The 57671-nt window shown below is 48.3% G+C and carries 58 protein-coding genes and 3 pseudogenes (1 of these 61 only partly in view); 23 read left to right on the forward strand and 38 right to left on the reverse strand.

Translation table 11 applies throughout. The annotated features are described in order from the left end of the window. Nucleotides 1-80: 80 nt before the first annotated feature. The 3 genes from ACOJUN_RS04750 to msrP form a co-directional block, all read right to left on the reverse strand. Complete coding sequence (locus ACOJUN_RS04750) at nt 81-659, reverse strand: hypothetical protein (RefSeq protein ID WP_422135521.1); 579 nt, start codon at nt 657-659, stop codon at nt 81-83. Between the two features lie 90 nt (nt 660-749). Further along, on the reverse strand, nt 750-1328 hold the full coding sequence (locus ACOJUN_RS04755) for a sulfite oxidase heme-binding subunit YedZ (protein WP_422135522.1): 579 nt from the start codon (nt 1326-1328) through the stop codon (nt 750-752). 10 nt (nt 1329-1338) lie between these two features. Beyond that, on the reverse strand, nt 1339-2382 hold the full coding sequence (gene msrP, locus ACOJUN_RS04760; protein WP_422135523.1) for a protein-methionine-sulfoxide reductase catalytic subunit MsrP: 1044 nt from the start codon (nt 2380-2382) through the stop codon (nt 1339-1341). A 244-nt stretch (nt 2383-2626) separates the two neighbouring features. Between msrP and betB the strand changes: the two genes are divergently transcribed. Both betB and betA read left to right on the forward strand, forming a co-directional pair. Further along, nucleotides 2627-4090 (forward strand): betaine-aldehyde dehydrogenase, encoded by a 1464-nt coding sequence (gene betB, locus ACOJUN_RS04765; protein WP_422135524.1) that lies wholly within the window; start codon nt 2627-2629, stop codon nt 4088-4090. 23 nt (nt 4091-4113) lie between these two features. Further along, nucleotides 4114-5784: a choline dehydrogenase gene (gene betA / locus ACOJUN_RS04770; RefSeq protein ID WP_422135525.1), complete on the forward strand. Its 1671-nt coding sequence runs from the start codon at nt 4114-4116 to the stop codon at nt 5782-5784. 59 nt (nt 5785-5843) lie between these two features. Here the strand turns inward: betA and pssA are convergent, their stop codons facing one another. From pssA to ACOJUN_RS04785, 3 genes are all read right to left on the reverse strand, one after another. Then, a complete protein-coding gene (pssA, locus tag ACOJUN_RS04775) occupies nt 5844-6668 on the reverse strand; it encodes a CDP-diacylglycerol--serine O-phosphatidyltransferase (RefSeq protein WP_422135526.1) in 825 nt (274 codons plus the stop codon). Between the two features lie 237 nt (nt 6669-6905). Further along, a complete protein-coding gene (locus ACOJUN_RS04780) occupies nt 6906-7838 on the reverse strand; it encodes a LysR substrate-binding domain-containing protein (RefSeq protein ID WP_422135527.1) in 933 nt (310 codons plus the stop codon). Between the two features lie 43 nt (nt 7839-7881). Then, nucleotides 7882-8583, reverse strand: coding sequence for an aspartate/glutamate racemase family protein (locus tag ACOJUN_RS04785; RefSeq protein WP_422135528.1), 702 nt, complete (start codon nt 8581-8583; stop codon nt 7882-7884). A gap of 222 nt (nt 8584-8805) precedes the next feature. Here ACOJUN_RS04785 and ACOJUN_RS04790 point away from each other — a divergent pair, with 222 nt between their 5' ends. The 3 genes and pseudogenes from ACOJUN_RS04790 to ACOJUN_RS04800 all read left to right on the forward strand — a co-directional run bounded on the left by ACOJUN_RS04790 (nt 8806) and on the right by ACOJUN_RS04800 (nt 10450). Next, entirely contained in the window at nt 8806-9516 is a 711-nt protein-coding gene (locus ACOJUN_RS04790; RefSeq protein WP_422135529.1) for a hypothetical protein, read from the forward strand. Nucleotides 9517-9585: 69 nt separating this feature from the next. Then, a pseudogene (locus ACOJUN_RS04795) lies at nt 9586-9720 on the forward strand (YqaE/Pmp3 family membrane protein); the annotation flags it as partial. Nucleotides 9721-9790: 70 nt separating this feature from the next. After that, the gene (locus ACOJUN_RS04800; protein ID WP_422135530.1) at nt 9791-10450 is read left to right on the forward strand and encodes a DUF2959 domain-containing protein; all 660 of its coding nucleotides are present in this window, start codon (nt 9791-9793) and stop codon (nt 10448-10450) included. A gap of 79 nt (nt 10451-10529) precedes the next feature. Here ACOJUN_RS04800 and ACOJUN_RS04805 read toward each other — a convergent pair whose 3' ends face one another. The 3 genes from ACOJUN_RS04805 to ilvC form a co-directional block, all read right to left on the reverse strand. Beyond that, nucleotides 10530-11438 (reverse strand): DMT family transporter, encoded by a 909-nt coding sequence (locus ACOJUN_RS04805; RefSeq protein WP_422135531.1) that lies wholly within the window; start codon nt 11436-11438, stop codon nt 10530-10532. 90 nt (nt 11439-11528) lie between these two features. Then, nucleotides 11529-12461, reverse strand: coding sequence for a DMT family transporter (locus tag ACOJUN_RS04810; protein WP_422135532.1), 933 nt, complete (start codon nt 12459-12461; stop codon nt 11529-11531). Nucleotides 12462-12787: 326 nt separating this feature from the next. After that, the gene (gene ilvC / locus ACOJUN_RS04815) at nt 12788-13804 is read right to left on the reverse strand and encodes a ketol-acid reductoisomerase (RefSeq protein ID WP_422135533.1); all 1017 of its coding nucleotides are present in this window, start codon (nt 13802-13804) and stop codon (nt 12788-12790) included. Between the two features lie 185 nt (nt 13805-13989). On the opposite strand from ilvC, the gene ilvY reads away from it, so the two are divergent. After that, nucleotides 13990-14853 (forward strand): HTH-type transcriptional activator IlvY, encoded by an 864-nt coding sequence (ilvY, locus tag ACOJUN_RS04820; protein ID WP_422135534.1) that lies wholly within the window; start codon nt 13990-13992, stop codon nt 14851-14853. Nucleotides 14854-14876: 23 nt separating this feature from the next. Here the strand turns inward: ilvY and ACOJUN_RS04825 are convergent, their stop codons facing one another. The 10 genes and pseudogenes from ACOJUN_RS04825 to ACOJUN_RS04870 form a co-directional block, all read right to left on the reverse strand. Continuing rightward, entirely contained in the window at nt 14877-16070 is a 1194-nt protein-coding gene (locus ACOJUN_RS04825) for a hypothetical protein (RefSeq protein WP_422135535.1), read from the reverse strand. An 86-nt stretch (nt 16071-16156) separates the two neighbouring features. After that, nucleotides 16157-16411 (reverse strand): hypothetical protein, encoded by a 255-nt coding sequence (locus ACOJUN_RS04830; RefSeq protein WP_422135536.1) that lies wholly within the window; start codon nt 16409-16411, stop codon nt 16157-16159. 124 nt (nt 16412-16535) lie between these two features. Further along, complete coding sequence (gene ilvN / locus ACOJUN_RS04835) at nt 16536-17027, reverse strand: acetolactate synthase small subunit (RefSeq protein ID WP_422135537.1); 492 nt, start codon at nt 17025-17027, stop codon at nt 16536-16538. Next, a complete protein-coding gene (locus ACOJUN_RS04840) occupies nt 17027-18745 on the reverse strand; it encodes an acetolactate synthase 3 large subunit (protein WP_422135538.1) in 1719 nt (572 codons plus the stop codon). The genes ilvN and ACOJUN_RS04840 overlap by 1 nt, the downstream gene beginning before the upstream one ends. A 544-nt stretch (nt 18746-19289) precedes the next feature. Beyond that, on the reverse strand, nt 19290-19439 hold the full coding sequence (locus ACOJUN_RS04845) for a hypothetical protein (protein ID WP_422135539.1): 150 nt from the start codon (nt 19437-19439) through the stop codon (nt 19290-19292). Nucleotides 19440-20048: 609 nt separating this feature from the next. Further along, nucleotides 20049-20348, reverse strand: a complete 300-nt coding sequence (locus ACOJUN_RS04850; RefSeq protein WP_422135540.1) for a hypothetical protein — start codon at nt 20346-20348, stop codon at nt 20049-20051. A 78-nt stretch (nt 20349-20426) separates the two neighbouring features. Further along, nucleotides 20427-20698: pseudogene (locus ACOJUN_RS04855) on the reverse strand (type II toxin-antitoxin system YafQ family toxin). Then, on the reverse strand, nt 20698-20958 hold the full coding sequence (locus ACOJUN_RS04860; protein ID WP_422135541.1) for a type II toxin-antitoxin system RelB/DinJ family antitoxin: 261 nt from the start codon (nt 20956-20958) through the stop codon (nt 20698-20700). Before ACOJUN_RS04860 ends, ACOJUN_RS04855 begins: the two are co-directional and overlap by 1 nt. A gap of 411 nt (nt 20959-21369) precedes the next feature. After that, on the reverse strand, nt 21370-21768 hold the full coding sequence (locus tag ACOJUN_RS04865) for a type II toxin-antitoxin system MqsA family antitoxin (RefSeq protein ID WP_422135542.1): 399 nt from the start codon (nt 21766-21768) through the stop codon (nt 21370-21372). 3 nt (nt 21769-21771) lie between these two features. Beyond that, nucleotides 21772-22068, reverse strand: a complete 297-nt coding sequence (locus ACOJUN_RS04870; RefSeq protein WP_422135543.1) for a type II toxin-antitoxin system MqsR family toxin — start codon at nt 22066-22068, stop codon at nt 21772-21774. Nucleotides 22069-22241: 173 nt separating this feature from the next. Here ACOJUN_RS04870 and ACOJUN_RS04875 point away from each other — a divergent pair, with 173 nt between their 5' ends. The 3 genes from ACOJUN_RS04875 to ACOJUN_RS04885 all read left to right on the forward strand — a co-directional run bounded on the left by ACOJUN_RS04875 (nt 22242) and on the right by ACOJUN_RS04885 (nt 23307). Beyond that, nucleotides 22242-22487 carry a hypothetical protein gene (locus tag ACOJUN_RS04875; protein WP_422135544.1) on the forward strand — a complete coding sequence of 82 codons (246 nt, stop codon included), beginning with the start codon at nt 22242-22244 and terminating at the stop codon, nt 22485-22487. Nucleotides 22488-22512: 25 nt separating this feature from the next. Beyond that, nucleotides 22513-22647 (forward strand): hypothetical protein, encoded by a 135-nt coding sequence (locus tag ACOJUN_RS04880; RefSeq protein WP_422135545.1) that lies wholly within the window; start codon nt 22513-22515, stop codon nt 22645-22647. A gap of 240 nt (nt 22648-22887) precedes the next feature. Continuing rightward, nucleotides 22888-23307, forward strand: a complete 420-nt coding sequence (locus ACOJUN_RS04885; RefSeq protein ID WP_422135546.1) for a DUF4124 domain-containing protein — start codon at nt 22888-22890, stop codon at nt 23305-23307. Between the two features lie 49 nt (nt 23308-23356). Here ACOJUN_RS04885 and ACOJUN_RS04890 read toward each other — a convergent pair whose 3' ends face one another. From ACOJUN_RS04890 to ACOJUN_RS04925, 8 genes are all read right to left on the reverse strand, one after another. Continuing rightward, complete coding sequence (locus tag ACOJUN_RS04890; RefSeq protein WP_422135547.1) at nt 23357-23578, reverse strand: HupE/UreJ family protein; 222 nt, start codon at nt 23576-23578, stop codon at nt 23357-23359. A gap of 51 nt (nt 23579-23629) precedes the next feature. Then, nucleotides 23630-24295, reverse strand: coding sequence for an urease accessory protein UreG (gene ureG, locus ACOJUN_RS04895; RefSeq protein ID WP_422135548.1), 666 nt, complete (start codon nt 24293-24295; stop codon nt 23630-23632). Between the two features lie 11 nt (nt 24296-24306). Continuing rightward, a complete protein-coding gene (locus tag ACOJUN_RS04900; protein WP_422135549.1) occupies nt 24307-24975 on the reverse strand; it encodes an urease accessory protein UreF in 669 nt (222 codons plus the stop codon). Beyond that, entirely contained in the window at nt 24965-25459 is a 495-nt protein-coding gene (gene ureE / locus ACOJUN_RS04905) for an urease accessory protein UreE (protein ID WP_422135550.1), read from the reverse strand. The genes ACOJUN_RS04900 and ureE overlap by 11 nt, the downstream gene beginning before the upstream one ends. Nucleotides 25460-25511: 52 nt before the next feature. After that, nucleotides 25512-27218, reverse strand: a complete 1707-nt coding sequence (ureC, locus tag ACOJUN_RS04910; RefSeq protein ID WP_422135551.1) for an urease subunit alpha — start codon at nt 27216-27218, stop codon at nt 25512-25514. Next, nucleotides 27218-27538: an urease subunit beta gene (locus ACOJUN_RS04915; RefSeq protein ID WP_422135552.1), complete on the reverse strand. Its 321-nt coding sequence runs from the start codon at nt 27536-27538 to the stop codon at nt 27218-27220. Before ACOJUN_RS04915 ends, ureC begins: the two co-directional genes overlap by 1 nt. A gap of 13 nt (nt 27539-27551) precedes the next feature. Then, complete coding sequence (locus ACOJUN_RS04920) at nt 27552-27854, reverse strand: urease subunit gamma (RefSeq protein ID WP_422135553.1); 303 nt, start codon at nt 27852-27854, stop codon at nt 27552-27554. A gap of 65 nt (nt 27855-27919) precedes the next feature. Then, nucleotides 27920-28852 (reverse strand): urease accessory protein UreD, encoded by a 933-nt coding sequence (locus ACOJUN_RS04925; RefSeq protein WP_422135554.1) that lies wholly within the window; start codon nt 28850-28852, stop codon nt 27920-27922. A 286-nt stretch (nt 28853-29138) separates the two neighbouring features. Between ACOJUN_RS04925 and urtA the strand changes: the two genes are divergently transcribed. The 5 genes from urtA (at nt 29139) to urtE (ending at nt 35085) form a co-directional block, all read left to right on the forward strand. Next, nucleotides 29139-30446 (forward strand): urea ABC transporter substrate-binding protein, encoded by a 1308-nt coding sequence (gene urtA, locus ACOJUN_RS04930; protein WP_422135555.1) that lies wholly within the window; start codon nt 29139-29141, stop codon nt 30444-30446. Between the two features lie 245 nt (nt 30447-30691). Beyond that, nucleotides 30692-32317, forward strand: a complete 1626-nt coding sequence (gene urtB / locus ACOJUN_RS04935; RefSeq protein ID WP_422135556.1) for an urea ABC transporter permease subunit UrtB — start codon at nt 30692-30694, stop codon at nt 32315-32317. A 63-nt stretch (nt 32318-32380) separates the two neighbouring features. Then, nucleotides 32381-33529 (forward strand): urea ABC transporter permease subunit UrtC, encoded by a 1149-nt coding sequence (urtC, locus tag ACOJUN_RS04940; protein WP_422137041.1) that lies wholly within the window; start codon nt 32381-32383, stop codon nt 33527-33529. After that, complete coding sequence (locus ACOJUN_RS04945) at nt 33522-34352, forward strand: ABC transporter ATP-binding protein (protein WP_422135557.1); 831 nt, start codon at nt 33522-33524, stop codon at nt 34350-34352. Before urtC ends, ACOJUN_RS04945 begins: the two co-directional genes overlap by 8 nt. Before the next feature lie 37 nt (nt 34353-34389). Continuing rightward, complete coding sequence (gene urtE, locus ACOJUN_RS04950; protein WP_422135558.1) at nt 34390-35085, forward strand: urea ABC transporter ATP-binding subunit UrtE; 696 nt, start codon at nt 34390-34392, stop codon at nt 35083-35085. A 60-nt stretch (nt 35086-35145) separates the two neighbouring features. Here the strand turns inward: urtE and ACOJUN_RS04955 are convergent, their stop codons facing one another. From ACOJUN_RS04955 to mrcB, 3 genes are all read right to left on the reverse strand, one after another. Beyond that, a complete protein-coding gene (locus ACOJUN_RS04955) occupies nt 35146-35457 on the reverse strand; it encodes a YqcC family protein (protein WP_422135559.1) in 312 nt (103 codons plus the stop codon). A 135-nt stretch (nt 35458-35592) separates the two neighbouring features. Next, nucleotides 35593-35895, reverse strand: a complete 303-nt coding sequence (locus tag ACOJUN_RS04960; RefSeq protein WP_422135560.1) for a tetratricopeptide repeat protein — start codon at nt 35893-35895, stop codon at nt 35593-35595. 92 nt (nt 35896-35987) lie between these two features. Then, on the reverse strand, nt 35988-38333 hold the full coding sequence (gene mrcB / locus ACOJUN_RS04965) for a penicillin-binding protein 1B (protein ID WP_422135561.1): 2346 nt from the start codon (nt 38331-38333) through the stop codon (nt 35988-35990). Nucleotides 38334-38548: 215 nt separating this feature from the next. Here mrcB and ACOJUN_RS04970 point away from each other — a divergent pair, with 215 nt between their 5' ends. Continuing rightward, nucleotides 38549-39682, forward strand: a complete 1134-nt coding sequence (locus tag ACOJUN_RS04970) for an AAA family ATPase (RefSeq protein ID WP_422135562.1) — start codon at nt 38549-38551, stop codon at nt 39680-39682. Nucleotides 39683-39834: 152 nt separating this feature from the next. Then, the gene (locus ACOJUN_RS04975; protein WP_422135563.1) at nt 39835-40095 is read left to right on the forward strand and encodes a TfoX/Sxy family protein; all 261 of its coding nucleotides are present in this window, start codon (nt 39835-39837) and stop codon (nt 40093-40095) included. 5 nt (nt 40096-40100) lie between these two features. On the opposite strand, the gene ACOJUN_RS04980 is transcribed toward ACOJUN_RS04975, so the two are convergent. Both ACOJUN_RS04980 and gcvH read right to left on the reverse strand, forming a co-directional pair. Then, nucleotides 40101-40859, reverse strand: coding sequence for a HesA/MoeB/ThiF family protein (locus ACOJUN_RS04980; protein WP_422135564.1), 759 nt, complete (start codon nt 40857-40859; stop codon nt 40101-40103). A gap of 26 nt (nt 40860-40885) precedes the next feature. Then, nucleotides 40886-41278, reverse strand: coding sequence for a glycine cleavage system protein GcvH (gene gcvH / locus ACOJUN_RS04985; RefSeq protein WP_422135565.1), 393 nt, complete (start codon nt 41276-41278; stop codon nt 40886-40888). Between the two features lie 279 nt (nt 41279-41557). On the opposite strand from gcvH, the gene ACOJUN_RS04990 reads away from it, so the two are divergent. Continuing rightward, a complete protein-coding gene (locus ACOJUN_RS04990; RefSeq protein ID WP_422135566.1) occupies nt 41558-42103 on the forward strand; it encodes a DinB family protein in 546 nt (181 codons plus the stop codon). A 106-nt stretch (nt 42104-42209) separates the two neighbouring features. Here ACOJUN_RS04990 and ACOJUN_RS04995 read toward each other — a convergent pair whose 3' ends face one another. Further along, on the reverse strand, nt 42210-42731 hold the full coding sequence (locus ACOJUN_RS04995) for a YHS domain-containing (seleno)protein (protein WP_422135567.1): 522 nt from the start codon (nt 42729-42731) through the stop codon (nt 42210-42212). Nucleotides 42732-42825: 94 nt separating this feature from the next. Between ACOJUN_RS04995 and ACOJUN_RS05000 the strand changes: the two genes are divergently transcribed. The 5 genes from ACOJUN_RS05000 (at nt 42826) to ACOJUN_RS05020 (ending at nt 49974) form a co-directional block, all read left to right on the forward strand. Then, nucleotides 42826-43173, forward strand: a complete 348-nt coding sequence (locus ACOJUN_RS05000; RefSeq protein WP_422135568.1) for a hypothetical protein — start codon at nt 42826-42828, stop codon at nt 43171-43173. Between the two features lie 38 nt (nt 43174-43211). Further along, a complete protein-coding gene (locus ACOJUN_RS05005; RefSeq protein ID WP_422135569.1) occupies nt 43212-44597 on the forward strand; it encodes a S8 family peptidase in 1386 nt (461 codons plus the stop codon). 186 nt (nt 44598-44783) lie between these two features. Next, nucleotides 44784-46880 carry a TonB-dependent receptor plug domain-containing protein gene (locus tag ACOJUN_RS05010; protein ID WP_422135570.1) on the forward strand — a complete coding sequence of 699 codons (2097 nt, stop codon included), beginning with the start codon at nt 44784-44786 and terminating at the stop codon, nt 46878-46880. Nucleotides 46881-46902: 22 nt separating this feature from the next. After that, nucleotides 46903-47445 (forward strand): YfiR family protein, encoded by a 543-nt coding sequence (locus ACOJUN_RS05015; protein WP_422135571.1) that lies wholly within the window; start codon nt 46903-46905, stop codon nt 47443-47445. 78 nt (nt 47446-47523) lie between these two features. Continuing rightward, entirely contained in the window at nt 47524-49974 is a 2451-nt protein-coding gene (locus ACOJUN_RS05020; RefSeq protein WP_422135572.1) for an ATP-binding protein, read from the forward strand. 342 nt (nt 49975-50316) lie between these two features. On the opposite strand, the gene ACOJUN_RS05025 is transcribed toward ACOJUN_RS05020, so the two are convergent. Together ACOJUN_RS05025 and ACOJUN_RS05030 are read right to left on the reverse strand one after the other, a co-directional pair. After that, a complete protein-coding gene (locus ACOJUN_RS05025) occupies nt 50317-52101 on the reverse strand; it encodes an acyl-CoA dehydrogenase C-terminal domain-containing protein (protein ID WP_422135573.1) in 1785 nt (594 codons plus the stop codon). Nucleotides 52102-52271: 170 nt separating this feature from the next. Then, on the reverse strand, nt 52272-52847 hold the full coding sequence (locus ACOJUN_RS05030) for a hypothetical protein (RefSeq protein ID WP_422135574.1): 576 nt from the start codon (nt 52845-52847) through the stop codon (nt 52272-52274). 317 nt (nt 52848-53164) lie between these two features. Here ACOJUN_RS05030 and ACOJUN_RS05035 point away from each other — a divergent pair, with 317 nt between their 5' ends. Beyond that, complete coding sequence (locus tag ACOJUN_RS05035) at nt 53165-53425, forward strand: hypothetical protein (protein ID WP_422135575.1); 261 nt, start codon at nt 53165-53167, stop codon at nt 53423-53425. Nucleotides 53426-53718: 293 nt separating this feature from the next. On the opposite strand, the pseudogene ACOJUN_RS05040 reads toward ACOJUN_RS05035, so the two are convergent. The 3 genes and pseudogenes from ACOJUN_RS05040 to ACOJUN_RS05050 all read right to left on the reverse strand — a co-directional run. Then, nucleotides 53719-54054 (reverse strand): annotated as a pseudogene (locus tag ACOJUN_RS05040) (transposase); the annotation flags it as partial. A 356-nt stretch (nt 54055-54410) separates the two neighbouring features. Continuing rightward, nucleotides 54411-55718, reverse strand: coding sequence for a group II intron reverse transcriptase/maturase (gene ltrA / locus ACOJUN_RS05045; protein ID WP_422132384.1), 1308 nt, complete (start codon nt 55716-55718; stop codon nt 54411-54413). A 683-nt stretch (nt 55719-56401) separates the two neighbouring features. Continuing rightward, nucleotides 56402-57671, reverse strand: the 3' portion of a protein-coding gene (locus ACOJUN_RS05050) for an acyl-CoA dehydrogenase C-terminal domain-containing protein (protein ID WP_422135576.1). 521 nt of this gene lie beyond the right edge of the window; only the last 1270 of its 1791 coding nucleotides appear in the window; its start codon lies off the right edge, out of view; it ends in the stop codon at nt 56402-56404.

Here is a 57671-nt window from a genome sequence, read left to right on the forward strand (position 1 = left end):
GGGAGGCTGACAAGCTTCGTAAACTACCTACACGACAAAAATCATATAGAGTAAGTTTGGAAGCTGCCAGAAACTAATTTTCACTCTGGAGATGGGATGACCATATAGGCCGGTGTGTAGTATTCAAAACGCCAGGCCTGCCAGAACCGGCCCGTTGTATCATCTTGCACGACAGGTTGAACGTAGTAACTGATATCGTTACCCTCCTTTAACTCAACCTTAACCTCTCCCAGCTTTATTTCGCTGCAGATTCCTTTGGTAATTCTATATTTAGTCTGATTCACCTGACCTGCCTGGGAAACAGTTAACTCGAAATCGACAGGATCCGAAAACGGATACAACCTTGTGAACTCGTTAACGCCTGTGGATTGCCTGACGTGCAGTAATCCACCTCCAAGTTGTGTTGGAAAAAACAGCCCTTTAGTCTGCTGCTCGGCAAATTGAAACTGATTTTGAATAGTACCTTTATTGAGCCTTACCTGCTCAATACTCCAGCCATCCTTAACTTCTACGATAATAGAACCACAGAGAAAGTCATTCGCCTGATAAGGTTTTGTGATGCTTTCTTCGGTCAGACCATAGTCACCTGGCATAAGATGACTCAAACAAACAGGACTGAATAGAACCATCAGAAGCACAAGAAGAGATTTCTGTTTCATCACACCTGTATCCTTTGTAACCGTAACTCTCAATATAGCGAAAGGACCTGTGCGAAATTTCTTCATTGATAAAAGGTATAAAGCCTGCTACTAGCGGTGGCCCCTGGCGGGCAATCTAAACAGCATCAGGCCTGCCATTACAGAACCAAATATTACCGCTTCGGTATAGTCACTTTTTGAAAGCCAGACAAAATGCAGAACCGCCAAACCTGCAGCCAGATAGACCAGCTTATGCAGCTTCACCCACTTTTTCCCTAACCGGCGCATCATGCCCCTGGTGGATGTGACACCCAGTACCGAGAGAATCAGAATCGCAAAAGCACCCACTATTATATAGGGACGCTGATATAGATCTTCCAACAGTGTTTGCCACTGCCAGCCCAGCATGAATGCAACATAAGCCACCACATGCAACACGGCATAAAAGAGCGAGAAGAGCCCGAACATTCTTCGAAACCGGATCAGCTTGTTAACACCTGTGATTTTTCTTGCCGGAGTCACCGCCAGACTGATGCAAAGGAAGATTAAAGCCCACTCCCCCAAATCTCGGGTCAGCGTATTTGCCGGGTCGGGTCCCAGTTGATGAGTGATAACAGCATTGATCAGCCAGACCAATGGCGCCAGACAGAGTGGAAAAACAAACCACTTTAACTTTGCAACCCAGTCCATAACGCCACCTTTAATAGAACTTCCTGAGATCCATTCCCTTGTAGAGATGGGCCACTTCTTCGCCATAACCGTTGAACTTTTGAGTTTTAATCTGGTTTGGCTCCCAGATGGAGTTAGGTAATCTGCGCTCTTGTTTCTGGCTCCAGCGCGGATGATCGACTTCGGGATTGACATTGGCATAAAAGCCATACTCGCTGGGGCCTGATTTAACCCAGGTGGTTTGTGGCATGGTTTCAGTAAAACGGATTTTGACAATGGACTTGATGCTCTTGAAGCCATACTTCCAGGGGACAACCAGTCTTAGAGGGGCTCCATTTTGCGGTGGCAGAGTCTTGCCATAAACACCAATCGCCATAAAAGACAGTGGATTCATAGCTTCATCCATTCTCAGTCCTTCGACATAAGGGTATTCGATGGAACTGAAACGGGAGCGTTGACCCGGCATCTGTTCAGGATCATAGAGTGTTTCGAACTGAACATACTTTGCCCTGGATGTAGGTTGAAAACGCTTCAGCATGTTGGCCAGTGACACGCCGATCCAGGGAATGACCATAGACCAGGCTTCTACACAACGAAGACGGTAGATTCTCTCTTCAACATCATGGGGTCTGAGCATATCTTCCAGCGTGTATTTCCCGGGTTTCTCAACCTCTCCGTCAACCACTAACGACCAGGGATCAGTTTTCATATTTTTAGCGTGTTTGGCAGGGTCGTCTTTTGAATAGCCAAACTCGTAAAAGTTGTTGTAGCCAGTCACGCTGGCATAAGGGGTTAAAGCTTCATCGGTGGTAAAACGACTGGATTGATAGCTGGCTACTTTCTTTTGCAGCCAATCCGGGGCAGAGAGCTGTGGAACCTTATCATGGTTTGCAAACGCTGGTTTCCTGGCTGACCGGGGATCTGCAGCATCAGTGCAGCCAGTCAGAGCCAGCCCCATACCGGCAAAGGCAAACTGCCCACCCATTTTCAAAAAACGGCGACGCTCCCTGTAAACACTTTCTGAAGTTATTTCGCTGCTGCGAATGTCTCCTGACTTTCTGGTCTTGATCAGCATCGATACTCTCCCGGGAAATTCTCTTTTTTACCATTTACGTTGGTTTCAATGGCGCAGATTCACATTTCGAAAATGAAAATATAGACGTCATATCAGCTGCAAATATTCCATTCCCATAGCCACTTGATCACTTAGCAGCTTTTTTGTCATTTTCACATAAAATTAAATCGGTGTTTCTACTGTCGTTCCCTGAGAATTACAGAGTCCTTAACTTTGCACCTCTGCATAAACAAGGGAGTTAGCTGTGTTATCACCCTGCTATCAGAATTTTGTTGACGGCCAATACCTGGCCAATGAGACCGGAGAAACATTTCCGGTGATCAATCCCGCAACTCGTCAAACCATTTATACCGTGGAGAAAGCCGATAACAGCATTCGCCAGGCTGCGGTTGTCAGTGCTCAAAAAGGCTTTGAAATCTGGTCAGAAATGACGGGTATGGAGCGCAGTCGAATCCTGAAACGTGCTGTCAGTCTTTTGCGTGAGCGCAACGATGAACTGGCTCGAATTGAAGTTTTCGATACCGGTAAACCCTGGCAAGAAGCCAGCGTAGTTGATGTGGTTACAGGCGCAGACTCCATTGAGTTTTTTGCTGGATTGGCCCCTTCCCTTGAAGGCAATCAGCAGTGCCTGGGTGATGACTTTTATTACACTCGCCGCGAAGCACTGGGCATCTGTGCCGGAATAGGTGCCTGGAACTACCCTCTGCAAATTGCCTGCTGGAAAGCTGCACCCGCATTGGCCTGCGGCAACAGTATGATTTTCAAACCCTCTGAAGAGACGCCTCTGGGTGCCTTGAAACTGGCTGAGATATTTGTCGAGGCAGGCATGCCTGCTGGCGTCTTCAATGTCATTCAGGGCGACGGGGAAGTCGGTGCCTGGCTGGCTCATCATCCGGAGATTGCCAAGGTCTCTTTCACAGGAGAGGTCAGCACCGGTAAAAAAGTCATGACCGGTGCGGCCTCTTCATTGAAAGAGGTCACCATGGAGCTGGGCGGAAAGTCCCCTCTGATTATCTTTGAGGATGCTGATCTTGAGAATGCCACCTCCGGAGCCATGCTCGGTAACTTCTATACCCAGGGCGAAGTCTGTACAAACGCTACACGGGTTTATGTTCACAAGAGTATCTATCCCGAATTTATAGAAAAACTACGGCAGCGTACTGAAGGCAATATTGTGCTGGGCGACCCTATGGATCCGTGCACCAACATGGGTGCGCTAATATCAGAAAAACACCATCAACGGGTTCTTAACTACATCCACCAGGGCATTATGGAAGGCGCCACTTTGTTGACCGGAGGCAAAGCAGCCAGTCCTTCGACAGCAGCCGATGGCCTTTTTGTTGAACCCACCATTTTTACCGATTGCCACGATGATATGACCATTGCCCGCGAGGAGATTTTCGGGCCCGTAATGACGGTATTCACCTTCGAAGATGAAGCAGAGGTCATTGCCCGCGCTAACGACACCGAACTGGGCCTTGCAGCCGGAGTCTTTACTCAGGATATCACCCGTGCCCACCGGGTTATTCGGCAGCTTCAGGCAGGTATCTGCTGGATCAACCATTACGGTACCTCACCGGCTGAAATGCCAGTAGGTGGTTATAAGCAGTCCGGTATAGGTCGTGAAAATGGTGTTGAAACAATGAGGCATTACACCCAGGTCAAAGCAGTGTATGTCGGTATGACACCTCTGGAGAGTCCTTTTTAACTTCGCATTCAAGGTGCACGAGCATGACAAAATATGACTATGTCATAGTCGGAGCCGGTTCTGCCGGATGCGTTCTGGCCAATCGCCTGACAGAAGACGGCAAAAGTCGTGTTCTGCTAATTGAAACCGGTGGCAGTGACAAGAGCATCGTTATTCGAATGCCTGCGGCTCTGTCCATTCCCATGAATACCGAAAAGTATGCCTGGCAGTTTATAACCCGGCCTGAACCCTTTCTCGACAACCGTCGTATGCACTGCCCCCGGGGTAAGGTGCTGGGTGGTTCTTCTTCCATCAATGGCATGGTCTATGTTCGGGGCCACGCTAAAGACTTTGATGAATGGCATCAGCACGGAGCTACCAACTGGGATTACCGCCACTGCCTGCCCTATTTTCGTAAAGCAGAAACCTGGGCTTTCGGTGCCGATGACTATCGGGGAGGCAGTGGTCCATTAGCGGTCAATAATGGTAATGAAATGAAAAACCCTCTCTACTCCACCTTTATAAAGGCCGGGGTAGAAGCAGGCTACCTGGAAACCACTGACTGCAACGGTGCTCGACAGGAAGGTTTTGGAGCCATGCACATGACTGTTAAGAACGGTATACGCTGGTCCACTGCCAACGCCTATCTTCGCCCGGCAATGAAACGAAGTCATTTAACGGTGGTTACCCATGCCCAGGTTCAGCGTGTCCTGCTGGAAGGCAAAAAGGCTACAGGCGTCGAATATAAACATAAAGGTCTCATCAAAAAAGTGCTGGTCACTAAAGAAATCATTCTTTCGGCAGGCTCTATTGGCTCACCTCATATTCTTCAATTATCAGGAATAGGCCCTCGCAAGGTATTAGAAGACGCAGATATAGCAGTTCAACACGAATTGCCTGGTGTAGGTGAAAATTTGCAGGATCATCTGGAATTCTACTTTCAGTTTCGCTGCAAAAAGCCCATTACTCTCAACGGCAAACTCGACCCGCTCAGTAAATTATTCATTGGTGCTCGCTGGTTGTTCATGAGAGACGGGCTGGGTGCGACCAATCATTTTGAATCTTGTGGTTTTATCCGTTCAAAAGCAGGCGTTGAATGGCCTGATATGCAATACCACTTCCTGCCAGCGGCAATGCGCTATGATGGCAGGAGTGCTTTTGACGGGCATGGTTTCCAGGTTCATATCGGCCACAACAAACCCAAAAGCCGTGGCTGGGTGAGAGCGGTGTCAGCCAATCCAGATGTTCACCCCGGTATTCGGTTCAACTATCTGTCCCACGAAGAAGACCGGGAAGGCTTCAGACAATGCGTTCGTCTGACCCGGGAAATCATCAACCAACCGGCGTTCGATGAATACCGAGACTCAGAAATACAGCCGGGAGAAAGCATTCAAACCGATGAACAGATTGATGCCTTTGTTCGGGAATCCGTTGAAAGTGCCTATCATCCATCCTGCTCCTGCAAGATGGGAACGGATAACATGTCTGTGGTCGATCCAAAGACAAGAGTTAAAGGACTGGAAGGACTGAGAGTAGTGGACTCCTCCATCTTCCCAACCATTCCCAATGGCAATCTGAATGCCCCTACGATCATGGTGGCGGAGAGGGCGGCAGACCTCATCCGGGAGGCAGATATCTTGCCTCCGTCTTCTGCCCGAGTCGATTTGGATACTCAATGGCAGGAGAGACAGAGAAAAGGAACCACTGTGCGCTGATCAACTTGTAGCCACACTCTGCAGGATGGAAACCAGAGTAAAACCGCGTGGCTCTTGAGTCATTCAGGAGCCGTTTGTTTTCTGGTTTTTCCTACCAGGAACATAATGGGTCCGGAGCAGGCATAACTCAGAAAAATCAGCATCAGCACTCTGGGTGGATCGGTAAAGACGACGGCAAAAGCCAAAACCATGACAATCATAAAAATGAAAGGCACCCGTCCTTTCAGGTCCAGTTTCTTGAAACTGTTGTACTGAAAATTACTGACCATCAGCACACCAGCCAGACCTGTAATCAGAGCGCCCAGCAATGCAATACCCATCATGTTGCCGTCGATACCAAAATCACTCAGCGCCCATACCATACCAATGACCAGTGCTGCTGCAGCGGGGCTGGCCAGACCGGTGAAATAGCGGCTATCTGTTACTTCCAGCTGAGTATTGAAACGGGCCAGACGCAAAGCAGCACAGGCTGCATAAATGAAGGCAACCATCCAGCCCACTTTACCCAGATCATTCAGGGCCCAACTGTAGGCGACCATGGCAGGCGTTACACCAAAGGTCACCATATCTGCCAGACTGTCGTACTCCGCACCGAACTTGCTCTGGGTGTTGGTCATCCGGGCAACACGACCATCGAGGCCATCCAGAATCATAGCAACAAAGACTGAAATACAAGCCTGGGTAAAAAAACCCGCCTGGGCACTGATAATGGCGTAAAAGCCACAGAACAGATTACCTGTTGTAAACAGGTTAGGCAGTATATAAATGCCTCTGTGGCGAACTGTCTCCCCACCTTCGACCACCTCTTCAAAGTGCTCATCGACGGGAAACAGACCGTCCACAGCATCTTGTTCATTTTCGGGTCGTTTCGGTTTATCGCTCATTTCAGCATCTGCTCATCGACATAAAGGTGAAAAAAACACACTCTATCATGAAAGGTATAGATACTGCATAACCGCTAGGAGGCCGACCGAGAATAGCGCCCGTAGCGAGGACGGCAGAAAATTGAGGATGAAAATTCGGTTTTGTGAGGAGAATAGCGAGCTATTTGACGAACAAAAGCGGATTTTCAGACCAATTTGCTGCCGCCGCAGTAGGGCAGTCTATTCTCGGTCGGCCTCCTAGGAGCCTGACAGGGAATAGACTTCCATCAGTTGCCATCCTGACTCACAACGCTGGCTCAACTCAGTCCATAACCTTTCAGCTCTGGCATGCAGCCGAACTGTGTTTCGGTAAAGCAGAATTTCTATAGAGCCCGTCCAGTCAGCTCTTTCAGAATAGGGAACCAGCTGACCAGACTTCAGCTCATCCTGTACGGAATAATCCGGTAACCAGGCAACCCCTTTGCCTTTAAGAGCCATTTCCTTGAGCAGGTTGGTCAGGGAAGACTCCATTACCGTCTGAAAGAGTACGGGAACGTCCGATGCACTCAACAGACTATTGACCTTGCGCCCCATAAAAGCATTGGGGCTATATCGGAGTAAGGGTACAGTGCCAGGATCACTATCAGAAAACATTGGTTTTCCCTGAGCATCAGGCAGACAAACGGGCAAAAGACGCGTCATCCCCAGTTTCAGATATTCAAAGGGCGGCTGCATTAAAGCGTCAACATTGAACGCCAGGAGAAAATCACAATTACCTTCCTGCAGCGCCTCTACCGCGAGATCAACATCAATGCTTTCTACTCTGGTTTGCAGTAATTGCTCATCTTCACTCACCTGCTGAATCAATTCCGGTAACAAAGTCACCGACAGGGAATGAGCTGCAGCAAAGTCAATGGCCTGCCCGGAGACGACACCCTGTAACTGACCCAGACCCTCTTCCATTTGACGAAGCAGGTTCCTGGCCGTTGTTCTGAACAAACGCCCTTCCGGAGTCAGTTTGATGGGAACCGTTCCCCTGTCTACCAGCTCAAAACCGACCGTCTGTTCCAGAGAACGAACTCTTCGACCAAAAGCAGGTTGTGTGATGTTTCGAAAATCAGCAGCACGGGAAAAATTTCTCAGCTCGGCCAATGCCAGAAAATCTTCCAGCCACTTGGTTTCCAGATTCATTCAGGCACGACTCCCAGACTTCAGTTCAACTTACCCCCGCTCCTCAAGCAGCTTCTTTCTCTTCCTGCTGACTGTACCAGTCAACACAGGCTCCGGCTAACAGCGCTGTTGCATCAATGTACTGTCCGGGATTTGTTTTCACAACGTCGGCAAGACCTACAGGAATTTCTGTGCAGCCCAGAATAACCGCTTCAGCGCCCTGACTAACCAGATCATCAAAAACCATTTTCATACACTGACTGCCCTGCTCCAGACGCCCTGCCTTAATATCGTAGATGGCATCCATCATCAGCGTTTGCATTCCCTGCTCAGGTATCAGACATTCACGACCATCGTTCTCTATCTGCCGTTGGTACATTATGGCTGAAACCGTAGCGCTGGTCGCCATAACACCTATTTTGCGCAGATTATTTCGTCGGATATGTTGTTCAACACAACTCAGGATACTGATCATTGGAATCCGAGCCTGTTTTTGCAGCTTATCAAACCAGAAATGTGCAGTATTACAGGGAATCACTGCACACTGGGCACCGCCTCGCTCAAGACTTCTCAAACCTCTCAGCAAGGCCGGAAAAGGGTCCTCGCAACCTTCAAGAATGCAGGCACTGCGATCTGGAATCTGAGGGACATTATGCACCAGCATGGGCAGGTGCTCCTGATCCTTACTGGCTTGTGTCAAAGCAATGATTTTCTGCATAAAGTCTACGGTAGCCAGAGGCCCCATTCCGCCCAGTACTCCTAACACGACATACTCCGTTTAATTGGTGACTGCAAGATTAGCAATATCACTAGAAACTATGGTCATATAATTACGACTCCCAGGGAGCTTGTGAAATGCCTAAAGCGAAGGATTAATGCCGAAATGGCATGGGGAGGAAGGCAGATAAAAATATAAGGTTTTACTTATTGGAATTAACTTCTTATAACAGGAAACTATAGAATTCCATTACCAACCAAATTGATAGCTATGAAAAGAATTACAATGGTTGTGGCCATGAAACAGGAAGCAGCGCCACTCATTGAGAAACTGGGCCTGGCCGAAACAGACGACACAAATCCCCTGCTACCCTGCAAAACCTTTGCGGGTGAGTATAAGAATCTGAACATCAATCTGATTACCAACGGTTCCGACTCAGTTCACGGTGTAGAAAATGTCGGTACCCAGCCAGCAACCCTGGCGGCATACGAAGCACTTCGCCTCTTGTCACCGGACCTGGTCATCAATGCCGGAACCTGTGGAGGTTTTTCCGACAAGGGCTGTAAAGTTGGTGACGTTTATATTGGCGAGCGTATTCGTTTCTTTGACCGTCGTATCCCCATGGGCGAACATTACGAAGCCTACGGCGACGGTAATTTTCAGTGCCAAGTGGCAGTGGATCTGGCCCGAAAACTGGATTTGCCCACCTCTGTTGTCTGCACCGGCAACTCTCTCGATATGAGTCCGACCGATGAAGCCATTCTGCGTCAGGAACCTATGGTCAACAAAGAGATGGAAGCCGCAGCCATTGCCTGGGTAGCTTCCCATTACCAGACGCCAGTGGTTGCGGTAAAATCGGTGACAGACCTGATGGACAGTAAGCATGGCACAGCAGAAGAATTCGCTTCCAACCTGGCCCTGGCCTCCAGAAATCTTCAGGAAGAAGTGCTGAGACTGCTTGATCTTCTTGCTCAGCAATAAACTACTAAGTACCTGGCCAGTTGGTTTCGCATATTCTGGCTGCAACCAAAACACACTCAGGGAGACGTTATGCGTTATTTTCTGGCAATACTTTTGCCACCAATAGCCGTTCTTTTATGTGGCAAGCCGGGTCAGATGATCCTTAATATTATTCTGACCCTGCTGGGTTGGATTCCCGGAATCATTCATGCCCTGTTTGTTGTTAACAGTCACCTGGCAGACAAGCGCAACCAGAAAGTCATTGACGCCATTAAAAATCAGGAAGATTAGCGCTATGTTCTCAGCATTCCGGGCAGGAATACCCGTCCTGCTGCTTATTTTGTCGGTCTTTCTGACAGGCTGCCAGAGTACTTATTACAGCGCCATGGAAAAGGTAGGCGTTTACAAGCGCGAGATTTTGGTGGACCGCATCAAGAGCTCTCAGGCCGCTCAGGAAGAAGCTCAAGAGCAATTCAGCTCAGCGTTGGAACAGTTTCGCAGCGTCGTCAATTTTAATGGTGGTGATCTGGAGGCGCTTTATGATCAGCTTAATGCTGAGTTCGAGGACAGCGAAGCTTCTGCAGATAAGGTTCGTAAGCGCATCCGGGACGTTAAAGATGTCTCGGAAGCACTCTTTGAAGAGTGGGAAGCAGAGCTGGAACTCTATTCCAGCGGCAGTCTTCGTCGTGCCAGTCAACTGCAGCTGAATGAAACCCGTCATCAGTACAAAAAAATGCTGGCCAGCATGGAACAATCAGAAAAGCGCATGCAACCGGTTCTGAATGCCTTCCGGGATCAGGTTTTGTATCTGAAACACAACCTCAATGCACGGGCTATTGCGGCACTCAAGGGTGAATTTGGTGCCATTAAGCTGGACATTGATCGCCTGCTAAGAGATATGCAGCGCTCCATTGATGAGTCACGCAAGTTCGTTGCCACCTTGCAACAGTCATGAGTGATCGAAGCAATCTTGCTTCACTTTGAGTGGGGAAAGATTGCTCGGGAGTCTAACCCGGACTGTCTGTTGAAGAATATTACCTACTGCTTATCCACAACCCCATAAAGATCAATCCTGCCCCTATCAGGTGGAACTGATAAAGCGTCTGCCCAAGAATGGGAATAGCGAGCATAGCTGAAAACACGGGTATCAAAAAGTGAAACATGGCTGCAGTGCTTGGTCCCAGCACAGACACGCCGAAGTTCCAGAAAAGAAAGGCGACCAGAGTAGCAAACAAAACCTCGTAAATGATTACATAAAGTGCATCCTGGCTAATGGAGAAGCTGCGCTCAGATGCAGGCTCCCAGAGATAGAAGGGCAAAAGGAACATCGCCCCAATTCCGATTAGTGTGGTTAGCAGCTGAGCCTCGGATAAAGGCAGTTCAAAACGCTTGAGCAAAACGGTATAAAGACCCCAGCAGCACATAGCAAGAAACATGATCATGTCTCCTCTGCCAAAATCAAGACTGACCAGCATTGACCACTCTCCTTTACTTAAAATCGTGAGTAGTCCGGGAATTGCCATTCCCATACCGAAAAGCTGCCTTTTTTTAGGAAAAACATGCAGCAGAGGAACCGCCAGGATCATTGTAATGACGGGCAGAATCATCTCAATCAAGGCCAAAGTCACTGCCTGTGTGGATTCAGCAGCGATGTAAAGCAGTGTGTTAGCGCAGAAAATGCCGAGGAACCCCAGGACCAGCAGTTGATAGCGACCTTGAAAGATTACCTTTCTCTGTTGAATCAGTTTCTTGCCGGTAAACGAAAACAGGATCAGAAAAGCCAGAGTCCACCGCCAGAATGACAATGCGATGGGAGGAATGCCTTCTACACTCATCTGGTTTGCAACAAGATTCTCTCCCGCCCAACAGAGAGTCGCTAACACCACCGCCAGTATTGCCAGAATGTTAGAATGAGCAATCAAATGGACGATTTTTTCTCTCAAGTTACTGCTCCAAAAAAATATGTCTGTGATCTTTTAAACCTCTTGAATCATTGGCACTGGCTTAAGCCCTTATCTATTCACATAGGGAGTCTAACCCGGACTGTCTGTTGAAGAATATTTCCTGTTGGTTATCCACAATCCTGTAAAGATCAACCCTGCCCCTATCAGGTGGTACTGGTAAAGCGTCTCTCCAAGGATGGGAATAGCGAACATGGCTGAAAACACAGGGATCAGGAAGTTGAACATAGCCGCATTATTTGCCCCGAGTAAAGACACGCCGAAATTCCATGACATATAGGCGACCAATGAAGCAAAAAGAACTGAGTAACTGATCAGAAAAAGTGCTTTCGGACTCACGGTAAAGCCACCTCTCATCGATAGCTCCCAAAGGTAAAAAGGCAAGAGGATCACCACCCCAATCCCGACCATTATGGTCAACAGATGAGCCCCGGACAAAGGCAATTCAAAACGCTTGAGCAAAACCGTATAAGAGCCCCAGCAACAGGTAGCGAAAAGCATGATTAAATCTCCCCTGCCAAAGTCCAGGCTGGCCATCGATGACCATTCTCCCTTGCTGAAAATCGTCAACAGTCCCGGAATAGCCATTCCCATACCAAACAACTGCCTTTTTTTAGGAAAAGTCTTCAACAGAGGAATAGCGAGAATCATAGTAATCACGGGCAGTGCTATTTGTATCAGGCCCAGGTTTACCGCCTGTGTGGATTGAGCTGCGATATAAAGCAATGTGTTAAAGCAGGTAATGCTGAAGAATCCCAGGATCAGTAATTGATAACGACTCTGAAAAATCAGCTTTCTCTGCTGAATCAGTTTCTTTCCGGTAAACGAAAACAGGATCAGAAGAGTCAGAACCCACCGCCAGAATGACAGCGCGACGGGAGGGATATCTCCCACACTAATCCGGCCCGCAACCAGGTTACCCCCCCAACAGAGTGTCGCTAAGACCAACCCCAGTATTGCCACAATGTTAGGTTGGGTCTTCAAATGGGCAATTTTTTTTCTCAAGGTACCGCTCCAGAAAATTTGCCGACTGTCTCTTAATTCACAACCATCGCAACTATTGTAAAATGCGCTCCGGAAATAAAGAGACTAGAGCTTTAACTGTATCTCTGCCCGAAATAATCATCATCCGTTAGCCATTATTCAAAATTCGATCATGAATCGATTTATGGCTGGCTTCCTATGCCTGGCAGACATTGTTCGTTTCCCGGGAGCTTCCATAGTCGCGAAGTAGACTAGTTTACGAACAGCGTCATCAATCAGAAAAACTTGTGCTTTTTAAACTAAAAAAGGCGCACAAGGCGCCTTTTTTGAAAAGTTGATTTTAACAATCAGTTCTTATCTTTATCAACCAGCTGATTCTCGGTGATCCAGGGCATCATTTCACGCAGCTTGGCACCGGTCTTTTCGATCGGGTGAGCAGCGTTGTTACGACGATAAGCAGTCATGGACGGATAGTTCATTGCACCTTCAGTGATGAATTTCTTGGCGTACTCACCGTTCTGGATGTCTTTCAGGGCTTCACGCATAGCCTTACGAGATTCATCGTTGATGACTCTTGGGCCGGTTACATACTCACCATACTCGGCATTGTTGGAGATGGAGTAGTTCATGTTGGCGATCCCGCCTTCGTACATCAGGTCGACAATCAGCTTCAGCTCATGCAGACATTCAAAGTAAGCCATTTCAGGAGCATAACCTGCTTCGGTCAGTGTTTCGAAACCGGCCTTAACCAGCTCTACCGCACCACCACACAACACAGCCTGCTCACCAAACAGATCGGTTTCGGTTTCATCTTTGAAAGTAGTTTCGATGATACCGGTACGACCACCACCTACGCCACAGGCGTACGACAGGGCCAGATCTTTAGCCTTTCCGGAAGCATCCTGATAGATAGCAACCAGATCAGGGATACCGCCGCCTTTAACAAACTCGGAACGCACAGTGTGACCCGGTGCTTTAGGGGCAATCATGACAACGTCCAGATCGGCGCGAGGAACAACCTGGTTGTAGTGAATAGCGAAACCGTGAGCAAATGCCAAGGTTGCACCCTGCTTCAGGTTAGGCTCAATTTCGCTCTTATACAGCTGAGACTGGAATTCATCCGGAGTCAGGATCATGACCAGGTCAGCCTGGGCGACTGCAGCAGCCACGTCCATTACCTTTAGGCCTGCAGATTCGGCTTTGGCAACAGAAGCGGAGCTCTTACGCAGACCAATGGTGACATCTACCCCGGAGTCCTTGAGGTTATTGGCATGGGCATGACCCTGAGAGCCATAGCCAATAATGGATACTTTCTGACCACGGATGAGGGAAAGATCACAGTCTTTATCGTAATAAACTTTCATGATGGACTCCTGAATAAAACGCCCTGGATTATCTTTTCTTGTCCGGGCTGAAAACGTTGATTTGGAGATTAAAGCAGACAGATCATTTCGTAAAATGATATATTTGCAATATAACGTTTCATATTACGAAACAGCCTTGAGCAAAGGTGAAAAACCGCCATAAGTGAGGGTGAAAAACGATCATTATGGATCTGAAACCACTGAGGCATTTCCTGAGTCTCGCTGAAACGCTCCATTTCGGCCGTGCCAGCGCAGCCTGCCATGTCAGCCCATCTACCCTGAGCCGAAGCATTCAGCATCTGGAAAATAATTTGGGGGTATACCTGTTTGAACGGGACAATCGCAGTGTCAGCCTTACCGCAGAAGGCATTAAGTTCGAGAGATATGCACGGGAAACCCTGATTCAGTGGTCAGCGATTCGCAACGAATTGATAGCCGAATCGAAAGAGTTGAAGGGTGAGATCAGTGTATATTGCTCCGTAACCGCCAGCTACAGCTTTCTATATGACATTCTCAAGCGCTTTCGACAACGCTATCCGAGCATTGAAATAAAGCTTCATACCGGCGACCCTGACTCAGCCATTGACCTGATCACCTCTGGAAAAGAAGATATAGCCATTTCTGCCCGCCCGGATAATTTATCCTCGGAGATTCAGTTTCACAGCATCGGACTTTCCCCGCTGGTCTTCATAGGCCCTGCTTCGGGAGAAATTTCTACCCCAGGGACGGTTGAAGAGTGGAGCAGAACGCCCATGATCCTGTCAGAAAAAGGTATTGGGCGACAGCGGGTTGATTACTGGTTTTCAGCCAAAGGCATCAAGCCAAAAATATATGCCCAGGTCGCTGGTAATGAAGCCATTGTCAGCATGGTCAGCCTGGGATTTGGAGTCGGCGTAGTACCGCAGATTGTATTGGATAATAGCCCACTGTCTGACAAGGTTAAGATTCTGAATATCACCCCCTGGCTGGCTGCTTATGATGTGGGACTCTGTGTGCTGGACAAGAAACTCAAAAGTCCATTGATTCGGGCCTTCTGGGAGCTGCTTTAGTCGATTTTCTGAGAACAGCCCTATCAGTTCGATGTCCCGCCTGAGTCCAGATCAAAAGCCTCCATCAGGTCCAGTTCAAATCGATTGTTTTTTGCTTTCTTCATGACCACTTTATTTTCGGCAATCCAGGGCTTGCCCAGACACCAGGCTACAAGGGTCTCTCCGTGATGAAATATAAGAATCTTGCTTCCTGTATTATGGTTACTCAGAAGGTAGGGAGTCACTTGTCCTGCACTCCAGGAAAAATTTTTGAAACGACAGCCCCCGGTCACTGAGTCACAAGGTACATGCTCAGTCCAGACAAGCTTCTGATGTTCTGGCAGGAAGATGTCGTATTGCCGCGGCTGCCACCAACTAATCCTCTTCAGTTTATAACCGGGTTGATCCGTTACCACTATTAATTCCTGATCAGAGTCGCCATAAAGAGAACTCAACATGCGAAAGTCATAATTGGCATTAAATAGATAAGCGACACTGCTTTGTAAATGACCACCAATGACTGTACTTGGTGTCGATTCGTCGGAGGTAATTCCTTTTGCTTCTCGCCAGTCGGGCACCAGAACCACCGGGATTGAGCTATTGTAGTAGGCGGCAAAATAGGAATGCCAGTCAATAAAGCGGTCCAGCCAGTTCTGACAGACCGCGCGGCTATCAAGATAATCGTCTGCAGATTTATGGAATGCCTTGAAGGTTCTGCTACCAGTATTTATGGCTTCACAGTTGCTGGCGATCAGGGATGAGTAGTGCAGAAAACCAGAAGGCACATCTGCCGGTTTGGCCTGAGTGAGATTCTTCCATCTCTGAAAATCCTTTTCAAGATGACTGAACAGGCTATTCAGTCTCTGCTCAATCACTGCCTTAGGGCCATTCCCCCAGTACTCTACATCAGACAGCTTAACGAACTCTGGTTCTTCTGTATTACCGATCAGCTTACTGGTAACAATCCAACGGTTAGTTTGATAATTTACCACGCCTATAAATAAAGGGTGGGCAGGGTGGCCCGTAGCTGCCTGTTTTTTACTGACATAAAAAATGAATTCATCTTCCCTGAACACATAATACGATATTCCTATTGTCACTCCTGCCAGAATCGCCAGCCCCACGATAGTGTCTTTGTATAACCTCATCCCGGCCTGAAGATGAGAGTGCCCGGAAAGCGCAAAAAACACGACGAATGCCTTTAAAATATTCTTCCGTCCAACCAGATATCCAGCCATCGATATTTCCAGTGCATGATTTAGAATGCCATCCAGTATAGATAATTACAGAACAACTTCTGTTTAAAGAATACGGTTCAGGAATGCTACTCGAAAAAGAGTCTCTGAAATTGAGCAGACCATCCCGACTGGGGGATGTTATAAACGGCTGAGTTCGTCGTGTCGAGGTCAAACGCTTCGGTCAGGTTCAGCTCAAATCGATTGTTTTTTACTCGCCTGGAAACCACCTTATTTTTGGATGACCAGGGTGTACCCAGATGCCAGGCGACAAGGGTCTCACTATGATGAAATATAAGAATCTGCTTTCCTGTGTCGGGGTGACTCAGCAGGTAAGGAGTCACCTGATCTGCACAGCCGAAAAAATCTTTAAAGCGACAGCCCCGACAGGGTGGGGAGCATTCACAAGAGAAAGTCTCTCCGGTCAGAGCCGGAGAGCTATCAATATGAGAGGAGTTAAAAGAAAGGTTACAAACTCAAAACTTTCTCGCCACGGGCAATGCCCGTAGTACCACTACGAACCACTTCCAGCACCTGAGCCTGGCCGATGGCGGCAATGAAGCCATCCAGTTTCTCTTGGGTACCGGCCAGCTGAATGGTATAAACCGAGCTGGTGACATCGACTATCTGACCTCTGAAGATATCCGCTGTGCGTTTCACTTCAGCTCTCAGCGGACCGCTTGCACGAACCTTGATCAGCATCAGCTCACGTTCAACATGGTGACCTTCGGTCAAATCCACCAGCTTGACCACATCAATGAGCTTGTTCAGCTGCTTGGTAATCTGTTCAATCACCTGTGGATTACCGGAAGTGGTCACTGTCAGACGAGACAGTGTCGCATCTTCCGTAGGTGCAACGGTCAGGGTTTCAATGTTGTAGTTACGCTGGGAAAACAACCCGACAATGCGTGACAGAGCACCCGGTTCGTTTTCTACCAGTACAGAGATAATCCGTCTCATCAGGTTCTCTCCGTCTTGCTGAGCCAGAGGTCACACATGCCACCATCCTTGATTTGCATCGGATAGACATGCTCATCGGGATCTACCTGAATATCCATGAATACCAGACGATCTTTCAGAGAGAAGGCTTTTTCCATCGCAGGCAGCAGCTCCTCCGGGCGGGTGACTCTTATACCCACATGGCCGTATGACTCCGCCAGTTTAACGAAGTCAGGCAGAGACTCCATGTAGGAGTGAGAGTAACGGCTGTCATACTGCATATCCTGCCACTGTCGTACCATACCCAGTGCCTGATTATTGATATTGATCACCTTCAGGTGTAAATCGTATTGCAGGCAGGTTGACAGTTCCTGAATATTCATCTGGATACTGCCTTCACCGGTCACACAGGCAACCTGTTCTTCAGGGAAGGACAGTTTGATACCCATGGCCGCTGGCAGGCCGTAGCCCATGGTGCCAAGACCACCGGAGCTGATCCAGCGATTTGGCTTGTTAAACCGATAATGCTGGGCAGCAAACATCTGATGCTGACCTACGTCGGTGGTCACAAAGGCATCACCTTTGGTGACTTGATAAAGGGACTCAATGACCTGCTGGGGCTTGAGAATGCCGTCACTTTTTTCATAAGTGAACAGACCTTTTTCTCTCCAGGAATCAACGCTTGCCCACCATTCGGCAAGAGCAACACTGTCCTGAGAGCCCTGATATTCGTCTATCTGGGCAAGCATGTTTTCCAGAACAGCATCGACCGGACCCACGATGGGGATGTCAGCCACAACGTTTTTGGAAATACTGGCCGGATCAATATCAATATGGATGATCTTGGCATTCGGACAGAACTTTTCAGTGTTATTGGTCACCCGGTCATCAAAACGGGCACCCACCGCCAGAATCAGGTCGGACTCATGCATGGCTTTGTTGGCACAATAGCTGCCATGCATTCCCAGCATCCCGACAAACTGACGATCAGACCCCGGAAAACTTCCCAGACCATTCAAAGTATTGGTTACCGGTACGTCCAGCTTTCTGGCCATTTCTGTCAGCAACTCTGAAGCCTGACCCAGAACCACTCCACCACCGGCATAAATAACTGGCCTGCGAGCCTTCATAAGCAGTTCAACCGCTTTGCGGATCTGCCCGTTATGACCCTTGGCGGGCGGGTTGTAAGAACGGATTTTGACCTTTTCCGGATACTTGTATTCGTATTTTTTAGTCAGGTCGGTGATGTCCTTGGGAATATCAACCACCACAGGACCGGGTCGTCCGGTCTGGGCGAGATGAAACGCCTTGCGGATAACCTCCGGAATATCTTCAGCTTTCTTCACCAGGAAGCTGTGTTTAACGATAGGTCTGGAAATACCCACCATATCCACTTCCTGAAACATGTCAGTCCCGATAAAGGTGGATGGCACCTGACCTGAAATCACCACCATGGGAATAGAGTCCATGTAGGCTGTGGCAATACCGGTAATCGTATTGGTAGCCCCCGGCCCGGATGTCACCAGTGCTACTCCGGGCTTACCTGTAGCCCGCGCATAGCCGTCAGCCATATGGGTAGCCGCCTGTTCGTGGCGCACCAGAATATGGGTGACTGCTTTTTGTCTGAAAATCGCGTCATAGACGTGCAACAGGGCTCCACCAGGATACCCATAGATGTACTCTACCCCTTCATCAGCCAATGAACGGACTACCATGTCCGCGCCGGATAAAAGCTCCACGTTTGCTTACCCTCGGCAGTACTAATTATTAGAAATGAATCGGCTTGACGCCGCTGAGCTAATGCTCATATACAGCCCATGCTGCCTGAGCGGTTAGGGACTCCGGCCTCTCTTTTTTGACAGCGTACAAAGCAGTACACACTGTATTCAAGGCCTCAACATTCCTGTATGGGTAGGGTCAGGAATCTGACAGATGACGCCCGGCAAGGCTCATCTGCCAGCATTCCAAGGAATGCTCTTATCAGGGAATGGATAAGTCCCCCGGATTGTCGCATAAACCCCTGAGTTCACCTGATCAGGTAGTCCCAGGAGGACACATTCTTTACCTTCAATGAAGCAGAGTCAATAGCCCGACAGAGCAGAATTACGGAAATTGCTTACATTTTAGTGGTAAAGATAAGTATTCAAGATAATCACCACCCCGTCACTCACCCTCTGGCTTTAGCTCAACATCCAGACTCGAACGACTGCGAACGTTCAACCTCAATGAAGTGCGGAATGACACATGATCCGTCATTAGGTAACAACGGTCGAGTAACGCTTGTTACAGTAATTCCAAGAAACCCATCATAGCCCCTACCATAACGACAATCAGTGTCGCCCCAAGATGGGCATACAAACCAACCGCTGCTTCCCCAAGAGTCAACAGCCACAGTACAAACTTCTTTATTCTTTGGGTTAGTAAAATTGCCAACCGCATTACCCTCATGACAAGCCGTCCAAGTCAATTTTTCATGTCTAATGTATAAAAAAGACACAGGGCAATTTTTGTCATTAACGTACGGAATGCATGGATCCGTAGGCAGAAAATTGTCAGATCCATAATCAATTTTACAGTTACAATCATCTTGAGAAACACCGACACAACCAGACGGGCAATTCGTAGATACTCCATATTCATCAACATATATGTCGCATATTGTCTGTGTGCGTGGAACAAAACATGTAGCATATTCCATTTCACAGTCAATCCACTCTAGATCTTTACAATCAAAAAAAACATTAGCAGTGCCTTCAAAACTAAATGAAATGTTAGATGGACATTTTGCAACTCCATCTTTGGTAGTATTGACAGATCGGTAAGACTCATCAGCAGCAATGAGGTAACTGCCTGTGAGCTAATAATTACAATTTGTAATAAAACATAGAGGCAAGAAGTTTTCATAATAAATGCCCTGATCAACTACAAACAAGCCATGAAAAATAAACAGGATTGACTTGCCGGGCTCAGTATAGCCGCATAACCCCTTAAATCAGTGGTTGCCGACATGCAATCCACTGGATTTTATTGTTAGGTGGCGTGTTAGTTGTTGGGGAGGTGTTGACGGATGAGTAATTCTAGTTGTTCTATTTTTTCGTCGCTACGTTTAAAGCCTGCATAGGTGGCTTCAGTAAGAGCACCAATGGCAGCTTTAATTTCTGAGAGTTCACGGTCATGCTGTGCAAAGCGCAACCGATTTTCCTGCTGGTACTCTCGCATCTCCCGTCTTGTTGCCAGTATCTCTTGGTGTGTATCACCAGTGATCTCAATGAGACTACGAACTGCACTATCCAGTGAGTCAAAATGTGACTCAAGTTGCTCTATCCTAACTTCTAACGACATCGGTACTAGTCTCGTTGTGAATGGAGTAACCAGCATAGCAGAGACTGGCACAGAGACACCTAACATAGGGTTATGTTGCTACCTAAACAATTCAGAATGTGACCCCAGACGCTCAAAGAATATTTTATCTTCTACCACTGCATAGATTAATAACCAGTCTGGCTCTATGTGACATTCTCGATAGCCGCGATAGTTACCAGTCAGGGAATGGTCTTTGTATCTCGCTGAAGTGGTCTATCTTCTATGAGCTGATCTGTGACTTTCTTTAATTTTGAGCAATCTTTACCCTGCTTCTTTGCTTTTTTAACGTCCCTTTTGAATTGATTCGTACTGACTGGCTTTAGCATCATTAAATATCCAAGTCATCGTACATTTCCTGAGCGTTTTCGTAGTGCGTTAAACCTACTCCTTTCTCTGTGTCGTCAAAGGCTTTAAGGGTTTCTTCATTAGGTATACGAACATCAAAAGGTAATCCATTGCACAAACCTACTTGCTTATAAAACAAGGTGATTGCATCTGTTGCGTTCAGCCCCAGTTTCCTGAATATCGCTTCTGCATGTTCCTTCACATCAGGCTCTATTCTGGCTCGGATCATTGCGCTTTTGCTCATTTTTAAGTACCCCATGCGTCATATTGTTCTGTACAGTGTCATTGTAGATCATTTGGGGTACAGTGCAAACGCAACATACCAAACGCTTCCAATTCGTGGCTTTGCCACCCGACCGCCCTTCGGTCGGCGTCCGAAGCTGAGGGATATACTGCACACTCGGTATAATATCATTAACAACCGTACCACGAAGCATACTATCATGGCAGGGAAGCAACTCTCGGAGAAATCACAAAGGCCGACCATAGCATACGCATGGCCAAAGCTTATACGACATTGCTAGCCCACCCTGACAGTGTCATACAGCAGCGAGGCCGTGACCTAAAGCTCTATGAAGAGATCCTGCGTGACGGCCAGGTAAAATCCTGTTTCCAGCAAAGACGTTTGGCTGTCTCACAGTAACTAGTAAGTATTTCAGCTACGAATTTCAGACAAAAGCTCTGGATGATTGTTCAGCAATCTGAACAGTTTTACCAGTGAAAGTGGTGGTTTGGTTTTGCCATTTTCGTATCGGGAAAATGCGTTAACCCCTCCACCAAAAATCTCTCCGGCCTCTTTCTGGTCAAGAGTCAGCTTTTTACGGACATTCGCAATAAAGCCCGGGTCGACTATGGAAGCGTTTACCTGTTTATTAAAAGCAACCATCGCCGCACTGACCCGCTCTGATTCTCTGGCGTCAAGAACGACCTCTTCACAAGCCGGACAATAACCTCCGGTAACATCCGGGATAGAAGTACTTTCACCTTTGTAAGTGTGCGGCAAATCACGAGTGTCATGCACCAGATCGGCCCCAGAACATATTGGACATTTCATCGTCTATAGCTCCTTAAAGGACACGACGAGTACATCATCAGTAACCGTCAGTTTCAGATAAACCTCATCGGCTGGTATGATGGGTTTGTAAACATCTTGCCAGACCCGATGATCCCCATAAGTTGTCATGCTTTTATAGAAATCCCGAGGGTTCAGGGTTAACACCACATCAATGATACCACTGGAATCAAGCCCCAGACCTGCGGCTCCAGAGAGAGCGCTCCCGGTAAAACGTACTTTAGTCGGCTCAATTAACGATTTAACGACAGGGAGCTTACAGTGAGGCGTTCTCTTTTCCATAGCTTAAAAATAACCTATTAGGTTAATTTTAACAAGTTTGACTGCCAAAAGTTCAAGGGTAGATCAACCGATCCGAAAGCTTTACCGTCTCAAACAGGAATATTCCTCGGAATATTACTGACAGATCAAGAAAAGCCCCAGCAAAGAAGCTCCTACTACCAGAGGAGCTTTTTATGGCCACAGAGATTTATAACTTTTTTGAACTCACGACTTCTTTTGACCTAAAGTCCAAAGATACAACTCGTTCCCATGCTCTGAGGGTGTCGAAAAACTCTCTCCAGCGTGGGAACAAGTTGACTCCCGTCATTCCCGGCTTCATCCTCGTCATTCCCGGCTTCATTCTCGTCATTCCCGCGAAGGCGGGAATCCACACTGACTCACCACCAGAACCCCACTGCCCGGTGCCCCCCTGGCCTTGATCCCCGAGAAGGCAGAGATCCACAGTTGGCCCTGGATTCCCGCCTTCGCGGGAATGACGACCTCAGAGCATGGAAACGGGCTGTTGGAGTTTTGCGACACGCTCTGGAGCGTGAGAACCAGAGCTTTGCGACAGCCTCTAAAGGCTTGGAGCTATTTTGAGGGTTTTCAGGGTATATCAGAGGGGGTATTTATAGAAATACAGTTTTACTTAATAAAAACAATTCAAATAAATCAACAAGTTAAAGCTTTTTCAATATTCTGCCAGAAATTGCTTACATTTAGAGTAATGACTGCAAACAATCATGAGCCAGAAAAACAGCTTTAGCTCACTATCATCAGGCTAAAAGCCGGGCTCGGTGATGTTTCCAATAATAAATCAAACACTTAAGGATAATCAGCATGAAAGCAATACAAGCCCTGGTTTTGCTGCTTCTGACGGCTTGCCTCAGCCTACCCGTTCAGGCAGAAAAAATTTACAAGTGGATTGATGAAAAGGGCACAGCTCACTACTCCTCCAGACCGCCACTGGTTAATGTTGATACCGAGATCATTTCAACGGTGAACGAGCATAAAGAAGAGCCTGAAGACCCGCCCCCTTCCGTTGAATCTGAGTCCACCCCGAAGAATCCTTCTGAAACCCGTCAAAACCCAGAAGTTCTGGCTTACTGTAATACTCTTTCAGCCAACCTCGAGACACTCGACAGTGATGATCAGGTACGTCTGGACAAAGCCGATGGCAGTTTTGAAATACTGAATGACGAAGACCGGGAAAGGGAGAAGGAGAGAATTCATCAGCAAATGAAACAGTTCTGTTTCTGAGCAGGGCCACAATAACCACCGGGCAGGCTTAACTGCCCGGCTTCGTTGATTAACTCTGACGTTTTTTAGCTGTAATCTTTTTATAGATACGGTAGGAAAAACACGCCAGGGCACCGGTGACGCCGATAAAGACCATATGATCGGGCTCAGTTAGAAAGTGCATCAGCAATGAGAAAACACTTCCCTCTGAATGGTCTCCCGGATGAGCAAACGCCTGAGAAGAGACCAACACGGCGGCAGTGGCTATAGAAACAGCTCTCAGTTTTTTCATATCGTACTACTCCTGTCTATTTTTATTACCGCAAACGGTGAATATGCGACATTATACGCTCACGGCAGTGGGTTCGTGATCCTGTTTTTCAGGCATTTTCGCTTCCAACATGCCTTTGTCAACGATAAAGTCGATCACTTCACGGACACCCTGCTCCGCTTTCAGGTTGGTGAACAGGAAAGGACGATCTCCGCGCATCTTTTTTGCATCCCTGTCCATGACTTCCAGAGAGGCTCCAACGATAGGTGCAAGATCGGTTTTATTGATGATCAACAGATCAGAACGGGTAATACCCGGCCCTCCCTTACGAGGAATCTTGTCTCCTGCGGAAACATCAATGACGTAGATGGTCAGGTCGGACAGTTCAGGGCTGAAGGTTGCACTGAGGTTATCGCCACCAGACTCCACCAAAACCATTTCCAGTCCCGGATGTCTCTGACAAAGCTCATCCACTGCTGCCAGATTCATGGATGCATCTTCACGAATAGCCGTATGAGGGCATCCACCGGTTTCAACGCCAATGATGCGATCTTCTTCCAACGCCTCATGACGAATCAGAAACTGCGCGTCTTCTTTCGTATAAATATCATTAGTCACCACTGCCAGATTATAATGCTGGCGCATGGATGCACAGAGTTTGGTAAGCAGTGCTGTTTTACCGGACCCCACAGGACCACCGACACCAACGCGGAGGGTTTGAGTCTGCTTGCTAGTCATATTTCTTCTTCCTAGGATCTGAACAATCTTGAATACTGGTGCTCATGCCAGCTGCTGGCCATGGCGAAATGCACCAGGTTATTCCCCAATTCGTGATCATGAATCGTCTTGGCGCTCTCGATCACAGGGCCAATTTCACTGGCCAGATGGTGCAAAATTTTCTGGGCATCGGTCTGTCCCAGGGGTACCGCCTTGGTTGCTGCTGTCACCTGGTTTTCGCACCATGACCAAAGCAGTCCGATAGCGGCAATGTCTTTCTCCATACCGTGACATAAACTCGATAAAGCAAACATAGCTGCCTGGGAGGGTATCTCCAGCCAGTCCGCTCTGGATTCTTCCGGGAATAAAGACTTCAGCCAGGTTTTGAATGCCCTGCCCACCTGACAGTCTTCATCATAAAGCTCTCGAGTTTCTCGAAAGGCGAGCAATTGACGGTTCCAGTGCTCAACTGATGGCCTGTCGTCAGACCGGAAAGCGTCGTAAAGTCGAAAGAATACCGGAACATCAAGACGACCCATTCCCTGCCCGAGCAACTGAGAGACCCAATGGCAGGTGGACTCACGATCAAAACACCATTGCCGATCAATAGCGGTTTCCAGACCCTGAGAGTAAGCAAAAGCCCCAACAGGCAGGGCTGGACTGGATAGATGCAAAAGGCCAAGTAATGCCTCAGTATTCATGGTTTTCTACCGGCTCATGGCTGTGCTCACCAGAGTGATGATGATGGTGATGACTGTGCCCCCTGGCGTAAGCACCGCTTTCGGGCTCAAAAGGAGCTTCCGTGTGATCTACCGTCAGCCCCAGTAACATCACCATTTCATCCAGAACGTGATCTTTCTGGAATCGAAGCCAGTTATTACCTATCTGTAACGGAACATGGCGATTGCCAAGGTGATAGCAGGCTTTGGCAAACGTCAGGGCATTCTCACAACTGGCGGTTGTGACCTCTTCATCGCTGGCTCGAATCAATACGACTTCACCGCTGTCTGCCTGAAGCAGGGTGCCGTCTCTTAAAACATCGCCGCGCTCGATGAATATTCCCGCTGCTCTTCCTCCCTGGGTGGTCGCTTTTAAACGACCTCTCTTGCGCTCATCAAATGGCAGCAATAGCTCATCATTGTGCTGAACATCAGTTTCCTGCAGGCGCCTGGTTAACTTCAGCATTTCTTATTTTCCTTTGCTTGATTGGCTTTGGGCTATTTATTGTAAAAAATGATTAAAAAAGAAAGTAGCGCTGTGCCAGAGGTACGACTTTGGCCGGTTCACAGACCAGCAGCTCGCCATCGGCACGCACTTCATAGGTCTCTGGATTCACTTCCATATGGGGCTGCCAGGTGTTCAGCAACATATCTTTCTTGCGAATCGTTCGGGTATTTTTTACCGCAGAAACGACTTTATTCAATCCTAGTTTACGGCCAATGTCGTTTTCAAAAGCGGCCTGCGAAACAAACGAAAGAGAGGTAGCAGAAACGGTTTTACCCAGAGCCCCAAACATGGGTCGGTAATGAACCGGTTGTGGTGTCGGGATAGACGCATTGGGATCACCCATAGGTGCCATGGCAATCGCTCCACCCTTTAATACCAGAGAAGGTTTAGTGCCAAAGAATGCCGGTTTCCAAAGCACCAGGTCAGCCAGCTTACCCGGCTCGACAGAGCCCACTTCATGAGAAATACCATGGGTTATTGCCGGATTCATGGTGTATTTCGCCACATAACGGCGTGCCCTGAAGTTATCCACACCCGCCGATGAGTCTTCAGGCAATAATCCCCGTTGAACTTTCATTTTATGAGCCGTCTGCCAGGTACGACAAACCACTTCACCGACCCGCCCCATGGCCTGGGAGTCCGAAGCAATCATCGAGAAAGCGCCCAGGTCATGTAGAATATCTTCTGCTGCAATGGTTTCTCGACGAATGCGGGAGTCGGCAAAAGCCACATCTTCAGGAATGTTCGGATCGAGATGGTGACAAACCATCAGCATATCCAGATGCTCATCAACCGTGTTGATGGTGTATGGACGTGTCGGGTTGGTAGACGACGGAAGCACAAAGTCTTCACCACAGGCCTTGATAATATCGGGAGCATGTCCGCCTCCGGCACCCTCGGTATGATAGGTGTGGATAACTCTGCCCTTGAATGCGGCAATAGTATCTTCAACAAAACCGGATTCATTTAGGGTGTCGGTGTGAATAGCTACCTGAATGTCGTATTTCTCTGCCACTCCAAGGCAACAGTCAATAGAGGCTGGAGTGGTCCCCCAGTCTTCATGAAGCTTGAGCCCCATAGCTCCCGCCATAACCTGTTCTTCCAATGCTGCGGGTATGCTGGCGTTGCCTTTGCCAAGAAAACCGATATTCATAGGTAAACTGTCCACAGCCTGCAGCATGGAACTCATATGCCACTCACCGGGTGTACAGGTTGTCGCATTGCTCCCTGTAGCAGGTCCGGTGCCGCCACCGAGCATGGTGGTGACCCCGGAAGCCAGGGCTTCTTCTATCTGTTGGGGGCAGATGAAGTGGATATGGGCATCAATCCCCCCCGCAGTGACAACCTGACCTTCGCCAGCAATCACTTCGGTGCCGGGACCAATAATGATGTCGACTCCGGCCTGCACGTCGGGGTTGCCGGCCTTGCCTATCTTTTCTATCCGGCCGTTTTTAATGCCAATATCCGCTTTTACGATGCCCCAGTGATCCAGAATCAGAGCATTGGTAATGACCGTATCCACAACATCAGCCCCTGTTCTCTGACTCTGGCCCATACCGTCACGAATAACCTTGCCGCCTCCAAACTTCACTTCGTCGCCATAAACGGTAAAGTCTTTCTCCGGACTGATGAACAGATCCGTGTCACCAAGACGTACTTTGTCGCCTACAGTCGGACCAAACATGTCCACATAGGTTTGACGTTCCATTCTGGCCATTATTTATCTCCCTGCTCAAGCTCACCCATGACATCACCACGGAAACCATAGATTTTGCCTTCTCCGGCAAAACGCACCAATTCAACCTGTCGATCCTGACCAGGCTCAAAACGGACAGCGGTTCCTGCCGGGATATTCAACCGGAAACCGAGAGTGGATTCCCGATCAAAAGCCAGTGCCGGGTTCACTTCATAGAAATGATAATGAGAACCAACCTGTACTGGCCTGTCGCCAGTATTGGCCACGGAGACAACGCAGGTCTCCCGCCCTTTATTAATGTCGATTGCCTCTTCGCAGGCAATGACCTCTCCTGGAATCATAAAACCTCCTGCTCTACGCAATGGGATTGTGAACCGTCACCAGTTTGGTGCCGTCCGGAAAGGTGGCTTCTACCTGAACTTCATGAATCATCTCGGGAATGCCTTCCATGACATGGTCACGAGTCAGGATTTCACGCCCTTCATTCATCAGCTGAGCGACTGTCTTGCCGTCTCTGGCGCCCTCCATTATGTGCATCGAAATCAGCGCAATGGACTCCGGGTAATTCAGCTTTACTCCCCTGCCAAGGCGACGTTCTGCAACCAGTGCCGCTGTGTATAACAGCAATTTGTCTTTTTCTCTGGGGGTCAGCTCCATGAGAGCCCTCCAATTTATCCTTGTGGTCTTTTAATGCGCTATTGGTAGGTTATAGGCATCAACAATCAGGTATTCCAGATTCTGGGCTTACAACCTTTCCGGCCATTCAATTGGCCACGGAGCTCATTCCAAAGCCAGGTAAACAGTGTTCTGGCCTGTTCAGGTGAGCTGCCCAGATAGCGAGCAATAAAAACCCCGTTTCGCCAGGTAATGGCTGTACATTTAGAGCCTCCGCAGGCTTCCAGCCTTTCATGCAGATGATCACAACCGGGGTCTTGTTCAAAGGTCATGAGCAGTGTACCGAATACATGCTGGCCATTAAGACCAAGAAAGGACTGAGCAAGAGGTGAGCCCGCTGCCAGCTCCAGCCTTTCTCGATAAAGTGGCTGATCGTTACGAGTGAGGTGAAGATTCTGGATCACCCTGCCCTGCTCAAAGGCTTCGCCACTGGCTTTACGACCAAGACAAACGATATCCCAGCCTGCGTAGCAGCCATTGCCGTCCAACTCAATGGATGTATTCAGTTCCGCTTCTGCACCATTGAAAATAATAGTTTCCTGAGGCAACCATTCAAGACAGGCATTGTCTTGAACGACCATGGACGTCAGCTGTTTCTGAAGATGGCCATTACCATTAAAGTAGACTTTCCCTGCAGCAGGAGTAGTCACCAGTCCGGATGCACCAGAGTGGGCTTCAAAACTCTGAATCAGCTCATCACCGGCCACCAACCCTCCTGGCGGGTGAAGAATATAGAGATGCGCCAGGTCTTTACCTTCTGGCCAGAACGGACGTTGAATCCGCAGGGGACCATAATGGCGCGTGCGGCCCATGCGGGTATGGCCGTCCATGTATTTCAGCTCCACAGCAATTCCGGCACGCCAGCCGCTGTCTCCGGACGCAACGTCACCCTGATTGGAATCAGTATCCGGGTTGGATCGCGGGATAGAGTGTCGATTGAATGCCAGCCCCATACTTCTGCCCTTACTGTTAAAGGTCATCTCTGGCCTGCAAAAGATGTTCCATTTTATTTTTATACGACTGCTGACATTCTTGACCATAAAGTCAGCTTAAATGGCACCAAAAAAATACATAGGCACCATATTGGTGATCGAGGATGTTCTGAAATAAGGCATCTACTGTCAAGACGATATTAAGAAATTAACTCTAACTCAACTGTTAGAAGTGAGAGCTTTTCCTAATGAACGACAGTTACTTAATATATTGGCATGCACATTGCTGTCACACTGTCGCACATAAGGATAAAAAACAGGATTAATAAAAACTATGAAGAGCTCCCTCAAAAAACTCTCGAAGGGCCTGGTTGTAGCTTCTGCAGCAACCGCCGCCCTCTCTTTTTCGGTCATATCCCAGGCTGCAGAGACCATCAAGGTAGGTGTTTTACATTCTCTGTCAGGCACCATGGCGATCAGTGAAACCACATTAAAAGACACTGTTTTAATGATGGTGGACGAGCAGAATAAGAAAGGTGGACTACTGGGTAAGAAACTCGAAGCGGTTGTTGTTGATCCTGCCTCTGACTGGCCTCTGTTTGCAGAAAAAGCGCGTGAGCTGCTGGCAAAAGAAAAAGTCGATGTCATTTTTGGCGGCTGGACTTCCGTATCCAGAAAATCAGTTCTGCCAGTGGTTGAAGAGTTAAACGGCCTGATGTTCTACCCGGTTCAGTATGAGGGACAAGAGTCATCCAAAAACGTTTTCTACACCGGCGCAGCGCCTAACCAGCAGGCTATTCCTGCGGTTGATTATCTAATGAGTTCAGAGGGCGGCAGCGTCAAACGTTTTGTTCTGGCCGGTACTGATTACGTCTACCCGAGAACCACCAACAAGATTCTGGAATCCTACCTGAAGAGCAAGGGTATCAAAGAGTCGGACATCATGATCAATTACACGCCTTTTGGTCACTCTGACTGGCAGACCATTGTTTCTGATATCAAGAAGTTTGGTAAAGCTGGTAAAAAAACGGCGGTTATTTCCACCATTAATGGCGACGCCAACGTACCTTTCTATAAAGAACTGGCTAATCAGGGCATTGCGGCTGAACAGATTCCGGTGATTGCCTTCTCTGTTGGTGAAGAAGAGCTGTCAGGTATAGATACTGCACCTCTGGTAGGCCACCTGGCAGCCTGGAACTACTTTATGAGCGCCGAGAGTGATATCAACGATGAGTTCATCGAAACCTGGCAGACCTTTACCAAGAATGAAGAGCGTGTTGCCAATGATCCAATGGAAGCCACTTATATTGGCTTCAACATGTGGACAAAAGCCGTTGAAAAAGCAGGAACCACCAGCGTTGATGCCGTCCGTTCGGCCATGTATGGCATCACTGTTCCCAACCTGACGGGTGGTATTGCTGTGATGAACACCAACCATCACCTGACCAAACCGGTATTGATTGGCGAAATTCAGGACGATGGCCAGTTTGAAATTGTCTGGGAAACCAAAGGGGGCGTCATTGGTGATGCCTGGACTCAATATCTGCCCGAAAGCTCGAAAATTGTTGCTGACTGGTCAGCCCCGATCAAGTGCGGCAACTACAACCTGGAATCAGGTGTCTGCTCTGGTCAGAACTACTGATTAGTCGTCTTTTGTTGAAGTCATAGCAATCGTGCTCTCTAACTCCCGTAATGAGCATGGAGATTTGAGCCTTAAGACAAGGCGACGATCGCCAACGCAGGATTAAAGCCCAAATCTTCAGCGCAATAGGGAGTTAGAAAGTTCGATTGGTATCACATGGCATGAGAAGTTAGTTTTTTCATGCCATCACCAAACGCCTGTCCAATACAAGACAGGCCAACACATAGTTATTCACTGGAAATTTTATGACCTGGAGACTCTGGCAAGTATTGCCTTTAGTATGCCTCTGTCTTCTTTTTGTCTTTGTCTCATCCTCACATGCTCTGGCCAATAGCAACACCACAAGCAATGAAGAGCTGGCCAGACAATTGAGTGAGAAGTCATGGGACAAACTGGAGACCACCGTAACCCATCTCTCTGCCAAAGGTGATGATAAAAGCCAGAAACTGTTAACCCTCTGGTTATCTGGCCAACTGTTTATTGAAAAGAGCACGGGTCGTCTGGTCACGGGCAATAAGTCAGGTCGACTGTATCTCATTGCTGACCCGATTACCGATGAAGCCCTGGGTGAAGTCAAAAAGCGCAGCTTGAAAAAAATCAGAATCAATAACCGGCTGCGAAAATCCATCAGAACCGCTCTGGCTCTCTGGGACCTCAAGTCTGAAGACCCGGAAAAGCGCCTTCAGGCAGTTAAGGAAACATCCAGAAACCTTCAGGCTGACACATTGGCCATTCTCAAAACCATGCTGGAGAAGGAGTCCGATGAGGATGTTCATTCAGCTCTGACAACAGCGGTTGCCTTATATCAGATCCAACAGGGTAGTGATGAACTCAAGCTCCAAAGCCTTGAAATTCTGTCTGAGTCTGATGACCCTTTCGTTCGTTCAGTATTGGAATCAGCGAAAACAGAGACTAAGAACAAAGAAATTCTTCTGGGCATAGACACCGCACTGGCCGACATGGATCGAAGACAGGAATACTACTCCGCAATAGAAAGTGTTTTCTTTGGCTTGAGTCTGGGTTCGGTATTACTTCTGGCTGCCATTGGTCTGGCGATCACTTTTGGTGTTATGGGGGTTATCAACATGGCCCATGGCGAAATGATGATGCTTGGCGCTTATACGACTTTTGTCATTCAATCAGCTTTTCCATCATTCTTGGAACAATCTCTGTTTATTGCCATTCCTGCCGCCTTTGTTGTTGCTGGTACCGTCGGTATTTTGATTGAGCGACTGGTCATACGTCACCTTTATGGTCGCCCACTGGAAACGCTTCTAGCCACTTTTGGTATCAGTCTGATACTGCAACAGGCCGTAAGAACCGTCTTCTCTCCCCTGAACCAGGCAGTCTCAACACCGGAATGGTTAAGCGGCTCCTGGGTGATCAATGAAGCTTTATCTCTGACCTGGAACCGGGTCTACATCATTGGCTTCAGTCTGGCCGTCTTTCTGACTCTGTTGTTTATCCTGCGCTACACCCGATTTGGTTTGAATGTGCGGGCAGTTACCCAGAATCGCGCCATGGCCAACTCTATGGGTATTCCCACCCACCGTATTGACGCACTGACCTTTGGCCTTGGTTCCGGTATTGCCGGCGTTGCTGGTGTTGCCCTGTCCCAGTTAACCAATGTGGGTCCAAATCTCGGCCAGAACTACATCATCGACTCTTTCATGGTGGTGGTCTTTGGTGGTGTTGGAAATCTCTGGGGCACACTGGTGGCAGCCATGAGCCTGGGTGTCGTCAATAAGTTGCTGGAACCCTGGGCAGGTGCAGTCGTTGCCAAAATCCTGGTACTGATTTTCATTATTCTGTTTATTCAGAAAAGACCCAAAGGCCTGTTCGCCCTCAAGGGTCGTGCGGTGGAGGATTGATCCGTGAGTTCTGTAACATTGTCGTCAAAGAGCCATGAGCCAAAAAACAGCCATAGGCAAAAGATGCATGGAAAAGGTCCTCTTAGTCGTTTTCTTCTCGACGATCCAGCAGGCAAATGGCTTTTGATCGCGGTTTTTGTCATTAGCATCATGGTCTGTGGACTCAACCTTCTGGCACCTGAAGGCTCTGCCCTGCATGTCAGCAGTTATACCGTCACGCTGCTTGGAAAATATCTCTGTCTCGGCCTTCTGGCCCTGGCTCTCGATCTGGTCTGGGGTTATTGCGGCATCCTCAGTCTCGGCCATGGTGCCTTTTTTGCCCTCGGTGGCTATGCCATGGGGATGTACCTGATGCGTCAGATTGGTGACCGTGGTGTCTATGGCAATCCTGAGCTGCCGGACTTCATGGTGTTTTTAAGCTGGCAGGAACTGCCCTGGTACTGGCAGGGTTTTGATTCTTTCTTGTTTACTATTGTGATGGTGGCTGTGGTTCCCGGCATTCTCGCTTTCCTGTTTGGCTGGCTGGCATTCCGTTCCAGGGTCACCGGCGTCTATCTGTCCATCATTACTCAGGCACTGACTTATGCCCTGATGCTGATGTTCTTCCAGAATGATTTCGGTTTTGGTGGCAACAATGGCCTGACCGACTTTAAAGATATTCTGGGCTTCAGCCTGCAAAGTGATACAACCCGTGTCGCTCTGTTGATGTTTTCAGCGCTGGCCCTGGGACTGGGCTACCTGATTTGTCGATGGCTGGTGAATTCCCGTTACGGAAGAGTTCTGATGGCTGTCAGAGATGCCGAAAGCAGAACCCGCTTTATGGGTTATCGGGTTGAACATTACAAGCTGGTTGCTTTTGTGGTTTCTGCTGTGTTGGCCGGCATTGCAGGCGCACTTTATGTGCCACAGGTAGGCATTATTAATCCGGGTGAGTTCTCCCCCGTCAACTCTATTGAACTGGTGATCTGGGTGGCCGTTGGTGGCAGAGGAACACTCTATGGTGCAATCATAGGCGCACTGCTCGTTAATTATGCCAAAACCTGGTTTACCGGAGCGATGCCCGATGCCTGGCTGTTTGCACTGGGTGCACTGTTTGTCGTCACAACACTCTGGTTACCCAAGGGCGTTGTTGGTTTATTCAGTCAAGTTCGTGAAAAGTTTTTGAAACCATCAGCCCGGACTCGGGAACAGGAGGTAGCCGATCGTGGTTGATAAACATATATCGGATAACACTCTTCTCTATCTTGACAATGTGACAGTCAGCTTTGATGGCTTCAAAGCCCTGAACAGCCTGTCTTTTTTAATCAACCAGTGTGAACTCAGGGCCATCATTGGCCCTAATGGTGCCGGTAAAAGCACCATGATGGACGTCATCACTGGTAAAACCCGACCTGATAGCGGAGAGGTGCTGTTTAATAAAAACCGCTCAGGGCTGCTTAATAAGAGCCGCTCAAGGCTGCTTAACAAGAGCCGCTCAAGGCTTTCAAGAGGTTCTATCGATCTCACCCAACACGATGAAGCAGAAGTGGCCAATCTGGGAATTGGCCGAAAGTTTCAGAAACCTTCTGTCATCGAGAGCCTGACGGTCTGGGAAAATCTGGAGCTGGCTCTTAAAGGTCGTCGTTCACCTTTTGAGTCTATGTTCAAAGCTCTTTCTGCAGAGGGTCATAGAAAGATTGACAAAACACTCGGCAGAATCCGCCTTCAGGATCGCCGTGACTTTATTGGAGCATCCCTGTCTCACGGTCAGAAGCAGTGGCTTGAAATCGGTATGTTATTGCTTCAGGACCCCGAGCTTCTTCTGATTGATGAGCCTGCAGCCGGTATGACAGATGAAGAAACCTTCAGAACCGCTGACCTGCTTCGAGAATTGTCTGAAGAGCGAAGCGTCGTGGTCGTCGAGCATGACATGGCCTTTATCAAAGCGCTTGACTGTAAGGTTCTGGTACTCCACGAAGGCAGTGTCCTGGCAGAAGGGTCGCTGGATCATGTTCAGCAAGATCAAAAAGTCATCGACGTCTATCTGGGGAGATAGCCTGAGGCCAAAAAGCAGCGCTGTGCTGGAGAATAATATGCTTGAAGTTCAGAACATAGATGTTTTTTACGGTGCCAGTCAGGCACTGAAGTCTGTCTCCCTGACAGCGGATAAAGGTCAGGTCACCAGTATTATGGGTCGCAACGGTGTGGGTAAAACCACATTAATGAATACTGTTGCCGGGCGAGTTTCAGCCTCGTCCGGGCAGATACTCTGGAAGGGTCAGTCCATCAATAATCTGACTTCACACCAGCGGGCCCGTCAGGGAATTGCTTACGTACCCCAGGGTCGACAGATTTTCCCTCTGCTCACGGTTCAGGAAAATCTGGAAACAGGATTTGCCTGTCTGCCGCGTCCTCAGCGTAGAGTTGATCGGGAAATATACGACCTTTTTCCTGTCTTGCTGGAGATGAGACATCGTCGTGGAGGCGACCTCTCGGGTGGCCAACAACAGCAACTGGCTATTGCCCGGGCACTGGTCACCCAACCGGAGTTATTAATTCTTGATGAACCAACCGAAGGTATTCAGCCTTCCATCATCAAAGATATTCAATCCGTCATAGGAATGCTCAGGGACAGGGGAGAAATGGCCATACTGCTGGTAGAACAATACTTTGAATTTGCCCGGGATCTGGCAGATCAATATGCCGTACTGGATCGTGGTGAACTGGTACTGTCAGGAGCAGGCAGTGAGATGAATGAAAAGGAAGTCAGACGACTGATGACGGTGTAAAGTCCTTCAGATGAATACTGTCTGCCGCTTTGTCTGTATTCATCTGACCTGCGATCCAAGTCAATTCATCAAACAGTCAAACCGCTCCACCAGCACCAGTAAATGAGTGGCTTCTATTTTCTCCACCATCAGAGCTTCTTCTGCATAAGGCTTGATGTTCGAGCCTTTCGGCAAGTCAGCCCCCTGATCAAGAATGGCATGGACCCGGGGAATAAACAGCCATTGCAGCCACTGAGTAAATCCCATGGTATCCATACAAAAAGGCGTTGTACTGGCCAGCGCCTGAGCTGAAGGTGGCGAAGCCTGCCAGCAGTCCAGTCTTTTTAACTCTGCTTCAAGAGCTATCAATAGTTCTCTTACTTCTGTACTCATCAACTGTCTTTTACCATGAAAACCCAAACCGTATTTTACTATGAAAATTGATTGACATCCTCTCCGCTCCAAAGAGGGTTATGCAACGGTGGATTCAAACGATAAGTGCACGCGACTTCCCTGAATACGTTCGCTTTAATCGAGTGAAGTCAGAAAGCTACTAATCTGTCGTCTAAGACCTGATTCCGGCCCCAGACTCAGAGCTCTGTCTGCCAGCTCTCGGGCCTGACCATAATGTCCCTGTTTTTTCCTGAGTTGCGCCAACAGGAAATACACCGATGGATCGGTTGGACTGATTCTCATGGCTCTGGACAGGGAACTTTCAGCAGTGTTCAGATCATTTTCCGCCATGGCACTCGATGCCTGATCCAGCAGAATACCAACAGCATCCGTTCGACTCCCATGAGGAGAAGTAGTTTCTACATCTGAGGGTGGCATATACGTCACCTGACTTATACCAGCACACCCTGTTAAGATTACTGCAAAGAGCAGAGGTATTAATCGTTTCACTTTTGTCTCGCTACAGGCATTCACTCAAACCATGATTTTATAGAATCAAACAGAGTCTTGGCGGGCTCAATCACGGTTCGACCGCAACCCTGATAATCCTCAGGCTCTGAACCCTTAATGTAAGGGACTTTTACCGCTCCCTCACAGCGCTTCCCTGTTCTTACATTTTCTGCTGGTTTTGTCCAGACGTACTCAATCTGTTCACTGTTCAAAGGCTGCACCGACTTGATTGGCACCTGTTGCATAAGACGTGTCCAGACTCTGAGAGCACCGCTACTGCCAGTCAGGTTGGTCGGACTGTTGTCGTCATTCCCCAACCAGGCCACTGCCAACAGATTTCCAGTAAAGCCGGCAAACCAACTGTCTCTCAGGTCATTGGTGGTGCCACTCTTTCCTGCTAACTGAATATCCTGACTGATACTCCAGTATGCACGACGCCCGGTACCTTCTCTCATGACCTGACCCATGGCATGTCGCAAAAGCTCCATAGGAGCAGAGTCGAAAGCTCTCTCAACCGAGAGACTGTAGCGCCTCAGGGGTTGACCACGGGCATCCACTACCGCATCAATGGCCCGCAATGGCATCCTGAAGCCGCCACTGGCGATGGTCTGGTACATGGAGGCAACATCCATAAGGGAAAGGGATGCGGCTCCCAACATGACGGAGGGATAGGGTGGCAGGTTTTTCTCAATCCCCAAACGCTCAATAGTGTTCAGAACATTATTCAGACCCAGAGCCATACCGGTCTGGATTGCCGCCTGATTGTAAGACCTGCTCAGTGCCTCTTGCAAAGGCACTATGCCTCTGGACTTGCTATCGTAATTGGCAGGCTTCCAGAGTCCGCCCTGTCCGTCATCTACCTGGATAGGAGAATCATTGACAGGTGTCGTTAACGTATAGCGCGAAGGCTGCTCCAGCCCCGTCAGATAGATTGCTGGCTTAAGCAATGAGCCTACAGGGCGCCGTGCATCCAGAGCCCGGTTAAAACCGACATAACCCGGATTTTTGTCGCCTACTACCGCCAGAAGATCGCCGGTCTGAGCGGAGGTCACCACCATGGCTCCCTGCAGATCAGGATTATCTTTTTCAAGTTGATCCACAGTATCAGTCATACTTGCCTGGGCAAAACGCTGGATAATGGGGTCCATATTGGTAAAAATTCTGAGGCCTTCCGAAGTAAGATCACGTTCGTCGTAATCTTCCCTGAGCTGTTTTTTCACCATATCAATGTACGCGGGATAAGCACTGGTATTAAGCTGTTCACGGGTCACAACGCCCAAAGGCAGTTTTTTGGATCGTTCAGCTTCAGAGCGAGACACAACGCCTTCATCTGCCATCACATCGAGTACCAGATTTCTGCGCTTCTTTGCTCTTCCGGGAAAACGTCTTGGATCGTAATAGGAGGGACCTTTAACCAGCCCCACCAGCAGAGCAACACGGGCAGTGCTCAGCTCCTGAATGGGCTGAGCAAAGTAGAAATGACTGGCCAGACCAAAGCCGTGGATAGCCCGCCGACCGTGCTGCCCCAGATATACTTCATTAAGATAGGTTTCCAGAATGTCATCTTTAGAATAATGAAAGTCCAGTAGCACCGACATGATCGCTTCATTGATTTTTCGGGTCAGGGTTCGTTCATTGCTCAAATAAAAGTTTTTGACCAGCTGCTGAGTCAGTGTGCTCCCACCCTGTATGACCCCTCCTGCTCTCAGATTGACCAGAAATGCTCTGGCTATCGAGCTCGGTGAAATCCCCCAGTGGTCATAAAAATTCTTGTCTTCTATCGCTAACAAGGCTTTGGTCAGATGCTTTGGTGCCTGGGATTCTCGGATAAGAATGCGATCCTCAAAGGTTGAGGGATAAATGCCTCCTATCAGTTGAGGGTCCAATCTTAGCAATGGAATATTTTCGGCGGCTTTTCCTCTAAGACTGACGACTTCATTACCAGAAAATACGACACTGGCATAACGGGAAGGTTCAGCACCATCCGGGAAATGAAAACCCCTGCTGTAAATAGTGAAACGATTCCCGGAGCGGGCAAAGGTACCGGGTCGCCTGACATCTCTGACGGCCTGATAACCCTGGCGGCGAAGTTGAGCCTGCAGCTCATTCGGGTTGAGGAGCTGTCCCTCATAAAGCTCCAGAGGGCGAGAATACACCTGGGCAGGAATCGCCCATTTCTTGCCTTCAAACTTTTGAGTAACAACAGCGTCCAGATAAACCGAATAGGCAGCAAGCAAAATCAGGCCGACTACTCCCAGCTTTACCAGAACCGGAAACCAGCGCCTGAGCCCCCCTGCATTCTGGGCTTTCTTCTTTCGTCCTGACGACTGCTTGCCTCGGGACGGTGTTTTTTTCTTTGTGACCATGGTGCGAGATTATACGCCATAGCTTTCCGCAATAGCTCTATGGTTTGCCGTGTTTTTATCTCGGATTACTTTCCCACGGCGCAATCAGTAAAAAGTATTGCTTCCAGTTATGATGTTTACCACAACCCCTGCGTTTAATTTTCCTTTATTGAGGCTTTAGTCAAGCCCTCTGTCTATACTCAGTGACCATTCCGAATCTATCGAATGTTATAGCGATGCCCCCATTTCTAAAGGAGAACTGGCTGGACGCCCTCAGCTTATCGGGACAATTAACTCTCGAACCTTTGCTGGATATGGCCGTGCAACTGGCTTATTTTCATCAGGAAATTGAAGTCATTACCACCCATCAGCACCCTGGCTCTGAAGAGCACGTCTGGTTTCCGGTAGCTCAAAACTTCGATCAGATAAGACCTTTGCTGGATCAGGAAGAAGATATTGCGCAGCTTGCCAGAGTGGAAAAGTGGTCCTCGGACCGCTATCAAGCATTGCGGCCCCTGATTCGAGAACGGGAGGGCGGCACCGACTCCATGGCTGATCTTGGCTTCCTCTGTGTGAATATGGATGCCAGAGGGCTCTCTGAGTTAACTTTTTTTGTCGTTAATAAATATATGGATATCAGCGGGGACTTTCGGGGCCTGGGTTTATTAAGTTTTTACAGGGTCTACCAAGCGCTGGTTCAAGCCAGGATCGTCTTGCTCCGATCGTATGATGATCTTAACGATGAACTGACATCACAAGCGCTTGCTGAATATCGCCTGTATGCCAATTTGGCTGAAAGCTATTGCCAGACTAAAAAACCATTTCTTGCCATTATGCAGGGACTATCGGGTTCCGGAAAAACATCAGCAGGTCGGGAACTGGTGAAACACGCCAACTGCATCATGCTGAGAACAGATATCGAGCGGAAAAGATTATTTGGTCTCAAGCCTGAAGCATCGAGCCATGAAGCCGGGCTGAGTATTTATACACAGGACGCCACCCAAAAAACTTATTTGACCATTCAGGAAGCCGCTCGCTCTCTGTTGAATCAGGGTATTTCTGTTGTTATTGATGGCGCTTCTCTCAAATTTCAGGAAAGGGCGTTATGTTGCCAGCCTGCCATCGAACTTCAATACCCTTATTTTATTGTCAAATGTATGGCACCCGACGATGTTCTTAAACGCCGAATTATTAAACGTCAATTCAACAACACCGACGCTTCCGAGGCGACCTTGGGTCTGATCAAACAGCAGCGTCAGTGGGAGGAACCGCTCTCGGATCAGGAAAAAGAGCACACTATAGTACTCAATACAACCTGTAAGCATTGGCGTGAAAAACTGCTCACTGACCTGTCGATTCAATTGAATTGAATTGATCTATTTTTCCCTCTTCGGCTGCCGTTTTCTGAGCAGCCTCAAAGACTCGTCTATCATTAAACTCATTAAAAGAAATTTCCCTCTGACTTTCAGAAAAATATCAAGCACACCCTCCATGGACGCTTGGGACGATTTGGAAAACCGGTATGGCAACTGACCTGATCGAATTAAAAAATCTTGGTAAAACTTCAGTGCAGTGGCTTAACGCTGTGGGTATTCGAACTCTTGAACAGCTTCATGAAGTAGGCGCCGTGGCAGCCTACTGCAAAGTCAGAGACAGAGGCTTTAAAGTATCAAAAGTACTGCTTTATGCAATGGAAGGTGCTTTAATCGGGGCCCACTGGAATGAACTGGACAATGAGCACAAAAAACGTCTGCTCAGTGAAGTGAAAAACTATCAGGGCTGAAACTCTCAGCCCTTCTTCTCTCCCTGGCCACACACCGGACAATCCGGATCGGCAATCAGCTGAAGGCTTTGCCATTCCATACTGGCAGCATCAAACATCAACAGTCTGCCATTCAATGTCTTACCCGCTCCTGTTAGAAGCTTGACCGCCTCCAGTGCCTGCATGGTACCGATCGTTCCCACTACAGGTCCCAGAATGCCTGATTCCGAACAGCTGAGTTCTTGAGCTACTTTTTCTGGGTAAAGGCAACGATAACAAGGTGCATTTTCCTGCCAGCGATCAAATACCGTTAACTGGCCATTAAGGCGAATAGCTGCACCCGTGACCAGTGGCACTCCCAAACGAACGCTGCAACGATTCACCATGAATCGGCTGTCAAAGTTATCAGTAGCATCAAGAACCAGATCGCTGTTCTCCAGCAGACTCAGTAATTCCTGCTCTGTAAGCTTTTTGGGAATGAGGTCTAGTTCAACACCCGGGTTCATGGCGCTGATTCTTGCCGCCGCTGCATGCACTTTAAATTGTCCGATATCATCGGTAGAGAAGGCAATTTGTCTTTGCAGGTTGGTGGCATCCACCACATCCGGGTCAATAAGAGTCAGTCTTCCGATTCCGGCTGCTGCAAGATACATGGCTGCCGGACAGCCCAACCCGCCAATACCAACAATCACTATATGGGCGTTGAGCAGGCGCTCCTGCCCCTCAATATCGATCTGAGGCAAAAGTATTTGTCGGCTGTAGCGCAGCAGCTGATCATCATTCATTTTGAAACGTCAAACCCGGCCCTGTATCAGGCCTCGGACTCTACGAATTCTGAGTAGGCTTCAGCGTCTAACAGTTCGCTCAGCTGACCTTCGTCGGTGATCTTGACCTTGAAGAACCAACCTTCATCGTAGGGTGCGCCGTTCACTGTTTCAGGTGCCTCTTCCAGCGCTTCGTTAATGGCAATAACTTCACCAGAGATGGGTGCATAGAGGTCAGAAGCGGCTTTTACGGACTCAACCACACCCGCTTCATCTTCAGCAGCCAGAATAGACCCCACTTCTGGCAGCTCAACGAACACAACATCACCCAGAGCTTCCTGGGCGTGATCGGTAATACCGACAGTGGCAGTACCGTCTTCTTCGATTCGGATCCACTCGTGGGAACGTACATAACGCAGTTCGGATGGAATGCTGCTCATCGAAAACTCCTCTGGTCACTTAACAATTTGATTCTTTTCAGCGGCTACCAGTCGCAAGGCCGGCCACTGACTGACGGCAACGCACAATTATCTGGAAGGTAGTCGAAAAGGCTGTAGTTTTTATCAAGGTAGGCATTCTAACCAGAAACTATGGCTTCGCCAATGTTTCATTCAAGACGAACACATTGTGTTGACATGACTCATGTTTAGAACCTATACAAAGAACCTGACACTATGACAGACTAACCAAATCTGCGATAAAAATAATCTGGAATCATCATGACACTGACCGATGCCCGCCAGTTTAATATCAACACGCTCTCTGAGCTGGAGTCAGTGCTCCTCCATCTCTCCGTAGAGCAATATAAAAAGAGCACATCTCTATCGTCGAGTTCAGTAGGTACCCATGTCAGGCACATTATTGAGTTCTATCATTGCTTTTTCAAAGGGCTCGATTACGGTGCTATTGATTATGACAATCGTCCCCGGAATCAATTGCTGGAAGAGTCAATAGAACAGGCCATGGACTACCTGAAAAATCTCCACATCCTGCTCGGTAGCCAGGATATGTCACATTATCCCGAAACCGTGTCAGTGGTGGCTGTCACGAACTCGGGAAGTCCCATTGAAACCAGCAGCAGCATTATAAGAGAGCTGCTCTTTCTGCAGAATCATACCACCCATCATCTCGCCTTGATCGCCCTGATACTGACGCAGGAGGGGGTCAGCCTGCCCGTCAATTTTGGTGTAGCTACCTCCACCAGACAGCATCGAGCCCGCACTGAAGAATCCACCAAAGCAATGACTGATTCACAACACCCGTAGGGCAGATGACAATTCAGTGAACAGAATGTGAAGACACTGTGACGATATGCATTTGAGAAATGAGCGAGATACCAGGACCTCGCTGTTGAATCATGCGCTGCCTGGATTAATGAGCCATCATTGTTGGCCAGTTCGTATCACCCAGCTTGATAAAGCCCGGTATATCCTTCAGCCACTTTCCCTGAATGTCTGCGTCATAATTCAGATACAACTTATTATCCACAATTTTCCAATAATTCGGATCACCCGGTGCTCTTTGCTTTTTCTCGGCGACAGCCCAGGCACAGTAACCGCCGTATTGAGGCCGATATTTATCGGGCGATTTCCTGAAAATCTTCAGGTGTTTTTCTGAGGAAAAGTACCACTCTACCCCCATGTACTTGTATTTGAACCGGGCGTTGCCCTTAACGGCTTTTGCTTCCGTAAAGTAAGCTACCGTATCGTAACCACTGACGGCTTTATTACTGAACCAGCCGGTATAAATGTTCTTGTCAGCAATGGCATTGCAACTGAACAGTAACATCAGGGCTAATACAGCCATGAGCAAAAAATGCCGTTCACACCAGGCTATAAAAATAGCTTCAGGATTAGAAACAGTGGCATTTTCATAATAAGCAGTGCGGATCATCCTCGCCTCCCTGCGGACAATGACTCCGTATCCGGATATTGCCTGAAAAGCTTCCGCTCATGCTTCCATTGTTGATACAACACCAGGAAGAAAGTTGAGCGAAATCGCTGGCACCGATTCAGCCATCCCAGTCGAAAGAGTAGATACTGATAAAAAGAACTCGATAGACTTCTCTGAGAGAACTTCTGCAATCCCAGATAAAGGCTGCTTTTCTGCTGGCACCGTTCAGTTAAATTATATAGTAATTTTTGCCATTTATTGGAGAATTTATATCTCTAAATCGAATATCTATGGAGCTACAAAAATAGTCGGCGAACCTTCAGCCACTTTATCAACGGCCTCTCCAAGCTCAGTAGAAATTAATGAAGATAACTACAGAGCGGCTGACACTTCTTTTGAAGATACTGTGTCGTGCTGTTTATCTTCAACCATACTGATTTGAACCACGCCAATAATAACCAGAGGTAAGGATATCTCGCCATGAAAGCAAGGATTGCTTTAATACTGACTTTTCTCGGATTCACTCCCCTGATGGCCTCGAGCCAGGAAATAGAAAACGCGACAGCTCCCCGTCAGGTTACCGACCGAATCATTGTTAAATATCACCCCAAACCCACCGAAGGCAATGCCATGGCATTCATCAAGCAGGGAGTCAGTTATGGCTCCTTTGGTGTTGCTGCGGGTAAGCAGAAAGACATTCTTGAGATTGGCAGCAGCCTGAACATTAATGAGGTCCAGGCACTGGCAGAGGGTCTGGAAGACGATCCTCAGATTGCCTTCGCTGAACCAGACTACATTATGCAAATCATGCGCGTGCCCAATGATTCACGCTACAACGAGCAATGGCATTATTTTGAATCCACAGCAGGCATTAATCTGCCCGCCGCCTGGAATACGACAACAGGTGCGAATGTTGTTGTGGGCGTTATAGATACTGGCATCGTCTATCACAAGGACCTGGATGGCAATGTAGTGTCAGGCCATGATTTCATATCACAGGCGTGGATGGCCAATGACGGTGGCGGCCGTGACACTAATGCCACTGATTCAGGCGATGCTGTCACTTCAGCCGGAGCCTGTGGCTATGCCAATGGAGAACCGGTGCCATCGTCTCCCACCGAGAGCAGCTGGCATGGAACCCACGTCTCCGGCACCATTGCGGCAGAATCAAACAACAGCACTGGCGTGGCGGGTGTTGCCTGGAATGCCAAAATCATGCCTCTGCGCGCCCTGGGCCGATGCGGCGGTTACACCTCAGATATTATTGATGCCATGCGCTGGGCAGCCGGACTGGATGTTTACGGCATGACTCGTAATAACAACCCGGTAAAAGTCCTTAATATGAGTCTGGGTGGTTATTCCTACGGCTGCCCCCGCAGTTATCAAAATGCCATCAATGAAGTGGTCAATGCCGGGGTGACCGTCGTTGTCGCAGCGGGTAATGAAAACACCAACGCCGCTTATGTCACGCCAGCCAACTGTCAAAATGTGATTACAGTGGGTGCTATTAATCGCAGCGGCAACCGCAGCTGGTATTCAAACTTTGGCAGTCATGTGGATATTTCAGCACCTGGTGGAGAGACTCGCTATTACGGAAACGGTATCCTTTCTACAGCCAATGCGGGTGCCACTTCGGCTACCCGGGATAATTACGAGTATTATCAGGGTACCAGCATGGCCACCCCCCATGTTGCCGGAGTCGCAGCGCTCATCTACTCAGTCAACCCCAGTATCACACCGGCCAGAGTGGAAGAAATCATTAAACTCAATGCTCGTCCTTTTTCTGGTGGCACCTGTAATACCCGTCGTTGTGGCGCAGGTATCCTGAATGCCGGTGCTGCTGTACTGGATGCCAGAGACGAATAAATGGCCAATTGCAGGCCCTGTCGGGCCTGTACCCTTTATCCCTTAGAAAGCACCTTTGTCTGCCCAATGTGTAGAATCCGGCTTTTCCAATTCAAATTTCTACAGGTCAGCTAGGGTTTAAAGAAGACCTTTTTTTTGAATCTTCAACTTCAGCAGTGTTGGGATTTAAATCCACGGAGCGGAACCTTGAACACTAAATTTCTACCCACACTGCTGGCCTCATGTATTTTCGCAGGCAGTCAGGCTATCGCCGAATCACAGGAAGACGAGGATCTTTTTGAACTCAGCCTTGAAGAGCTGATTTCCATGGAGATTCCAGATGTCACGTCGGTATCCCGAAAAAAGCAGCGTCTGATGGATTCCGCTGCCGCTATCTATGTCATCACCAATGAAGACCTTCGTCGCAGCGGCGTCACTTCCATTCCAGAAGCCCTGAGAATGGTGCCGGGCATGCAGGTGGCAAAACTGAACGCCAATACCTGGTCAATCAGTACCCGCGGATTTAACTACATCTTCGCCAACAAACTGCTGGTTCTGATTGATGGCAGAACCGTTTACTCGCCGCTGTTTTCTGGAGTGAACTGGGATGTTCAGGACACTATGATGGAAGACATCGACCGGATCGAGGTTATCCGGGGACCCGGTGCAGCTCTCTGGGGAGCCAATGCCGTCAACGGTGTCATTAACGTCATTACCAAGAAAGCAGCAGACACCCAGGGGAACCTGATTTCAGCCGGCGCAGGCACTCAGGAAAAGACCTTCGGAGCCTATCGTCATGGTGGCGAGTTTGGGGAAACCGGTTTCTACCGTGTTTATGCGAAAGCCTTCGAACGAGATGGTCAGGTTGATGCTGAAGGTAAAGATACCTCTGATGACTGGAATATGCGCAGAGCCGGTTTCAAATCAGAGTGGAAAACAACCTCTGACTCAGAGATGACAGTTCAGGGAGACCTTTACGAGGGAACCACCCGACCTCCCTTGCGCCTGTTAGACCAATCTCAGGCACTCTTCCCTCAACTGACTAACGGATTTATTGTTGAGGGGCTCAGTCGGGATCAACGTGGTGGAAATCTGGGCGCTTATTGGAAAAGAACTCTGAGTGAAACTCATGATTTCTCCTTCAGAGCGATCTACGATAACTACCAGAACTTTGATTACCGGATTGCTGAAAAACGTGACACGGTTGATTTTGAGTTTCAGCACTACTATCAGTTCTGGGGCAAGCACGATCTGGTCTGGGGACTCGGCTACAGAACCACCTGGTACGAGGTAGAAAACACCCCCTATATGTTTCTGCTTGAAGGCAAAGACTCGAAAAAAACAGAGTTATTCAGTGCCTTTATCCAGGATGACATCACGCTCAATGACCAGTGGACCTTCACCCTCAGCTCACGTTTCGAGCACAACAGTTTCACAGGCTATGAGGTTCAGCCTAACGCTCGGTTAACCTGGAAGCCCACTGAAAACAGGACTTTCTGGACGGCTCTGTCTCAGGCGGTAAAAACCCCCTCCATCAGTGAGACCGCATTACAGACTGACGGTATTACGATTGATGATACCAGTCCTGTTAAATACGTGATTCCGATCAAAGGTAATCCAGACCTGAAGTCAGAAAAACTGACCGCTCTGGAAGTAGGTTACCGTGAACAATTTAGTAATAGCTTTCGTCTCGATATTACTGCGTTTTACAATCAGTACGAAGATATCATTGCCTATGTTGATATTAATCAGTGCCCCAACGGTAGCTCTACCTTTCCACTCCTTTCACTGCAAAACCTGTGCTCCAACACTGATCCTTCCCTCGGCTTCTTCGAAATCCCGGCCACTCTCATCAATGGACTTGATGTAAGAACCTACGGAATGGAAGTTGTAGCGGACTGGCAGGCAAAAGACTGGTGGAAACTTCAGTTTAATTACAGCTGGCTCCAGGTCGATGCATGGCCAAATAAGGAAAGAACCAGCATCCTGAGAGTCAATGAAGTAATTGTCGAAGATCTGAGCGCCTCCCACACAGCAAACATTCGATCCACGATGAACCTGCCTAATCAGTGGTATTTTGATTTCTGGGTCCGCTACATGGACAACTTGAAGAATGCCAATATCGGCGCCAACACATCGCTGGATATGCGAGTCGCGAAAAAGTTTGGGGATGGTCTTGAGTTCTCAATTGTGGGACAGAATCTCTTCAGGAATCACCACCGGGAGTTCTACGAACCACTAAGTGGTATGGCACCAACAGAAACCCGGGAATCATGGTACGCCCAGATTCGCTGGCAATTTTAATCGGATGAAGGAGGATAACTTCATGCCGATGCCAATCAACATGATCAAATCAAACATAAGACTGCTGTTGATAACGGCCAGTTTGTCGGGGATGTTCTTTAGCACTGCAGTCAAAGCTGGCACACCAGAAGACAGGGTCAAAACAGCCATTGTTTATAAAATCACCAAATTCGTAAGCTGGCCAAAGAAAAAACAAAGCCTCACTCTCTGTATTATTGGAGAAGGTTCGATTAATAGTGAGTTGGTCAAAATCAACCGCAAAAACAGTATGGGCAGACGCCTTTCTGTTACCCGAAAAGATTTGAATGCGCCTGTGGATAAGCTGTGCGATATTCTGTATATCCACAGCATTGACCAGGCTTCCTCTTCAAAAATGACCCGTAGTCTTAATGGCAAGCCTATTCTAACCATCAGTGACGGTCGTTCATTTGCCGAGCAGGGTGGATTAATTGGTTTGGCTCGGAAGGGAAAGAAGATCAACTTCACCATCAACAAATCCTCTGTGGATAAATCGGGTCTGAAGATCAGCTCTCAACTAAAAAGTCTGGCCAAAGTCATTGAGTAAAAAAGCCAAACGAAAAAAATTAATCACTCGTTTTCATCCCATTCGGGATGAAAACCTTTTTCAGTCAAACAATCAGTCATGGTGACGTTCAGAAATCTGCCTATCAAGCGAAAACTGCGTTATGCCATGCTCATCACGGCGTATGCGGTTCTTCTGGTAACTTTGTCCATTCAAAGTATCAGCGATCTGATCAAGTCCCGGGCCTCTCTGGTTGACCATATAGAAACTCTGGCAGAAGTGGTAGGTTCCAATGCTCATGCCGCTCTGGTTTTTAAGGATGAAAACTCTGCCAAAAAACTGTTAAACGGTTTTGGCAGCGCTCCCCATGTTCAGTCCGCTTTTCTTTTAAATGCTGACGGTGAAGAGATTGCTGCCTATCATCGTTCCAATCAAAGTCCCTGGGCCTTCTCAATAAAAGAGCCTGAACGTCCGGTTACTCTTTTCACCAGTACCCGTCTGCACTTGTACCGCCCCATTGTTCTCGATCAACAATTGATTGGCGCTATCTACATTCAGGGTGATCTGTCACCTCTGTATATAGAACTGACTGAAAATCTTTTTTTAGCCTTGTTAGCCGCCCTGATCTCTATCATTCTGACCTCGATGCTTGCCTCAAAACTGCAGAGATTACTGGCTAAACCCATTACTGAGCTAGCCAACACCATCTCCCAGATGACCAAAAACGAGCAGTATGATCATCAGGTTCAAAAATTTGATAACGATGAGATTGGTCAGCTGTACGACTGCTTCAACGAAATGCTGATGCAGATAAAAGAACGGGACAAGAGACTGCAACAACATCGCGAAAATCTCGAAGCTTCTGTTGCCGAAAGAACCAGAGAGTTACACAGTGCCAACCGTGAACTTAAAGATAATATTTCTGAACTGCATGAAGCCAAGGAAGCAGCCCTTGAAGCAGCCAAGGCTAAAAGCGCTTTTCTCGCCAATATGAGTCATGAAATCCGCACGCCTATGAATGGCGTTCTGGGTATGCTGGAGTTGTTAAAAGATACACACCTTAATCCAGCACAGCAGGACTTTCTGGAGACTGCCTATAACTCCGCAGATGTGTTGCTGCTGATCATTAACAACATCCTCGACTTTTCCAAAATTGAAGCAGGAAAGATGGATATTGAATCCATTAACATGAACCCTGCAGAGATCGCTGAGGATATCTGTGCCCTTCTGGCAGGAGAAGCCAGAGAAAAAGGTCTGGATTTAAGCTGTTATACCGATGTAGATCTACCTGCTATTTTGCAGGGAGATCCGGTACGACTGAGACAGGTACTCACCAATCTTGTGGGTAATGCTGTCAAGTTTACTGAAGAAGGTGAGGTGATTGTCCGACTGAATATGTTGGAAGCCAGGGAAAACCGGGTCAAAGTGGAATTTTCAGTAAAAGACACCGGTATTGGTATCGCACCCGATGTACTGACCAATCTGTTCTCAGCCTTTACCCAGGCTGACGGAAGCACCACCCGCAAGTTTGGTGGAACAGGTCTGGGGCTCACTATATCCAGACAGTTATTGGAGCTGATGGGCAGTGACGTCGAAGTATCCAGTGCCTTGAACCTGGGCTCCACGTTCTCATTTGTTCTGGATCTGAATGTATCTGACTCTCAGACACTCGAGCCTGAAAATATCAGTCATGCTCCGGAAGACTACACAGAAGTGACTGTCGAGGATAATGCCTTCAGTCATCACATCCGAATTCTTCTGGTTGAGGACAACCAGGTTAACCAGAAAGTCGCTGTCAGTATGCTTAAAAAAATTGGATTAAATCAAACTGACATTGCAGCAGATGGCAATGAAGCAGTCAGTATGAGCCATAATCAGGCATATGATCTGATACTCATGGACTGCCAGATGCCGGAAATGAGCGGCTATGAAGCCACCGGTCTGATAAGAAAGCGAGAAAGTCTTCATAACCTGCCACGCACTCCCATTATTGCCATGACGGCCAATGCTATGCAGGGAGACAGAGAGAAATGTCTGGCATCCGGCATGGACGATTATCTGAGCAAGCCCATTAAGACCGATACCCTCAAAGAGAAACTGAGCCAATGGCTGATTAATGATCTTGATGACAATGATTTCGAATCAGATATTAAACCTGTTTCCAAAAAGATAGAAACAGAAGACAGCCTTGAGCGAGAAGATAGCCTTGAGCCAGAAGACAGCCTTGAAACAGAAGATCAAGACCCGATTCTGGATATGGCCACCCTGAATACCCTGAAAGACATCATGGAAGAGGAATTTGACACCCTTGTTGAAAGCTATCTTGAAGACGCCCCATCACTGTTGAAAGACATTCAAAATGCTTCAAAAGAAGCAGACTTACAGATTATGATTCGAGCGGCTCACACCTTAAAATCCAGTAGTAATAACTTTGGTGCATCCTTGTTGGCTGGTATTGCACTGGAAATCGAAAAAATGGGTAAAGATAATAAGCTATCCGATGCCATTCACTTAATCCCTGAACTCGAAGAGGCTTTGATTAAAACCACTGAGGCACTTAAATCACTCTGAGCCATAGTCAATTTTTCCGGAATCGACTGCCAGTTGGCGCTACGCGCCATACTCGGCGCACCAAAGAAAAAAACCTCGCATGCGAGGTTAATGAATTCCGGGCTGACTCCGTGTGAGCATCCTGCTCATTATTTTGCGTCCCTGCATCTACATTCCATGTAGATTAATGGCCCAGTACTTTAATCATAGACAATTACCCAAGAATGCAAAATCAGCTGAAATAAAGAATAGCGTTATGGGTCTTTCAATTGATTTACAAACTTGAATTAATATGAAAAAGCCTTTCAACACCCGAGTGAAGAAAGGCTTTATTTATTGGTTAAATAAGGGAATTATTCGCTATCAAAATTGCTCAGCCGACAATTCATAAAGCGCTTCTGTTCCAGAAGCCGCAGAAACAAGTAAACCTTCCATTCTGGGCAATAAACGCTGGTAAAAGTATCGGGCAGTAATAATCTTTGCCCGATAAAAATCATCTTCCTGAGTGCCTGCTGACAACTTGACTTGAGCTTCTCTTGCCATCATCGCCCACATCCAGGCGTAAGCAACGTACGAGAATGCATGCAGATAATCATTACAGCTGGAGTTAATCACATTCGGATCATTGGCAGCCTGACTCAGCAGATCATCTGTCAGGGTCTCAAGTTTGACCAGAGCTGTTTCCAGAGGAGCAGTGAACTCATCGCTTTGTCCCTCAGCAATAAAGCTCCTGATATTAGCGGCAAATTGTTTGAATGAGGCACCACCATTCATAGCGATCTTGCGACCCAGCAGATCCAGTGCCTGAATGCCATTGGTACCTTCATAAATCTGGGCAATACGAACATCCCTGACCAGTTGCTCCTGGCCCCACTCACGGATGTAACCATGACCACCAAATACCTGCTGACCGGAAACACAGCTTTCAAGGCCCATATCGGTCAGGAACGCTTTCACAACGGGGGTCAACAGGCCCACCTGATCTGAAGCCTGGTTTCTTTCTGTTTCATCGGCACTGAACTTGGCGGTATCCAGCAGATTCGCTACATAGGTTGAAAAAGCTCGCCCACCCTCGTTAAGGGCTTTCATGTTAAGCAGCATTCTTCGAACATCGCCATGCACAATGATCGGATCGGCAGCCTTTTCGGGCTGTTGCGGACCGGTAGCTGCCCGGCCCTGAACTCTGTCCAGAGCATATTCGAGGGCTGACTGATAAGACATTTCACTGGTGCCCAGTCCCTGAATACCCACAAAGAGTCGCTCATAGTTCATCATGGTGAACATAGCGTTAAGACCCTTGTTAAGATCTCCCACCAGGTAACCTTTGGCGCCATCAAAGTTCATGACACAGGTGGCTGAACCCTTGATCCCCATTTTGTGCTCCAGAGAACCACAGTGAACCTGGTTTCTATCTGCCAGAGTCCCATCTTCATTCACATTTACCTTGGGTACCAGGAACATGGAAATACCTTTGGGTCCGGCAGGTGCATCGGGCAATTTGGCCAGAACCAGATAAATGATGTTTTCTGTCAGATCATGCTCACCGGCAGTAATGAAAATCTTGGTGCCGGTAATGTTGTAGGAACCGTCACCATTATCTTCCGCCCGGGTTCTGATTATACCCAGGTCTGTTCCACTGTGTGACTCAGTCAGGCACATAGCTCCCGTCCATTCGCCGGAATAGAGTCTGGGAAGATAAAGGGACTTAAGCTCTTCGCTGGCGTGGGCATCAATCGCCAGCGCAGAACCGGATGTCAGGCTCGGGTAGAGGATAAAGGCCAGGCTGGCACTGCTGAACATTTCATCAAATTGTGCACTCAGTGCTTTTGGCATCCCGATACCACCATACTCGGGATTGCCGGCGATGCCTGTCAAACCAGCTTCTGAAAACAACCGATAGGCTTCTTTATAGCCTTTCGGAGTGGTAACGCCTTCTTCACTCCAGTGGCAACCTTCCTCATCACCTTCCCGGTTGAGAGGAGCCACTGTTCTCGCAGCCAGTTTGGCACCTTCTTCCAGGAAAGCATCAGCCGTTTCACGATCAACCACTTCCTGGGTAGCAGGCCACTGACTCCATCGCTTGTCGGTGTTGAACACTTCGTACATTACAAAGCGCATATCACGGAGAGGTGCCTGATAGTCTGCCATGGGGGACACTCCTGAAATTTTAATGTTTTTAATCAGTGTCCGGTCATTTTACCCCAGAGGAACAGGGGCTAAAAGGAATGTTTTAAACTAACGTTTGAATTTTTAACTACAAAAAAACGACATCTCCAATTTGTGGTATTTTTTGATAAGGGTGGCAAACGTTCAGGGCATTAGAAACGGTAATAAAAACCCGCAGAGAAAACCACCGCCGCATAGGATAACTCAACACCAAACCCCTTATAGTCGATGTCGAGTACGGCCTGAACCAGAGGGAAGACACGGCTTAGATATTCCTTATATCCATAGACAATCCCTGCGCGATACCCTGCCTCTATATCAAAGGCTCCATATTTTTGTTGGTACAGAGTTCGCTGCACACCTCCAGACCAGACTCTGTCACAGTGGGTATTAATGAGAGTTGCGCCGTAATAGCCTTTATAGGAGAAAGCGATCAGCTTATTGTTGCTTTCCTGATCATCACCACCCTCAAGATGAAAGGTCCACATGCCCAGGTAGAGATGATCTCTGGAAGGACGACCCCAAATTTGATCGACCCAATCTGTCTCCTTGTTAAAACTGTCATAAGGCAAAGAAGTGTCTGCAGTGACTGAAACGAGTTCTTCTTTCCCATGCGAGCCCTCATCCCTGATCTGCAAGTTTTTAAGGTCTGTGTCAACAGCCAATAGAATGTCTGTCGGCTCTAACCATTGCAAATGCCCCTGATGAGCCCGAAGCTCGTAGTTCATTTCATTATTTTCAGCCGCTTGCACTTTCAAGCCGCAGGGTATCAAAAGAAGAAATATCTGTAAGAAAGAATTAATGGATTGCTTAAAAAAGCCCGATAAGGGATTTATTAGTGTTTTCTGCTTGCTCATCGCCTCGCCTAATACAGCTCCGGTTAGGTACTTATATCTCCACGGACTTTGAAAAAGGACCAATGCCGTGTTTTTTATAGACCAGCGTTGGAGGTTAGGCAAAAAACATTAGACTCAAAACAGTGTCTGGAAAAAATCACCAGACTGCATTTTTATTAAATAACTGCGCATATTTCAAAGGAATGTTTATGCGGTATTTTATAACCCTGATCAGCATGATGCTGAAAATCACATGGCAGCCAGACTGGATGCAGGATCAGCTGCCCGATAACCGTCACTTTTATCGTCGAACCTTGACTGGCTCTTATCGAGCCAAGAAAAAGATTGTCAAAAACATCTGGATCGCAGCCGGACTGTTAATGCTGATTAATCCGGTTATACACATTGTGATGCTAATCGCTCTTCCCGTTACCCTCCTCAGTTTTGTTATTCTCGATGAAACTTCCTAGGAGCCTATATGGTCCGCCCCGTTTTGCAAGAGCCTGTTTTGTTAATTAGCAAACAAAGATAACTGCAATCATATATACGGCCTATTCATGAGGTCTAACCCTCTGGCCCTGATGGGTATCCGCGCAACCTGGCCTTATCAGTCCGACGGCCTCAAGGGCCAAGACTCCTATCAGGTTTCAGGTTGCCGGTTTTTACCTGTTTGCCATCAACTGTACATGCTCATCGCAATCTGCGGGGGGGTTCCCCTTTGATTAAGCTTATGCTTTACTTTGCCGCTGCCGCCTTTACCTCATTATGCAGCCTTGTAAACTTCATTTCGGGTCATGATGACCCAGACAATCCGAGCCATTTTATTAGCCAGACCAACGGCGGCAACGTTGTGATTGCTGCGCTCATTAAGTTGGCTAACCCATTTTTTACAGCGGTCATCCTTATTTTTGAGGCAGTGGAGTACCGAACGTGCGCCGTGTATCAATAATGTGCGCAGGTATTTATCACCCCGTTTACTGATGCCCAGCAGGACTGACTTACCGCCTGTGGAATGCTGTCTTGGAACTAATCCCAACCATGCGGCAAGGTGTCGACCAGATTTAAAATACGTCGCATCACCAACGGCTGCCTTCAATGCTAGGTGAAAGTTGTTCTTGCCAATATCGATACCAAGTGCTGAAATAGTCATGGGTGGTTCGCTCCGGTTAATCCTGTTTAAATGGTTAACTCCATTTTGGCTCATTTGAAGCCGTTTAGGAGGGGCGGACCATCCCGTTAGACCGAGAATAGACTGCCCTACACGGCAACTGCTCCTGCGTTGCTCTAGCTCCTGCATCCATGCAGTCGTGCGGCGGCAGCAAATTGGTCTGTAAATCCGCTTTTGTTCGTCAAATAGCTCGCTATTCACCGGGTAGAAGGAGCTACCAATTGTAGCTCCAACCCCCTCAGATCCCGGCGTGCGGATTTCCCGCACCGGGCTCTTCGATATTTGACTCACAGCACAGCCATGGATTTCATTGCCATAAAAGGCAGCATTATCCTCGGTTTCTGTAGCGGCAGAAGCTGCTTGAGGTTATGGTACTTTTCCCATGGAATCTTGCCTTTCCGGCATCGGCTACACAGCATCTTGTACCAGTAGCGGTCAACAAACCGGTAAAGCTTCTCCATACTTCGGAAGTTTCCTCCCAGACCGTAATACGCATAATGCCCTCTCAACCGTCGATTGATCGCTGTCACTTGTTCGTGCAGCGGTTCATGGCGTATTCGTCTCAGCAGTTCCTTCAGTTTGGCTATGCTGCGTCTTAGGCGGGATTTTTCCGTTCTCCTTCCCACCATGAAGTTTCCTTTCAGATTCCTTGTGCAGTAGTGCGTAAAGCCAAGGAAGTAAACCGTTTCCGGTCGTCTTCCCCCACGACTGGCAAAACGTCCGAACCTGACTAACCGGGTTTTATCCCGCTCCAGTTTCAACGCAAACTTCTCCAGTCGCTGTGGCAGCACATTCATGAACCGCTCCGCATCACTGCGATACTGAAAACACACCACAAAGTCATCAATGTACCTGATCAGCCATGCCTCGCCTTTTAGCCGAGGCTTGACCATGCACTCGAACCAGAGGTCAAGTACATAATGCAGGTACAGGTTGCTCAGAACTACGCTGATCGGCCCACCCTGAGGCGTACCTTCTTCACACTCTTGCAACTCCCCGGCCTCCATCACCCCGGCTTTCAACCAGCGCCGTATAAGGTTCAGGATTCTGGGATCACCGACCCGGTGTTCCACAAAACGAAGCAGCCATCCATGGTCAAGACTCCCAAAGAAGTTCTTCAAGTCCGCTTCCAGCACCCAGCTGACCTTTCGGCCTGAAACCACCTCGTTAAAAGTGGACAGGGCATGGTGCGCTCCCAGTCGTGGCCTGCCACCCATGGAACAGGGCAAAAAGTCCTGCTCATAAATAGCATTCAGCACATCAGCAACACTTCGCTGCAAAGCCCGGTCATTGATGCAGGGAACACCCAGAGGGCGCTTTTCCTTTTTTCCCGGCTTGGGTATCCATGCCCTTTTGACCGGCGGTGCCTTGTAGCCTTGCCGATGGATAGACGTCAGTGTCTGTTCCAACCACCGCTTAAAGTCTTTCTTTGTCTCTTCGACAGTCAGCCCATCGACTCCGGGCGATGTGTTGTGTGGAATCTTGTTCAGATTCATACACAGGCTCGCCGGGGTAATATGATGTGCCAGACTTGTAAAGCGAAGTTTCGGATAACTCCGGGCTTTCGCTGCTACCCTCTCCAGTCCCGTTGCCATGGCTGGTTTACCTTCTCACTGCGTAAAAGACCGTAACTCCCTCAGATGTGGAGCCCATGTTTCCCTGGAAAGGCTCAAATACCGCCAGCCGCTTCCCCATGTGACGGGCTCTCCCCGCCTCGGAGTACTATCAGCTGGTCTGACTTCCTGAACGTCATCAAGTCGTTCTTGCTTTACAGGCTCGTCGGACCCTACAGGCTCCGCCTGAACGTTCAGGATCTCCCTTGTTCACGTAAAATCATTCGATAACATGCCGTGGGTACGAACCCCGGAAGCAGTCGGGATGCCTTGTCATTAGCGGAGCTCCCGACTTCCGCTTTCCCCATTGAGAAAGAAGGTCAGCTACTTCAACCACGTTCAATTTCGGGGCTAATTATCCCTTAGCAGACGTTACGGCCTGTTATCACCCTGTCTACGCTTCGCAGTAGTCGTTACCTTCTACCACGCAAGACTCGGTACACGGCTGCCGACCACAGCTTTACCGCGATGACCATTTCAGGTCACAAGATTTTACGCGCTTGCAAGGCGCAATCCTCACAAAACCGAATTTTCATCCTCAATTTTCTGCCGTCCTCGCTACGGGGTCGCCTAGACGGGCGCTATTCTCGGTCAGGCTCCTAGTGTTCAGACATAAAAAAAGGGGCTGCCGAAGCAACCCCCTGTCAGAAAACTCTTATCCGGGATTAGAGTTCACCGAAATCTTCCTCAGCCATATCCAGCAGATTCGCTGTGCCTGACAACATGGCAGATTTGTGAGCCTGTGTTCTTGGCAGGATACGTTCAAAGTAGAAACGTGCAGTCTGAATCTTGGCTTTGTAGAAGCCTTCTTCAGTTGTACCTTCAGCCAGCTTCTCCTTGGCCAGGCGAGCCATATCAGCCCACATATAAGCCAGAGTCGCATAACCGGAATACATCAGGAAGTCGACGGAAGCCGCACCCACTTCATCAGGATTTTCCATCGCCTTCAGGCCCAGCTGCATGGTGAGATCGCCCCACTCCTTGTTCAAGGCAGCCAGTGGCTCAACAAAGGCTTTCAGGTCTTCGTTTTCAGCGTGAGCTTTACAGAACTTGTGAATTTCCTTGGTAAATGGCTTCATGGTTTCACCACCGCTCTGGAAGATTTTTCTTCCCAGCAGGTCCAGTGCCTGGATACCGGTAGTTCCTTCGTACAGCATGGAGATACGGCAGTCACGAACGTTCTGCTCCATACCCCATTCACTGATATAACCGTGGCCACCGTAGCACTGAAGTGCGTGGTTGGCGGACTCAAAACCGGTTTCGGTCAGGAAAGCCTTGACGATAGGTGTCAGGAAGCCCAGTTCCTTATCAGCCTGTTCACGCACTGCTTCATCAGGACTGTGCAGCAGATCTGCTTTCTTGGCTGTGTAGTAAAGAAGGGCACGATTGCCTTCGGTTAAGGATTTGATGGTCAGCAGCATCCGACGTACGTCAGGGTGCACAATAATTGGGTCAGCCGGACCTTCAGTGTTCTTGGCACCGCTCAGGGAGCGCATTTGCAGACGTTCGCGGGCGTAGCGCAGAGCACCCTGAAAGGCGATTTCACCGTGGGACAGGCCCTGAATACCCGTACCCAGGCGGGCAGTATTCATGAAGGTGAACATGCATTGCAGACCACGGTTTTCCGGACCAATCAGGAAGCCGGTTGCTTCGTCAAAGTTCATGACACAGGTGGCGTTACCGTGAATCCCCATCTTGTGCTCGATGGAACCACAACTTACGCCATTGCTCTCACCGTGCTTGCCAGGCAGATATTTGGGAACGATAAACAGCGAGATTCCTTTGGTACCTTTTGGAGCACCCGGCAGACGCGCCAGAACGATGTGGACAATATTGTCTGCCATGTCGTGTTCACCGGCAGAAATAAAGATCTTGGTACCTGAAATTTTATAAGTACCATCAGCGGCAGGCTCGGCTTTGGTTCGCAGCATACCC

Source organism: Endozoicomonas sp. ALD040 (assembly GCF_049275945.1).
In the GTDB taxonomy this organism is placed as follows: domain Bacteria; phylum Pseudomonadota; class Gammaproteobacteria; order Pseudomonadales; family Endozoicomonadaceae; genus Endozoicomonas_A.

Bases quoted from the DNA above. Each gene is read 5' to 3' on its own strand.
- ACOJUN_RS04750 (WP_422135521.1), bottom strand. From the start codon at position 659: ATGAAACAGAAATCTCTTCTTGTGCTTCTGATGGTTCTATTCAGTCCT.
- ACOJUN_RS04755 (WP_422135522.1), bottom strand. From the start codon at position 1,328: ATGGACTGGGTTGCAAAGTTAAAGTGGTTTGTTTTTCCACTCTGTCTG.
- msrP (WP_422135523.1), bottom strand. From the start codon at position 2,382: ATGCTGATCAAGACCAGAAAGTCAGGAGACATTCGCAGCAGCGAAATA.
- betA (WP_422135525.1), top strand. From the start codon at position 4,114: ATGACAAAATATGACTATGTCATAGTCGGAGCCGGTTCTGCCGGATGC.
- pssA (WP_422135526.1), bottom strand. From the start codon at position 6,668: ATGAGCGATAAACCGAAACGACCCGAAAATGAACAAGATGCTGTGGAC.
- ACOJUN_RS04780 (WP_422135527.1), bottom strand. From the start codon at position 7,838: ATGAATCTGGAAACCAAGTGGCTGGAAGATTTTCTGGCATTGGCCGAG.
- ACOJUN_RS04790 (WP_422135529.1), top strand. From the start codon at position 8,806: ATGAAAAGAATTACAATGGTTGTGGCCATGAAACAGGAAGCAGCGCCA.
- ACOJUN_RS04800 (WP_422135530.1), top strand. From the start codon at position 9,791: ATGTTCTCAGCATTCCGGGCAGGAATACCCGTCCTGCTGCTTATTTTG.
- ilvC (WP_422135533.1), bottom strand. From the start codon at position 13,804: ATGAAAGTTTATTACGATAAAGACTGTGATCTTTCCCTCATCCGTGGT.
- ilvY (WP_422135534.1), top strand. From the start codon at position 13,990: ATGGATCTGAAACCACTGAGGCATTTCCTGAGTCTCGCTGAAACGCTC.
- ACOJUN_RS04825 (WP_422135535.1), bottom strand. From the start codon at position 16,070: ATGGCTGGATATCTGGTTGGACGGAAGAATATTTTAAAGGCATTCGTC.
- ilvN (WP_422135537.1), bottom strand. From the start codon at position 17,027: ATGAGACGGATTATCTCTGTACTGGTAGAAAACGAACCGGGTGCTCTG.
- ACOJUN_RS04850 (WP_422135540.1), bottom strand. From the start codon at position 20,348: ATGTCGTTAGAAGTTAGGATAGAGCAACTTGAGTCACATTTTGACTCA.
- ACOJUN_RS04860 (WP_422135541.1), bottom strand. From the start codon at position 20,958: ATGAGCAAAAGCGCAATGATCCGAGCCAGAATAGAGCCTGATGTGAAG.
- ACOJUN_RS04865 (WP_422135542.1), bottom strand. From the start codon at position 21,768: ATGAAATGTCCAATATGTTCTGGGGCCGATCTGGTGCATGACACTCGT.
- ACOJUN_RS04870 (WP_422135543.1), bottom strand. From the start codon at position 22,068: ATGGAAAAGAGAACGCCTCACTGTAAGCTCCCTGTCGTTAAATCGTTA.
- ACOJUN_RS04875 (WP_422135544.1), top strand. From the start codon at position 22,242: ATGGCCACAGAGATTTATAACTTTTTTGAACTCACGACTTCTTTTGAC.
- ACOJUN_RS04885 (WP_422135546.1), top strand. From the start codon at position 22,888: ATGAAAGCAATACAAGCCCTGGTTTTGCTGCTTCTGACGGCTTGCCTC.
- ACOJUN_RS04890 (WP_422135547.1), bottom strand. From the start codon at position 23,578: ATGAAAAAACTGAGAGCTGTTTCTATAGCCACTGCCGCCGTGTTGGTC.
- ureG (WP_422135548.1), bottom strand. From the start codon at position 24,295: ATGACTAGCAAGCAGACTCAAACCCTCCGCGTTGGTGTCGGTGGTCCT.
- ACOJUN_RS04900 (WP_422135549.1), bottom strand. From the start codon at position 24,975: ATGAATACTGAGGCATTACTTGGCCTTTTGCATCTATCCAGTCCAGCC.
- ureE (WP_422135550.1), bottom strand. From the start codon at position 25,459: ATGCTGAAGTTAACCAGGCGCCTGCAGGAAACTGATGTTCAGCACAAT.
- ureC (WP_422135551.1), bottom strand. From the start codon at position 27,218: ATGGCCAGAATGGAACGTCAAACCTATGTGGACATGTTTGGTCCGACT.
- ACOJUN_RS04915 (WP_422135552.1), bottom strand. From the start codon at position 27,538: ATGATTCCAGGAGAGGTCATTGCCTGCGAAGAGGCAATCGACATTAAT.
- ACOJUN_RS04920 (WP_422135553.1), bottom strand. From the start codon at position 27,854: ATGGAGCTGACCCCCAGAGAAAAAGACAAATTGCTGTTATACACAGCG.
- ACOJUN_RS04925 (WP_422135554.1), bottom strand. From the start codon at position 28,852: ATGACCTTTAACAGTAAGGGCAGAAGTATGGGGCTGGCATTCAATCGA.
- urtA (WP_422135555.1), top strand. From the start codon at position 29,139: ATGAAGAGCTCCCTCAAAAAACTCTCGAAGGGCCTGGTTGTAGCTTCT.
- urtB (WP_422135556.1), top strand. From the start codon at position 30,692: ATGACCTGGAGACTCTGGCAAGTATTGCCTTTAGTATGCCTCTGTCTT.
- urtC (WP_422137041.1), top strand. From the start codon at position 32,381: ATGCATGGAAAAGGTCCTCTTAGTCGTTTTCTTCTCGACGATCCAGCA.
- urtE (WP_422135558.1), top strand. From the start codon at position 34,390: ATGCTTGAAGTTCAGAACATAGATGTTTTTTACGGTGCCAGTCAGGCA.
- ACOJUN_RS04955 (WP_422135559.1), bottom strand. From the start codon at position 35,457: ATGAGTACAGAAGTAAGAGAACTATTGATAGCTCTTGAAGCAGAGTTA.
- ACOJUN_RS04960 (WP_422135560.1), bottom strand. From the start codon at position 35,895: ATGCCACCCTCAGATGTAGAAACTACTTCTCCTCATGGGAGTCGAACG.
- mrcB (WP_422135561.1), bottom strand. From the start codon at position 38,333: ATGGTCACAAAGAAAAAAACACCGTCCCGAGGCAAGCAGTCGTCAGGA.
- ACOJUN_RS04970 (WP_422135562.1), top strand. From the start codon at position 38,549: ATGCCCCCATTTCTAAAGGAGAACTGGCTGGACGCCCTCAGCTTATCG.
- ACOJUN_RS04975 (WP_422135563.1), top strand. From the start codon at position 39,835: ATGGCAACTGACCTGATCGAATTAAAAAATCTTGGTAAAACTTCAGTG.
- ACOJUN_RS04980 (WP_422135564.1), bottom strand. From the start codon at position 40,859: ATGAATGATGATCAGCTGCTGCGCTACAGCCGACAAATACTTTTGCCT.
- gcvH (WP_422135565.1), bottom strand. From the start codon at position 41,278: ATGAGCAGCATTCCATCCGAACTGCGTTATGTACGTTCCCACGAGTGG.
- ACOJUN_RS04990 (WP_422135566.1), top strand. From the start codon at position 41,558: ATGACACTGACCGATGCCCGCCAGTTTAATATCAACACGCTCTCTGAG.
- ACOJUN_RS04995 (WP_422135567.1), bottom strand. From the start codon at position 42,731: ATGATCCGCACTGCTTATTATGAAAATGCCACTGTTTCTAATCCTGAA.
- ACOJUN_RS05005 (WP_422135569.1), top strand. From the start codon at position 43,212: ATGAAAGCAAGGATTGCTTTAATACTGACTTTTCTCGGATTCACTCCC.
- ACOJUN_RS05015 (WP_422135571.1), top strand. From the start codon at position 46,903: ATGCCGATGCCAATCAACATGATCAAATCAAACATAAGACTGCTGTTG.
- ACOJUN_RS05020 (WP_422135572.1), top strand. From the start codon at position 47,524: ATGGTGACGTTCAGAAATCTGCCTATCAAGCGAAAACTGCGTTATGCC.
- ACOJUN_RS05025 (WP_422135573.1), bottom strand. From the start codon at position 52,101: ATGGCAGACTATCAGGCACCTCTCCGTGATATGCGCTTTGTAATGTAC.
- ACOJUN_RS05030 (WP_422135574.1), bottom strand. From the start codon at position 52,847: ATGAACTACGAGCTTCGGGCTCATCAGGGGCATTTGCAATGGTTAGAG.
- ACOJUN_RS05035 (WP_422135575.1), top strand. From the start codon at position 53,165: ATGCGGTATTTTATAACCCTGATCAGCATGATGCTGAAAATCACATGG.
- ltrA (WP_422132384.1), bottom strand. From the start codon at position 55,718: ATGGCAACGGGACTGGAGAGGGTAGCAGCGAAAGCCCGGAGTTATCCG.